The organism is Brevibacillus parabrevis (assembly GCF_022701015.1).
In the GTDB taxonomy this organism is placed as follows: Bacteria; Bacillota; Bacilli; order Brevibacillales; family Brevibacillaceae; genus Brevibacillus; species Brevibacillus parabrevis.
This window is the reverse complement of sequence record NZ_CP064090.1, coordinates 4855001-4912334: the sequence shown is the minus strand read 5'-3', so window position 1 is coordinate 4912334 and position 57334 is coordinate 4855001. Positions and strand designations below refer to the sequence as shown.

The 57334-nt window shown below is 52.9% G+C and carries 57 protein-coding genes and 1 riboswitch (1 of these 58 only partly in view); of the genes, 52 read left to right on the top strand and 5 right to left on the bottom strand.

Annotated features, from left to right (window positions below; all coding sequences use genetic code 11):
* The 9 genes from IRJ17_RS22575 to IRJ17_RS22535 all read left to right on the top strand — a co-directional run.
* Positions 1 to 506, top strand: partial view of an ABC transporter permease gene (locus IRJ17_RS22575; protein ID WP_122964117.1) — the 3' portion only. Its footprint begins 505 nt before the window's first position; the window shows 506 of its 1011 coding nt (coding positions 506-1011); the start codon falls outside the window, past its left edge; its stop codon occupies positions 504 to 506.
* An 18-nt stretch (positions 507 to 524) separates the two neighbouring features.
* Positions 525 to 1418, top strand: a complete 894-nt coding sequence (locus IRJ17_RS22570) for an ABC transporter permease (RefSeq protein ID WP_122964116.1) — start codon at positions 525 to 527, stop codon at positions 1416 to 1418.
* A gap of 185 nt (positions 1419 to 1603) precedes the next feature.
* Positions 1604 to 2695 (top strand): M24 family metallopeptidase, encoded by a 1092-nt coding sequence (locus IRJ17_RS22565; protein WP_341276030.1) that lies wholly within the window; start codon positions 1604 to 1606, stop codon positions 2693 to 2695.
* Positions 2696 to 2712: 17 nt separating this feature from the next.
* A riboswitch (cobalamin riboswitch) is annotated at positions 2713 to 2922 on the top strand.
* Positions 2923 to 3221: 299 nt separating this feature from the next.
* Positions 3222 to 4259, top strand: coding sequence for an ABC transporter substrate-binding protein (locus tag IRJ17_RS22560; RefSeq protein WP_173598589.1), 1038 nt, complete (start codon positions 3222 to 3224; stop codon positions 4257 to 4259).
* Between the two features lie 47 nt (positions 4260 to 4306).
* On the top strand, positions 4307 to 5344 hold the full coding sequence (locus IRJ17_RS22555; protein WP_063231372.1) for a FecCD family ABC transporter permease: 1038 nt from the start codon (positions 4307 to 4309) through the stop codon (positions 5342 to 5344).
* Positions 5341 to 6147 carry a heme ABC transporter ATP-binding protein gene (locus tag IRJ17_RS22550; protein WP_122964113.1) on the top strand — a complete coding sequence of 269 codons (807 nt, stop codon included), beginning with the start codon at positions 5341 to 5343 and terminating at the stop codon, positions 6145 to 6147. The genes IRJ17_RS22555 and IRJ17_RS22550 overlap by 4 nt, the downstream gene beginning before the upstream one ends.
* A complete protein-coding gene (locus tag IRJ17_RS22545) occupies positions 6144 to 7154 on the top strand; it encodes a methyltransferase domain-containing protein (RefSeq protein WP_122964112.1) in 1011 nt (336 codons plus the stop codon). Before IRJ17_RS22550 ends, IRJ17_RS22545 begins: the two co-directional genes overlap by 4 nt.
* 58 nt (positions 7155 to 7212) lie before the next feature.
* Positions 7213 to 7761, top strand: a complete 549-nt coding sequence (locus IRJ17_RS22540) for a sigma-70 family RNA polymerase sigma factor (protein ID WP_242771961.1) — start codon at positions 7213 to 7215, stop codon at positions 7759 to 7761.
* Complete coding sequence (locus IRJ17_RS22535) at positions 7731 to 8717, top strand: hypothetical protein (RefSeq protein WP_122964110.1); 987 nt, start codon at positions 7731 to 7733, stop codon at positions 8715 to 8717. Before IRJ17_RS22540 ends, IRJ17_RS22535 begins: the two co-directional genes overlap by 31 nt.
* 80 nt (positions 8718 to 8797) lie before the next feature.
* Here the strand turns inward: IRJ17_RS22535 and IRJ17_RS22530 are convergent, their stop codons facing one another.
* Together IRJ17_RS22530 and IRJ17_RS22525 are read right to left on the bottom strand one after the other, a co-directional pair.
* A complete protein-coding gene (locus IRJ17_RS22530) occupies positions 8798 to 9664 on the bottom strand; it encodes a GNAT family N-acetyltransferase (protein WP_242771959.1) in 867 nt (288 codons plus the stop codon).
* Between the two features lie 6 nt (positions 9665 to 9670).
* A complete protein-coding gene (locus tag IRJ17_RS22525; protein WP_242771957.1) occupies positions 9671 to 10147 on the bottom strand; it encodes an HIT family protein in 477 nt (158 codons plus the stop codon).
* Between the two features lie 189 nt (positions 10148 to 10336).
* On the opposite strand from IRJ17_RS22525, the gene lepA reads away from it, so the two are divergent.
* The 13 genes from lepA to IRJ17_RS22460 all read left to right on the top strand — a co-directional run bounded on the left by lepA (position 10337) and on the right by IRJ17_RS22460 (position 24557).
* The gene (gene lepA, locus IRJ17_RS22520; RefSeq protein WP_063231378.1) at positions 10337 to 12154 is read left to right on the top strand and encodes a translation elongation factor 4; all 1818 of its coding nucleotides are present in this window, start codon (positions 10337 to 10339) and stop codon (positions 12152 to 12154) included.
* 833 nt (positions 12155 to 12987) lie between these two features.
* Positions 12988 to 14130 (top strand): radical SAM family heme chaperone HemW, encoded by a 1143-nt coding sequence (gene hemW, locus IRJ17_RS22515; RefSeq protein WP_173597413.1) that lies wholly within the window; start codon positions 12988 to 12990, stop codon positions 14128 to 14130.
* Between the two features lie 197 nt (positions 14131 to 14327).
* Positions 14328 to 15353, top strand: coding sequence for a heat-inducible transcriptional repressor HrcA (hrcA, locus tag IRJ17_RS22510; RefSeq protein ID WP_063231382.1), 1026 nt, complete (start codon positions 14328 to 14330; stop codon positions 15351 to 15353).
* A gap of 76 nt (positions 15354 to 15429) precedes the next feature.
* Complete coding sequence (gene grpE, locus IRJ17_RS22505) at positions 15430 to 15957, top strand: nucleotide exchange factor GrpE (protein ID WP_229049944.1); 528 nt, start codon at positions 15430 to 15432, stop codon at positions 15955 to 15957.
* A 52-nt stretch (positions 15958 to 16009) separates the two neighbouring features.
* Positions 16010 to 17839, top strand: a complete 1830-nt coding sequence (gene dnaK, locus IRJ17_RS22500; RefSeq protein ID WP_122964105.1) for a molecular chaperone DnaK — start codon at positions 16010 to 16012, stop codon at positions 17837 to 17839.
* A 155-nt stretch (positions 17840 to 17994) separates the two neighbouring features.
* Positions 17995 to 19122, top strand: a complete 1128-nt coding sequence (dnaJ, locus tag IRJ17_RS22495) for a molecular chaperone DnaJ (RefSeq protein ID WP_122964104.1) — start codon at positions 17995 to 17997, stop codon at positions 19120 to 19122.
* A 71-nt stretch (positions 19123 to 19193) separates the two neighbouring features.
* On the top strand, positions 19194 to 20135 hold the full coding sequence (prmA, locus tag IRJ17_RS22490; RefSeq protein WP_122964103.1) for a 50S ribosomal protein L11 methyltransferase: 942 nt from the start codon (positions 19194 to 19196) through the stop codon (positions 20133 to 20135).
* An 18-nt stretch (positions 20136 to 20153) separates the two neighbouring features.
* Entirely contained in the window at positions 20154 to 20912 is a 759-nt protein-coding gene (locus tag IRJ17_RS22485) for a 16S rRNA (uracil(1498)-N(3))-methyltransferase (RefSeq protein WP_063231386.1), read from the top strand.
* 24 nt (positions 20913 to 20936) lie between these two features.
* Complete coding sequence (gene mtaB, locus IRJ17_RS22480; protein ID WP_122964102.1) at positions 20937 to 22295, top strand: tRNA (N(6)-L-threonylcarbamoyladenosine(37)-C(2))-methylthiotransferase MtaB; 1359 nt, start codon at positions 20937 to 20939, stop codon at positions 22293 to 22295.
* Positions 22292 to 22720, top strand: coding sequence for an NUDIX hydrolase (locus IRJ17_RS22475; RefSeq protein ID WP_122964101.1), 429 nt, complete (start codon positions 22292 to 22294; stop codon positions 22718 to 22720). Before mtaB ends, IRJ17_RS22475 begins: the two co-directional genes overlap by 4 nt.
* 3 nt (positions 22721 to 22723) lie before the next feature.
* Entirely contained in the window at positions 22724 to 23389 is a 666-nt protein-coding gene (deoC, locus tag IRJ17_RS22470) for a deoxyribose-phosphate aldolase (RefSeq protein WP_063231389.1), read from the top strand.
* A gap of 117 nt (positions 23390 to 23506) precedes the next feature.
* The gene (locus tag IRJ17_RS22465; protein WP_217365650.1) at positions 23507 to 23899 is read left to right on the top strand and encodes a CidA/LrgA family protein; all 393 of its coding nucleotides are present in this window, start codon (positions 23507 to 23509) and stop codon (positions 23897 to 23899) included.
* Complete coding sequence (locus IRJ17_RS22460; protein WP_122964099.1) at positions 23892 to 24557, top strand: LrgB family protein; 666 nt, start codon at positions 23892 to 23894, stop codon at positions 24555 to 24557. The genes IRJ17_RS22465 and IRJ17_RS22460 overlap by 8 nt, the downstream gene beginning before the upstream one ends.
* Here the strand turns inward: IRJ17_RS22460 and IRJ17_RS22455 are convergent.
* Positions 24538 to 25515: a Na/Pi cotransporter family protein gene (locus IRJ17_RS22455; protein WP_122964098.1), complete on the bottom strand. Its 978-nt coding sequence runs from the start codon at positions 25513 to 25515 to the stop codon at positions 24538 to 24540. The genes IRJ17_RS22460 and IRJ17_RS22455 overlap by 20 nt on opposite strands.
* A gap of 131 nt (positions 25516 to 25646) precedes the next feature.
* Here IRJ17_RS22455 and IRJ17_RS22450 point away from each other — a divergent pair, with 131 nt between their 5' ends.
* The gene (locus tag IRJ17_RS22450) at positions 25647 to 26942 is read left to right on the top strand and encodes a class I SAM-dependent rRNA methyltransferase (protein WP_122964097.1); all 1296 of its coding nucleotides are present in this window, start codon (positions 25647 to 25649) and stop codon (positions 26940 to 26942) included.
* Between the two features lie 176 nt (positions 26943 to 27118).
* Here the strand turns inward: IRJ17_RS22450 and IRJ17_RS22445 are convergent, their stop codons facing one another.
* The gene (locus IRJ17_RS22445; protein ID WP_122964096.1) at positions 27119 to 27613 is read right to left on the bottom strand and encodes a hypothetical protein; all 495 of its coding nucleotides are present in this window, start codon (positions 27611 to 27613) and stop codon (positions 27119 to 27121) included.
* A 235-nt stretch (positions 27614 to 27848) separates the two neighbouring features.
* On the opposite strand from IRJ17_RS22445, the gene IRJ17_RS22440 reads away from it, so the two are divergent.
* Complete coding sequence (locus IRJ17_RS22440) at positions 27849 to 28934, top strand: D-alanine--D-alanine ligase (protein ID WP_122964095.1); 1086 nt, start codon at positions 27849 to 27851, stop codon at positions 28932 to 28934.
* Between the two features lie 78 nt (positions 28935 to 29012).
* On the opposite strand, the gene IRJ17_RS22435 is transcribed toward IRJ17_RS22440, so the two are convergent.
* Positions 29013 to 30395 carry a UDP-N-acetylmuramoyl-tripeptide--D-alanyl-D-alanine ligase gene (locus IRJ17_RS22435; protein WP_122964094.1) on the bottom strand — a complete coding sequence of 461 codons (1383 nt, stop codon included), beginning with the start codon at positions 30393 to 30395 and terminating at the stop codon, positions 29013 to 29015.
* A 250-nt stretch (positions 30396 to 30645) separates the two neighbouring features.
* On the opposite strand from IRJ17_RS22435, the gene IRJ17_RS22430 reads away from it, so the two are divergent.
* From IRJ17_RS22430 to IRJ17_RS22295, 28 genes are all read left to right on the top strand, one after another.
* Positions 30646 to 30969 (top strand): histidine triad nucleotide-binding protein, encoded by a 324-nt coding sequence (locus tag IRJ17_RS22430; RefSeq protein WP_242771955.1) that lies wholly within the window; start codon positions 30646 to 30648, stop codon positions 30967 to 30969.
* 112 nt (positions 30970 to 31081) lie between these two features.
* Positions 31082 to 31255, top strand: coding sequence for a 30S ribosomal protein S21 (gene rpsU, locus IRJ17_RS22425; RefSeq protein WP_007727630.1), 174 nt, complete (start codon positions 31082 to 31084; stop codon positions 31253 to 31255).
* A 17-nt stretch (positions 31256 to 31272) separates the two neighbouring features.
* Positions 31273 to 31719, top strand: coding sequence for a GatB/YqeY domain-containing protein (locus IRJ17_RS22420; protein ID WP_063231398.1), 447 nt, complete (start codon positions 31273 to 31275; stop codon positions 31717 to 31719).
* A 167-nt stretch (positions 31720 to 31886) separates the two neighbouring features.
* On the top strand, positions 31887 to 33221 hold the full coding sequence (locus tag IRJ17_RS22415) for an NfeD family protein (RefSeq protein WP_122964092.1): 1335 nt from the start codon (positions 31887 to 31889) through the stop codon (positions 33219 to 33221).
* A 15-nt stretch (positions 33222 to 33236) separates the two neighbouring features.
* Positions 33237 to 34241 (top strand): flotillin-like protein FloA, encoded by a 1005-nt coding sequence (gene floA, locus IRJ17_RS22410; protein WP_122964091.1) that lies wholly within the window; start codon positions 33237 to 33239, stop codon positions 34239 to 34241.
* Positions 34242 to 34252: 11 nt separating this feature from the next.
* Positions 34253 to 34762 carry a hypothetical protein gene (locus IRJ17_RS22405; RefSeq protein ID WP_173598582.1) on the top strand — a complete coding sequence of 170 codons (510 nt, stop codon included), beginning with the start codon at positions 34253 to 34255 and terminating at the stop codon, positions 34760 to 34762.
* A gap of 303 nt (positions 34763 to 35065) precedes the next feature.
* Positions 35066 to 35362: a sporulation protein YqfC gene (gene yqfC, locus IRJ17_RS22400; protein WP_007777585.1), complete on the top strand. Its 297-nt coding sequence runs from the start codon at positions 35066 to 35068 to the stop codon at positions 35360 to 35362.
* Between the two features lie 24 nt (positions 35363 to 35386).
* Positions 35387 to 36595, top strand: coding sequence for a sporulation protein YqfD (yqfD, locus tag IRJ17_RS22395; RefSeq protein WP_122964089.1), 1209 nt, complete (start codon positions 35387 to 35389; stop codon positions 36593 to 36595).
* Between the two features lie 40 nt (positions 36596 to 36635).
* Positions 36636 to 37607 (top strand): PhoH family protein, encoded by a 972-nt coding sequence (locus IRJ17_RS22390; RefSeq protein ID WP_122964088.1) that lies wholly within the window; start codon positions 36636 to 36638, stop codon positions 37605 to 37607.
* Positions 37608 to 37639: 32 nt separating this feature from the next.
* Positions 37640 to 38119, top strand: a complete 480-nt coding sequence (ybeY, locus tag IRJ17_RS22385) for an rRNA maturation RNase YbeY (RefSeq protein ID WP_122964087.1) — start codon at positions 37640 to 37642, stop codon at positions 38117 to 38119.
* A 9-nt stretch (positions 38120 to 38128) separates the two neighbouring features.
* The gene (locus IRJ17_RS22380; protein WP_122964086.1) at positions 38129 to 38500 is read left to right on the top strand and encodes a diacylglycerol kinase family protein; all 372 of its coding nucleotides are present in this window, start codon (positions 38129 to 38131) and stop codon (positions 38498 to 38500) included.
* A 173-nt stretch (positions 38501 to 38673) separates the two neighbouring features.
* On the top strand, positions 38674 to 39072 hold the full coding sequence (gene cdd, locus IRJ17_RS22375) for a cytidine deaminase (protein ID WP_063231406.1): 399 nt from the start codon (positions 38674 to 38676) through the stop codon (positions 39070 to 39072).
* Positions 39065 to 39982: a GTPase Era gene (gene era / locus IRJ17_RS22370; RefSeq protein WP_122964085.1), complete on the top strand. Its 918-nt coding sequence runs from the start codon at positions 39065 to 39067 to the stop codon at positions 39980 to 39982. The genes cdd and era overlap by 8 nt, the downstream gene beginning before the upstream one ends.
* A 116-nt stretch (positions 39983 to 40098) precedes the next feature.
* A complete protein-coding gene (locus IRJ17_RS22365; protein WP_083955823.1) occupies positions 40099 to 40254 on the top strand; it encodes a YqzL family protein in 156 nt (51 codons plus the stop codon).
* A complete protein-coding gene (recO, locus tag IRJ17_RS22360; protein WP_242771953.1) occupies positions 40245 to 41018 on the top strand; it encodes a DNA repair protein RecO in 774 nt (257 codons plus the stop codon). Before IRJ17_RS22365 ends, recO begins: the two co-directional genes overlap by 10 nt.
* Positions 41019 to 41313: 295 nt before the next feature.
* Entirely contained in the window at positions 41314 to 42237 is a 924-nt protein-coding gene (gene glyQ / locus IRJ17_RS22355) for a glycine--tRNA ligase subunit alpha (protein WP_063231428.1), read from the top strand.
* The gene (gene glyS, locus IRJ17_RS22350) at positions 42230 to 44299 is read left to right on the top strand and encodes a glycine--tRNA ligase subunit beta (RefSeq protein WP_217022447.1); all 2070 of its coding nucleotides are present in this window, start codon (positions 42230 to 42232) and stop codon (positions 44297 to 44299) included. The genes glyQ and glyS overlap by 8 nt, the downstream gene beginning before the upstream one ends.
* A gap of 122 nt (positions 44300 to 44421) precedes the next feature.
* On the top strand, positions 44422 to 45066 hold the full coding sequence (ccpN, locus tag IRJ17_RS22345) for a transcriptional regulator CcpN (protein WP_063231410.1): 645 nt from the start codon (positions 44422 to 44424) through the stop codon (positions 45064 to 45066).
* A gap of 11 nt (positions 45067 to 45077) precedes the next feature.
* Positions 45078 to 45914, top strand: coding sequence for a pyruvate, water dikinase regulatory protein (locus IRJ17_RS22340; protein WP_063231411.1), 837 nt, complete (start codon positions 45078 to 45080; stop codon positions 45912 to 45914).
* A 202-nt stretch (positions 45915 to 46116) separates the two neighbouring features.
* Complete coding sequence (dnaG, locus tag IRJ17_RS22335) at positions 46117 to 47979, top strand: DNA primase (protein ID WP_122964082.1); 1863 nt, start codon at positions 46117 to 46119, stop codon at positions 47977 to 47979.
* 34 nt (positions 47980 to 48013) lie between these two features.
* On the top strand, positions 48014 to 49141 hold the full coding sequence (rpoD, locus tag IRJ17_RS22330; RefSeq protein WP_063231413.1) for an RNA polymerase sigma factor RpoD: 1128 nt from the start codon (positions 48014 to 48016) through the stop codon (positions 49139 to 49141).
* 90 nt (positions 49142 to 49231) lie between these two features.
* On the top strand, positions 49232 to 50155 hold the full coding sequence (locus IRJ17_RS22325; protein WP_242771952.1) for a hypothetical protein: 924 nt from the start codon (positions 49232 to 49234) through the stop codon (positions 50153 to 50155).
* Between the two features lie 70 nt (positions 50156 to 50225).
* Positions 50226 to 50390 carry a hypothetical protein gene (locus tag IRJ17_RS22320; RefSeq protein ID WP_167470280.1) on the top strand — a complete coding sequence of 55 codons (165 nt, stop codon included), beginning with the start codon at positions 50226 to 50228 and terminating at the stop codon, positions 50388 to 50390.
* A 139-nt stretch (positions 50391 to 50529) separates the two neighbouring features.
* The gene (locus IRJ17_RS22315) at positions 50530 to 51669 is read left to right on the top strand and encodes an acyl-CoA dehydrogenase (RefSeq protein WP_063231415.1); all 1140 of its coding nucleotides are present in this window, start codon (positions 50530 to 50532) and stop codon (positions 51667 to 51669) included.
* A gap of 141 nt (positions 51670 to 51810) precedes the next feature.
* Complete coding sequence (locus IRJ17_RS22310) at positions 51811 to 52545, top strand: tRNA (adenine(22)-N(1))-methyltransferase (protein WP_242771951.1); 735 nt, start codon at positions 51811 to 51813, stop codon at positions 52543 to 52545.
* Positions 52521 to 53636 (top strand): Nif3-like dinuclear metal center hexameric protein, encoded by a 1116-nt coding sequence (locus IRJ17_RS22305; protein ID WP_173598580.1) that lies wholly within the window; start codon positions 52521 to 52523, stop codon positions 53634 to 53636. The genes IRJ17_RS22310 and IRJ17_RS22305 overlap by 25 nt, the downstream gene beginning before the upstream one ends.
* Positions 53637 to 53694: 58 nt before the next feature.
* On the top strand, positions 53695 to 55695 hold the full coding sequence (locus tag IRJ17_RS22300) for an S-layer homology domain-containing protein (RefSeq protein WP_242771950.1): 2001 nt from the start codon (positions 53695 to 53697) through the stop codon (positions 55693 to 55695).
* Positions 55692 to 57194 (top strand): S41 family peptidase, encoded by a 1503-nt coding sequence (locus IRJ17_RS22295; RefSeq protein ID WP_173598579.1) that lies wholly within the window; start codon positions 55692 to 55694, stop codon positions 57192 to 57194. The genes IRJ17_RS22300 and IRJ17_RS22295 overlap by 4 nt, the downstream gene beginning before the upstream one ends.
* The last annotated feature ends 140 nt before the right edge of the window (positions 57195 to 57334 follow it).

Sequence of the window (57334 nt, the reverse complement as noted above, 5' to 3'; positions counted from 1 at the left end):
GCGACAATTCGCGTAATCCTGTAGAGGCCATTACGCAGTTCTATATACTGGACACGATTATGGCTGGACAGTGGGATCAGCTGTGGGAAGTGGTCAAGCATTTGATCCTGCCCGGAGTGGCTCTCGGAACGATTCCGATGGCGATTATCGCCCGGATTACCCGATCGAGCATGCTGGAAGTGATGCGTGCGGATTACGTCAGAACAGCCCGGGCAAAAGGCTTGGCGCAGTTCTGGGTCGTGTACAAGCATGCATTGAAAAATGCAATGATTCCCGTGTTGACGGTGATTGGTCTGCAAACAGGCTTGCTCCTGGGGGGAGCGGTGCTGACCGAAACGATTTTTGGCTGGCCCGGCGTCGGCCGCTACATTTTCACAGCCATCGGAAACCGGGATTATCCGGTGATCCAGTCCGGCATCTTGGTGATCGCTACGATTTTCGTACTGATCAATCTCTTGGTCGACCTTCTGTATGCTTACATTGACCCGCGCATTAAATACCGCTAGAGGAGGGACAAAGGAGATATGGCAGAAACTCACGTACAGACTGTGACCTGGAAAGTAAAAGATGAAGAAGTAGTCTCTCCTTGGCGGGAAGCGTGGAGGGCGTTGCGCAAGAACAAGCTGGCGATGGTCGGATTGGCGATTATCCTGTTTTTCGTGGCGGTCGCTGTGTTTGCTCCGATGATCGCGCCGTATCCTTACGATGAAGGCGAGCTGGTCATGAAAAACAAGCCGCCATCGGGGGAGCACTGGTTTGGAACGGATTACAACGGGCGGGACGTGTTCAGCCGCGTCGTGTACGGGGCGCGCATTTCCTTGTGGGTAGGCACCTTTTCCGTCATCGGCTCGGTCGTCGCCGGAACGATTCTCGGCTTGCTCGCCGGATTTTACGGCAAATGGATTGACACGCTGATCTCCCGCATTTTTGATATTATGCTGGCGTTCCCAAGCATCCTGTTGGCGATTGCGATTGTCGCGATTTTGGGGCCGTCTTTGCAAAACGCGCTGTTGGCGATTGCCATTATCAACATTCCGACTTTTGGACGTCTGGTTCGCTCGCGGGTTCTCAGCTTGAAGGAAGAAGAGTTCGTCATGGCGGCGCGCGCGATCGGGATGAAAGATTCCCGGATCATTATGCAGCACATTTTGCCGAACAGCCTGGCTCCGATCATCGTGACAGGGACGATGGGGATTGCTACTGCGATCATTGAAGCGGCGGCACTCGGCTTCCTTGGACTCGGTGCGCAGCCACCGGAGCCTGAGTGGGGGAAAATGCTTTCCGATTCCCGTCAATACATTCAAAAAGCGCCGTGGACGGTTATTTTTCCCGGACTGTCGATCATGTTGACCGTACTTGGCTTCAACCTGATTGGCGACGGCTTGCGGGATGCGCTTGATCCACGGATGAAAAATTAGTTGTAGTGCGAAGGGCAGTAGGGACACAAGCGTCCAGGCTGCCCCTTTTTTCGCGTCTGCTGGCTTATTTTCTTTGGGCATATGCTGGAGGATTCATGAGAGAATTTTCCGCTTCTCTCTTCTTTTTTAGGCAGGAAAATGGTATTCTCAGGGGTAGAATATTGTCGAAAGAGAAGGTGACGCAGTTGTTCCAGGAGCGTATTTCGAAGCTGCACGATTTTTTGGCAAACCATGAGTTAGACGCGGTATTGATCACTTCTCCCAAGCATGTTTACTATTTGACCGGGTTTTTTACTGATCCGCACGAGCGTTTTATGGGGCTGATCATTCCGGCCCAAGGCGAGCCTTCGCTGATTGTGCCTGCCCTTGATCGGGAAGCGGCGGTGGCAGCATCGTTTGTTCAGACGATTCTTACACATACGGATACGGACAATCCGTACGAGATTCTCAAGCAGGCGTTGCCAGCGGGCTTGTCCAAGCTGGGCATCGAGAAAAGCCACATGACGGTAGAACGCTTCGAAGCCATGGGACAAGCCGTCGGTGCGCAGAGCTACACCGATGTGGAAGAACCGCTTCGTGAAATGCGCCTGATCAAATCGGCAGATGAAGTTGCCCGTTTGAAAAATGCGGTTCAACTGATCGAAGATACGCTTGGCGAGACGTTGAAAAAATTCAAAGTCGGTCAGACCGAAATGGAGATTGTCGCGGAACTGGAATTTCAGATGAAGCGTCTGGGAGCAGATGGCCCATCCTTTTCCACGATGGTACTGGCAGGCGAAAAATCGGCATTGCCGCATGGAACGCCAGGTTCGCGCCAGGTGCAGGAAGGCGATTTGCTGCTGTTTGACATTGGCGTAGCAGCTGATGGTTACGTTTCGGATATTACCCGCACGTTTGCCGTCGGGGAAGTCAGCGAACAACTGCGCGAAATTTACGAGACAGTGCTTGCGGCGAATGAGGCGGCGATTGCAGAGGTTCGTCCAGGCGTGACTTTTGCCCATCTCGACAAGACCGCTCGCGACTTGATTGCCGCGCGAGGCTATGGCGAATACTTCATGCACCGACTGGGACACGGTTTGGGCATGGATGTGCACGAATATCCGTCCGTACATGGTCAAAATCAGGAAACGCTTCGCCCGGGCATGGTGTTCACCATCGAGCCAGGCGTTTACGTACCGGGAGTAGGCGGCGTGCGCATTGAAGACGATGTGCTCGTAACCGAATCAGGCGTGGAAGTATTGAGCAAGTTCCCGAAACAACTGACTGTGATTGGCTAACGATCACGAAACACACAATTTCATATGAATCTGATGGTGCTGGCTGGAATTGTTTGGTTCCGCCAGCTTAATAGGGAAGTCCGGTGAAAATCCGGCGCGGTCCCGCCACTGTAAACGAGGAGTGCCTAGTACGCAGCAACCACTGTTTTTCGCGAGACGAAAAATGGGAAGGGAACTAGGCATGTTGATTCGTGAGCCAGGAGACCTGCCATGAGATCATTTGCAATCGACCCACGAGGATGGGACAGATGTAGAAGCAATCTTTAGAAAAGGCGCTCCACAAACGCTGGCTCTATAGATATGTCTGCGTATGTCGAGCACCTCCCGATTGGAAAACTGGGAGGTGCTTTTTTCTATGGGTATCATCGTGGCAGCAACACGTGGAGAGGGGGAGATGCCATTTCCTGTATTGCCAAACGGAGCGGCTTTCCGTATAGTGTAGATGTAATTCGTAACAATTACGATTTGCATAGCAATTGTTTTCATCGTACAGAGAACATGAAAAGAAGAGAGGGTAACAAAACAAATGAATAAAACACCTAAGAAAAAGAAGGCCTTGCAAGGATTTTGGTTCGCGTCTGTGACTGCAATCATGCTGCTCATGTCTGCGTGTGGTTCCGCAACACCGGCAGCTCCTGAACAAGCTGCTACCAAGCCAGGCTCGGAGCAAGCTGCCCAGCCTGCCGCTGGCGAAAACAAGCCAGTGACAATCGTCAACAACGGCATCGAAATGACTTATCCGGAAGCACCAAAACGCGCTGTCACCATGAACCAGCACGTGACGGAAATTATGCTCGCTCTCGGTCTGGCTGACAAAATGGCCGGGACTGCGTATTTGGACGATCAAATTTTGCCTGAGTTGAAAGCTGACTACGACAGAGTGCCTGTGCTGTCCGACAAGTACCCGACGAAAGAAGTGCTGATGGCTGCCAACCCTGACTTTGTGTATGCAGGCTGGAAAAGCGCCTTTGGCGATAAAGGTGTAGGCTCGATGGAGGAGTTGGAGAAAGCAGGGGTCAAATCGTACCTGCAAGAGTCTTCCAACAAGCCGGGCCCGACTATTGACGACGTATTCGCTGACATTGCAAACATCGGCCGCATTTTCCGCGTGGAAGACAAGGCGAACGAACTGATTGGCAAAATGAAAGCGGAAATGGAACAAACGACAAGCAAAATCGGTACCGTGGACAAGCCGCTCAGCGTGTTTGTGTACGATAGCGGAGAAGATCAGCCGTTCACAGCTGCAAACAACTACATGACTGCCCTGATCAAGGCGGCGGGCGGCAAAAACGTGTTTGACGACATTCAAAAAGGCTGGGCAACCGTGAGCTGGGAAGAAGTCGTGAACCGCAAGCCTGACGTTATCGTTGTCGTGGATTACGGCGACAAAACGATTGATCAGAAGAAAGAGTTTTTGCTCGCCAAAAAGGAACTGGCTGACTTGCCAGCGATTCAAAACAAACGTTTGATTGTATTGCCACTGTCCGCAGCCTCCGAAGGGGTACGCGCACCGATCGCGCTGAAAATCCTCGGCGAAGGACTGTACCCGGATAAATTCAAATAAAGAACGGCTGCTTAATTAAGGAGGGAACGGCCCTGCATAAGATCAAGATGCCCTTCATCATCGTTGCCCTGCTGATCGGGTTGCTCGTCTCGATTACGTTTGCGGTAACACTCGGCTCGGTGGAAATCAAACCAGCGACAGTGTGGAAAATTGCCTTATCGAATCTTCCGCTGACCAACCAGTGGATCGAAGTGGATTGGTCAAAAGGAGAGCAGACAATTATCTGGGATATTCGGTTTCCCCGTGTCCTGTTGGGGGCAGTTGTCGGGGCTGGTCTATCTGTTGTGGGGGTTGCGATTCAGTCTCTCGTTCGCAACTCCCTGGCAGATCCGTACATATTAGGCGTTTCCTCGGGAGCATCGGCTGGAGCGACTTTGGTGATTTTGTTCGGAGCATTCAGCATGTACGGACAATTCGCCCTGTCGTTTGGCGCTTTCACAGGGGCGCTTGTCTCGATCCTGCTTATTTTTACTTTGTCGCGAATCGGCGGGCAAAACTCGACCGTGCGCTTGCTCATGGCGGGGATTGCCATTTCTGCGATTTTGTCGGCGATTACGAGTCTGATCATTTTCTCTGCGCCAAACGAACACGGCATCCGCTCGGTGTTGTTCTGGATGAGCGGCAGTCTCGCGGGCGGCAAGTGGGAGTATTTGACCATCCCGACATTGATCGTGGTCATTTGTCTGATCGTGCTGCTGGCGCAGTATCGTTCGTTGAATGCGATGCTGATGGGCGAGGAGTCTGCCGGGACGCTTGGGGTCAACACGGTGCAATTTCGCAAGCTGCTGTTGGTCATTACGGCCCTGCTCACGGGAGTGATCGTCTCGATCAGCGGAGCGATCGGATTTGTCGGTTTGATGATGCCGCATATCGTGCGGGTTATCGTCGGTTCCGATCACCGACGCGTCTTGCCCGTCAGCGCCTTGCTGGGAGCGATTTTTCTGATCTGGGCGGACGTGATTGCCCGGCTTGCTTTTGCCCCGGAGGAACTTCCCATCGGGATCATCACGGCGTTGTGCGGAGGCCCGTTCTTTATTTGGCTGATGCTGCGCAGTTCTTATTCTTTCGGAGGTAGCGGACGATGAATCTGAATGTGGAGAACATTACAGTCGGGCTGGAAAACAAAACGATTTTGCACAACGTCAGTCTGACGGTCCGCTCCGGTGAGTTCGTCGGGCTGATCGGGCCGAATGGCAGCGGGAAGTCGACTTTGCTCAAAAGCATTTATCGCGTGTTGAAGCCGTACAGCGGATTGATTTCGCTCGACGATGACAACGTGTACCAGCTGTCTGCCCGGCAAAATGCACAGCGCATGGCGGTGGTTCGTCAGGAAAGCTCGGTCGAATTTGACTTTACGGTCATGGAGATCGTCATGATGGGCCGCTCACCGCATAAGCGGCTGTTTCAAACGGATACGACAGCCGACAGCCGCATTTGCGAGGAGTCGCTGGAACGAGTGGGGATGCAGGCTTACGCCGAGCGCAGCTTTTTTTCCTTGTCCGGCGGGGAAAAGCAGCGCGTCTTGATTGCCAGGGCGCTGGTGCAGCAAGCGGAGTTTCTCGTTCTCGACGAGCCGACCAACCATCTGGATGTCCGGTATCAGCTGCAAGTCATGGATTTGGTCAAAACACTCGGAATTACCGTGTTTTCATCGCTGCACGATCTCAACATCGCCGCGATGTACTGTGATCGGCTGTACGTCATCCGCGACGGTGAGCTGGTCGCTTCCGGCACCCCTGATGAGGTTTTGGAACCCGGCTTGATTCGGGATGTGTTCGGGGTAGAAACGGAAGTAATCACTCATCCGCGCACAGGGAAAAAACACGTCTATTTCTTTTCCGAAGCATTGCGCAACGAGCAATCCCGACAGGAGGTCAAAGCGTTATGAGTGTTTACAGCTGCCAAGTATGCAAATTTCGATATGATGAATGGTTAGGCGATACGAAAAATGGCGTCCCACCGGGGGTGCCTTTTTCACATTTGGCAGGTTCCGTCTGTACGACGTGCGGCATGCAGGGAGAAGGGCGGCATCTGCCTCTGCCTGAAGCCAAATACATCGGGCTGGAAGCCACTTACTACGATCAGTTCGCGGGCAAGGCGGGGATCGCCTTTTATCGCAACTGGCTCATGCAGGAAGCGCAGCTCGCTCCCGTGTCTGTGCTGGAGCTTGGGGTAGGCACGGGGCGGATCGCGATTGAGCTGGCGCGGTGTGGGCTGTCCGTCTGCGGCGTGGACAACAGTCCGGACATGCTGGAGATGGCGACGAAAAAGAAACGGCGCATGCTGAAAGACCAGGAGGATTTGCTCGTGCTCGTGGAGCAAGATGTACGCGAATTGCAGCTCGATTCCACCTTCACGCACATACTGCTTCCGGAAGGCATCTTTCAGCAGGCGACCTGTAGAGCGGAGCAGCGACAGTTCCTCGCGGTGATCGGACAGCATTTGACCGCGAACGGGACGGTTGCGATTGACTTGCTGCTTCCGCCCGTCAACAGCAAGTGGTCCGTCATGCAGCGCAAATTCGTTTTCCCTGACCGGATGGTTTACCAAAAGGTGGAGGGAGAAACGCTTTTGGCCGAGCAAAAATTTCGTTACACGCTGACGTACGAGACGTTTTTGGAGCAGATGGAACAGCCGCGCTACAGAGTGGAGCGGGAGCTGGCGCTGTTGTTGCCGGGAGAGCTGCATCTGCTTTTGGAAGCGGCGGGATACGAGATCGTGCAAAGCATGGAAAATGTCGTCTGCCACCACAGCGAGCTGCCAGAACAAACCGAAGAATACGAGGCGGATCGCTGGCAGCACGGGGGCTATCCGTTTGCGGAGCCGCCGGGTGCACCGGGAGCCGCGACGCGCTGGACGATCATTGCCAAAAAAATTTCTGCCCTTTCGCTGTAACAAAATCCGGACGGTTGCATCTAACCAGTAAAGGATTTGCGGGAAGGAGGTCGCGCCCTTGGATAAATTGCAGCCGACTGTCGAAGCTGCCTTTGAACAAATCATGCAAGACTACGGGACGCGGATTCTTCGCCTTGTCACTTTTCTGGTCAAGGATCACAGTTTGGCAGAGGACATTACCCAAGACGTGTTTGTGAAGGCGTACCAGCATCTTCCGCGTTTTCGCGGGGAGAGCAGCGTTCATACATGGCTATACCGGATCGCCGTCAATGAATGCAAAGGCTATTTGCGGTCGTGGTCATTCCGCCATATCCTCCCTCGCTCCTGGATCAGAAAAGATGGCGAGCTGTCCACCGAAAGCCTCGTGCTGCATCAGGAGCAGCGGAATCAGCTCGTGGCTGAGGTGTTGCAGCTTGCGCCCTTGTATCGTCAGGTGATCGTCCTGCATTACTACGCAGATTTGTCGATCAAAGAGGTAGCTGACGTCCTTCGCATATCCGAAGGGACCGCGAGAACCCGTCTGCACAGGGCGAGGCAACACTTGAAGCAGAGTCTTGGGGAAGGGAGCGAGTGGGAATGGACGACAACCGATGGATCGCAAATTTGAAGGACAGGGCCGATCAAACCGTTTTGCGCGACGTCCACTTTACGGAAGCGATGAAAAACGGCGTGCGCGAGCGGATCAGGCAAAAAGACAGACTGCCGATTGTCTGGAAAAGGTTTGCGCTGCCCGTGGCGGGCTTGCTGCTGGTCGTTTGGCTATGGTCGTCCTTTTCGCTGAGTGGGCCGACTAGCCAAGGGGAGCGCGCAGGGAAGCCTGTGCCTGAACTATTGCCCGGCGGCCAATTGACCTCACCCGACTTGTGGAAGCCGATGCCGCAGCACTCAGCCACTTACCTGGAGCAAACTTTTTCGTACATTGGTGAAAAGCCTGTGCGGGCGATGACCGATCCCAATGAGCTGTACGAAGGGCAGACGCAACGCTTCATCTGGCTGTTGAACGGCAGCGGATTGTCACAGGTAGAGATCGTCGCCTACAGGACGGATGGGAAACGGGTAGAGCTTGGCAGCTACCAGGTGATGGGGCCGCTGCACGACGCGACCGGACATGTTCCAACCGGGATTGCCTTGCCCGATCCGGGCGTGTGGAAGCTGCAAGTTTTGGCTCAGGGAAAACACGTGGGGCAAGTTTTTGTCGAGGTGAAAAAGGGAATATCGCCAGCCAATCGCGATCTGGTGGAACCGATTATCCGCAACTATTTGGAGACAGAAGGCAAGCAGCTGGGCATAATGGCGGCGGACAGGCAAGTTACTCTGGAACTGCTCGGCGTGGATGCGCCGGATGCAGAGCGCCGGACAGTCTACGCCTGGGTGAACGTGTTGAGCAAAAATCCGCTGCACTCTTCTGGCGTCAGTGCCCCGATGGTTTTTCACATCGTTTACGACGGGCAAAAGTACCGTGTGCAAAATATGCAGATGCCTGAGGACGGTAACCGATACATGAGCAGCTTGCAAAAGCTTTTTCCGCCAAAAGTGCTGGAACAGCTTGAGAACAACCGGTAAGCCGATGTCTTTTCTTGCAAAGAAGCGGACCATGCCCGAACAGGAGCAGGTCCGCTTTTTGTTGGCACGCGCGAAGACGGTTAGCCGTAAATTTGCGCCCCGATGGCGAAGTAGCTGCCGTTGCGCTGGGGCAAGCTTTTGGCATTTGCGACCATGACAGGTGGCCGCGACGCCTTTTGAAAACCGTTTTGCTCCAAAAAGGCCAGGAATGCTTCCGGTCCATCCGGTACGTCGATTCGCACCTGTCCGTCGTGGTTTCGGATCAGTGCACAGAGCAGCTGGATTGCCATGTCCGCGTCCCGGGCGACAATCGGCCCGGCGATCAAGTTGATCGGGCCTTGGACAGCAAAGCCGTAGCCGACAACGGTGCCATTAGCATCTTTGGCAACCAGACAACGAGCCGCCTGGGCTTTGCGCATTTGCACAAAAAGCGAGCGGCGGCTGCCAAGCGCTCCCTGATCGAGTTCAACCACGCGTTCCAAATCCGTCTCTTCCATAGAAGCGATTTGATAAGGCACGGCTTTTGCGGCAGGGGGGACGACAGGTGTATCGCCACGGCGCAAAAACTTGTGGATGTGGGCAGCTGTCACAAAACCGAGTCGCTGGTAGAGCGGCTCTCCATCAGGCGTGGCGATCAGCATGATGGCCGTATCGCCGGAAACAGCCTTCATACAGGCTTCCATCAGGTCGCGCCCATACCCGAACCCGCGGCATGAGGAGTGGACGATAACCATGCCGATCGTAGCCAGCCCTTCTTCATATTCAATAATGGCCGCAGAAGAAACGATCCTGTCACTGTCATCTTTGTGTCCGAATACCGTACCAATAGACAGAATCGTGCGAATTTCCGCTTCATCATAGTCCCAGCCTACTGAGTCAGAGAGGGCGATCAGATCGGGAATGTCAGCGGCAGACAAAGTATGCAGGCGATGGGTCGTGCTTTTCACGTGGGATCAGTCTCCGTTTCGTTCAGGAAGCTCCGTCTGCTTCCCGTTTTTAACCGCTTCCGCTAACAGTGTACGTGTTTGGGCCAGACGCGTTCCGGCTCCATGCTCCTGCCGCGGCTCGCTCCAGGCGAAACCGTCGTCGGGAAAGCGCGGGATGACGTGCAGATGAAAGTGGATCAGATCGTTAAAAGCGCCGCCATTTTGACAGAGCGTAATTCCGGCAGGCTTGTACACACTTGTAAGAGTTTGAGACATGAGGGTCGCCGCTTCCGTCACTTTTTGCATGGTCACTGCATCCAAATCTGTCCATTCAACGAGATGCCGCTTGGGCAAAATCAGCATGTGGCCCTCGGAAAAAGGATCGATATCCAAGAGGCAGGTCACCCAATCGTTCTCATAGACGACATGGGCAGGCTCTGCGGATAAGGCCAGTCGGCAGCCGAGGCAATCGAAACGCTCCGCTTGTTGAAGCTCTGTTCGCATGCCAGTCTCCTTTTTTAAAGACCACTTTATCATAAAGAAAGTTTTGGCGGGAGCAAAAAACGTGGCAAGTGCCGTATTCTCTTTGGTTGCTCTTTGTATCAAGCGTTTGTTATAATTACCGTTAGTGTATTTTTGCGAGGCGCAATCTGTACGTTTGAATGGATTCGCGTGGGAGGGAACGAACAACACATGGATCGCCGTGAAAGACAAAAGAGGATTCGAAATTTTTCCATCATCGCCCACATTGACCATGGAAAGTCGACGCTGGCAGACCGGATTTTGGAGCTGACAGGAGCGCTTACCGCACGTGAGATGGAAGCCCAGTTTCTGGATACGATGGAGCTGGAAAAAGAGCGCGGGATTACAATCAAGCTGAATGCCGTGCGTTTGAACTATAAAGCAGATGACGGAGAGGACTACATTCTCCACCTGATCGACACACCTGGACACGTAGACTTTACGTACGAAGTATCCCGCAGTTTGGCGGCCTGTGAAGGAGCCATTCTCGTCGTGGACGCCGCCCAGGGGATCGAAGCCCAGACGCTTGCCAACGTCTATTTGGCGCTGGACAGCAATCTGGAGATCATTCCGGTTATCAACAAAATCGACTTGCCGAGCGCAGAGCCTGAGCGCGTGAAGCAAGAGGTGGAGGACGTGATCGGGCTGGATGCCAGCGAAGCGGTACTCACCTCTGCCAAAGCGGGAATCGGGATCAAGGAAGTGCTGGAAGCGGTCGTGCAAAAAGTTCCGGCTCCAGAAGGAGATCCGGATGCGCCGCTGCAAGCTTTGATTTTCGACTCGTACTTTGATGCGTACCGCGGCGTTATCGCTTCGATTCGCGTCATCAACGGTACGCTGAAAAAAGGCATGAAGATCAAAATGATGGCGACAGGCAAGTCCTTCGAGGTAACGGAAATCGGGACGTCCACGCCGCGCCAGACACAAGTGGAAGAATTGACAGTCGGAGACGTAGGATACGTAGCCGCTTCGATCAAAACAGTAGGCGACACAAGCGTCGGGGATACGATCACAGATGCTGCCCGTCCTGCTGCTGAACCGTTGCCGGGCTACCGCAAGATCAACCCGATGGTTTTCTGCGGTCTGTACCCGATCGAGACAAACGAGTACAACGATCTGCGCGAAGCACTCGAAAAGCTCCAGCTGAACGACGCATCGCTGCAATTCGAGCCGGAGACATCGCAAGCGCTCGGCTTCGGGTTCCGTTGCGGTTTCCTGGGCCTTCTGCACATGGAGATCATCCAGGAGCGCATCGAGCGCGAATTTAACATCAACCTGATCACGACTGCACCGAGCGTAATTTACCGCATCACGCGGACGAATGGCGAAGTGTTCGAGATCGACAACCCGTCCAAAATGCCGGAAGCGCAAAAGATCGAAATGATCGAGGAGCCTTACGTGCTGGCGACGATTATGGTGCCAAAAGAATACGTCGGGGACGTTATGCAGCTTTGCCAAGGCAAGCGCGGGGAGTTTCTCGACATGCAGTACATGGGCGAAAATCGCGTGCAACTGAAATACGACATGCCGCTCTCCGAGATCGTCTACGACTTCTTCGACATGTTGAAGTCGGGTACGCGCGGATATGCGTCCTTCGACTACGAGCTGGCAGGCTACAAGCCGTCCAAGCTCGTGAAGATGGACATTCTCCTGAACAGCGAGATGGTCGACGCCCTGTCGTTTATCGTGCACAAAGATACCGCTTATGCGCGCGGAAAAGTCATTTGCGAAAAGCTGAAGGAACTGATTCCGCGTCAGCAGTTCGAGGTGCCGATCCAGGCGACAATCGGGCACAAGGTCGTTGCCCGCGAGACGATCAGCGCGCTGCGCAAAAACGTTCTTGCCAAATGTTACGGCGGGGACATCTCGCGGAAACGCAAGCTGCTCGAAAAGCAAAAAGAAGGAAAGAAGCGCATGAAGTCCGTCGGTTCCGTAGAGGTTCCACAAGAAGCGTTTATGGCTGTATTGCGCATGGATGAGAAGAAGTAAGAGCTTGAGCGAATGAAGCAAAGATGTTCGCAGCATCTTTGGTCATGCTCTCGATAAAAGGTGGACATAGCGACCTTCTGTGATGGTTGCTATGTCCCTTTTTTTAGTAACCCGCTTGTGCCAGTTCACTTTACAGCAAACTTTTTCATGAAAACATACAAAAAAGCCGCCCGGGTGAGCGACTTGATCGTTTGCGCTTCGCTTGACTAGCGTGGATCATAGCAAAAGTGGGTAGGGCATCCGTAATTGCCTGCAAAAGCACTCGTAGACAGAGACAGAACGATAAACAGAGCAAAGCCAATCGCGATCACTTTTTTCATAGCATCCACCTCCTTGCTTGAGGTATTTATGTAAAAATTATAACTTATTTCTAATTTCTGTAAATATCAATCGGACTGTTTCTAGCATTCATCCGTGGAAAGAGGAAATCCAAGGGGAGAGCAGGCTGTGGAAAAGCCCCAGACAATCATCCGTGGCTTTTTACTATTGGATGGCTGCCTTCTTAATAAGAGAATAAGAGAATAAGAGATTCGTTACCCGCCGTGTACCTGCGCTCTTGAGGGACACACAACACGTTTGACTAGAGTCGAAAAAATACATTATGATAATTTAGCCCTTACAAATGCTTGCAAGACCAACAGTCCAAGGCGAAACATCGTTTCAAACAACAACTGGATACGTTAGGTCTGCAAGAAACGTTTATGTCTGCACCACGCATGGATGATAAAAAGTAGGCCTGACCTCGTGTCAGGTCTTTTCCATTCGCCCGCTGGAACGGAGCGTAACGAAGACAGGCATTCGCCTGTATTTTGAACAAAAGGAGGGGAAGAGATATGACGCCGCAATCGGTTTACATCCACATTCCCTTTTGTACGAATAAATGCTATTACTGCGATTTCAACTCGTTCGTGACAAACAACCCGCAATTGATCTGGGATTACCTGGACGCTTTGGATAAAGAAATGGAGCTGACGTTTCGCGAGCGACCTGTGCAGGAGGTCAAAACGATCTTTGTCGGCGGCGGCACCCCTACGTTCCTCGATCATGCCCAAATGCGAGCGTTTTTGCAGATGGTCCAAAATCACCTGGGCAAGCATTGGGCAGCGGATATCGAGTTTTCCATGGAAGCGAATCCCGGTACGACAGATAGCGAAAAGCTGCGCATCATGCATGAGCTTGGCGTCAACAGGCTGAGCTTCGGCGTGCAGTCGTTTGACAACGCGCTTTTGAAACGGCTGGGACGGATTCACGACCGCGACGATGTGTACCGCAGCATCGAGAATGCGAAAGCAGCAGGATTCGCTAACATCAGCATCGACTTGATGTTCGGCTTGCCGGATCAAACGATGGAGATTTTCCGCCAGACGCTGGAGAAAGCGTTCGAGCTGGGCACGAAGCACTTTTCCGCATACAGTCTCAAGGTCGAGGAAAATACGCTATTTCACACGCTCTATCAAAAGGATCAGCTTCCGCTCCCGTCCGAGGAGGCAGAGCTTGCGATGTACATGGTGCTGATTGAAGAGATGGAACGCCGCGGCTATCAGCAGTACGAGATCAGCAATTTCGCCAAGCCGGGCTTTGAGAGCAAACATAATAAAACGTATTGGCTCAATCGTGAATACTATGGTTTGGGTGCAGGCGCCCACGGCTACGTTTGCGGCGAGAGGCATGTCAACGCCGGACCGCTTGCGATCTATTTGCAAAAATGCAAAGAAGGTTTGCCGCGGGTGGAACAGTTTGCCGTTCCGCAGGAAGATGCGATGGAAGAACAGATGATTTTGGGGCTGCGCCTGCGGGAAGGAGTCGATCTCGCCCAGTTCGCATCGCGCTTTGGCGTATCTGCGCACGAAGTTTTTGGGACGATAATAAAAGAAGAGATTGCCAAAGGCATGCTGGAAGAGCAAAACGGCTGTCTCAAGCTGACCAAGCGGGGGCTTCCGCTCGGAAATGAGGTATTTGCCCGTTTTCTCCGCTAACAAGCGGGAGCAGTTGGCGAAATATGTGAGATTTTGACGGCGGATATCGTGGAAGTCCGTTGACAAATCCTTCTTCTATTGATACCTTAGTAAATAGATTTAGCACTCGTTAGGTATGAGTGCTAACAAAACCGCTCCGACATTGCGGGCGATACCTTTTTTCACTTTTATGCTCAACGGGGAGGCGAGCGACATCCATGTTATCTGACCGTCAACAACTGATTTTGAATGCGATTGTCGATAATTACATTCATTCTGCCGAACCGGTTGGTTCCCGAACCATTTCCAAACGCGAGGACATCGGATTTTCTTCGGCAACCATCCGTAACGAGATGTCCGATCTGGAAGAGTTGGGATACCTGGAGCAGCCTCATACGTCGGCCGGGCGAGTTCCTTCTACAAAAGGGTACCGTTTTTACGTCGACAACCTGATTCAGCCGCAGCTCTTGAACGAGGCCGAATTGGGCAAACTGAAGCAGTTGTTTGCCGAGCGTATTCTGCACTCCGAACAGGTCGTGGAATACACCGCTCAAATTCTTTCCCAGTTGACGAATTACACGGCAATTGTCCTGGGACCGGAAATTTTTGAGCATCGGTTAAAACATATTCAAATCGTTCCTCTGAACGAGACACAGGCGGTGGCGATTGTCGTCACCCATACCGGACGAGTAGAGAACAAGCTGATCGACCTTCCCGAAGGCATCGGCGCAAGCGAAATCGAGCGCCTAGTCAACTTGTTGAATGCCAAACTGACCGACGTGCCGCTGTGGCAACTGAGACAGCGGGTCTATCAGGAAATATCGGGCGAGATGCGCCGCTATGCGGAGCAGTACGAAGAGATGCTGAAAGTTCTCGACAAGTCGCTGACACAAGAAGAGGAACGTGTATACTTACGCGGTGCCACCAAAATCATGAATCAGCCGGAATTCCGCGACGTAGACAAGGTCAAGGATATTTTGGAACTGCTGGAGCAAAACGATCAACTGCTGCATTTGATCGGGATGCCGGGAGATGGACTGACGGTGCGCATCGGCCAGGAAAACCAGCTGGACGCGATCAAGCAATGCAGTATTATTACGACATCCTACTCGCTTGGAGGCAAGCCCGTGGGAATGGTGGGAATACTTGGCCCGACGCGAATGGAATACGGAAAAGTCATTACCGTACTCAATTATTTGGCAGAAGGCTTATCGCGGATGCTGACTTCGCAGTTTGAGAAATAAATGGAGGAAGGCTCCCTGACGAGAAGGCAAGTCAGGCAAGAGCCCCCAGGAGGTATCGACGTTGAGCGAGGAAAAAATGACCAAAGACCCGGCTGCTGAAGACGAGCAAGTAAATGAGGCAGTCGACGCGCAAGACGCGGGCGAAGTGAACTGGGAGCAGGAAGCGGCCCAGTGGAAGGCGCAGGCAGAGGAGCATCAAAACCGCATGCTGCGGGCCATGGCTGACATGGATAACCTCAGACGCCGTGTGCGCAAGGAGCAGGAAGACCTGGCGAAGTACGCTTCCCTGAAAATCGTGGAAGAGCTTTTGCCGGTACTCGACAATTTCGAGCGGGCATTGGCTGCTGACAAGGAATCGATGACGGTCGAGTCGCTTTTGACAGGCGTCAACATGGTGTACCGCCAGATGGTGCAAGTTTTCGAAAAAGAAGGCTTGACTCCGATCGAGGCAAAAGGCGCTCCGTTCGATCCGCATGTACACCAGGCTGTCATGCAGACGCAAGACCCTGAATTTGATTCGGGCGTCGTCGTAGCAGAATTGCAAAAAGGATATATGTTCAAAGACCGCGTCGTTCGTCCGGCGATGGTGCAAGTGAACGAATAAATCGAGATTCCATCATTCATTCAGATGAGAAAGTGTTAGGAGGACATATTGTATGAGTCGCGTAATCGGTATTGACCTTGGAACAACCAACTCTTGCGTAGCAGTAATGGAAGGCGGCGAGCCAGTCGTTATTGCCAACGCAGAAGGAAACCGCACCACTCCTTCCGTCGTCGCTTTCAAAAACGGCGAGCGCATCGTAGGGGAAGCGGCAAAACGTCAGGCGATCACCAACCCTGACAACACGGTTATCTCCATCAAGCGTCACATGGGTACTTCCCACAAGGAAACACTGGAAGGAAATCCATACACACCTGAGCAAATCTCTGCCATGATCCTGCAAAAGCTGAAAGCAGATGCAGAAGCTTACCTGGGCCAGCCAGTAACACAAGCTGTTATTACCGTTCCAGCTTACTTCAATGACTCCCAACGCCAAGCGACTAAAGACGCTGGTAAAATCGCGGGTCTGGAAGTTTTGCGTATCGTGAACGAACCAACCGCAGCAGCACTTGCATACGGTATGGAAAAGACAGAAGATCAAACCGTTCTCGTATTCGACCTCGGCGGCGGTACGTTTGACGTCTCCATCCTGGAGCTTTCCGACGGTTTCTTCGAAGTAAAAGCGACTTCCGGCGACAACAAGCTCGGTGGAGACGACTTCGACGATGTGATCATGAACTACCTCGTGAGCGAGTTCAAAAAAGAGCACGGCATTGACCTGTCCAAAGACCGCATGGCACAGCAACGTTTGAAAGACGCGGCTGAAAAAGCGAAAAAAGACCTCTCCGGCGTACTGACTACGACTATCTCGCTGCCGTTTATCACAGCAGATGCTTCCGGTCCAAAACACTTGGAGATGAACCTGACTCGCGCCAAATTCGAAGAGCTTTCCGCTGAACTGGTTGAGCGTACGATGGGCCCAACTCGCCAAGCGCTGAAAGACGCAGGCTTGACTCCTAGCGAAATCGACCGCGTAATCCTCGTGGGTGGTTCCACACGGATTCCGGCTGTACAAGAAGCGATCAAGAAATTTACTGGAAAAGAGCCGCACAAAGGCGTGAATCCAGACGAAGTAGTAGCACTGGGCGCTGCCGTGCAAGCAGGGGTACTGACTGGTGACGTGAAAGACGTCGTACTGCTCGACGTTACTCCGCTGTCGCTCGGTATCGAAACATTGGGCGGCGTGTTCACCAAGCTGATCGACCGCAACACGACAATCCCGACCAGCAAATCCCAAGTGTTCTCTACAGCTGCCGACAACCAGACTTCTGTAGAAATCCACGTTCTCCAGGGCGAACGCCAAATGGCGGGCGACAACAAAACATTGGGCCGCTTTACGCTGTCCGACATTCCGCCAGCGCCGCGCGGTATCCCGCAAATCGAAGTTTCCTTCGACATCGACGCCAACGGTATCGTGAACGTGCGTGCAAAAGACCTGGGTACAGGAAAAGAGCAACGCATCACCATCACGTCCAACTCCGGTTTGTCTGACGATGAAATCGACCGCATGGTAAAAGAAGCCGAGCTGAATGCGGAAGAAGACAAAAAGCGCAAAGAGCAAGTAGAAATCCGCAACGAAGCAGACCAACTCGTGTTCACTACCGAGAAAACACTGAAAGAAGTGGAAGGCAAGGTAGACCAAGCGGAAATCGATCGCGCCAACGCTGCGAAAGACAAAGTGAAAAAAGCGCTGGAAGGCGGCAACATCGAGGAAATCAAAGCGGCAAAAGACGAACTGTCCGAGATCATCCAACAAATTTCCGTGAAGCTCTATGAGCAAGCTGCACAAGCGCAGCAAAATGCTGGGGGCGCAGCAGAAGGCCAAGAACCGAAGAAGGACAATGTCGTTGATGCTGACTATGAAGTGGTAGACGATAAAAAGTAATCACGACGAAAGCGTCAGGGGAGAGCTTTTCTCCCCTCGCTCTTTCGCGATGTGACCCCATGAAAGTCAAAGTCACGCAAAAGCTGACTTTGACTTTTTTTCAGGTCTGTCACATGCTATGATAACAGTTGACTGTCATGGGAGTGATTTAGGAGATGAAACGCGATTACTACGAGGTTCTGGGAGTAGCCAAGGAAGCCGACGCGGACGAAATCAAGAAAGCGTACCGGAAGCTTGCTCGCCAGTACCATCCGGATGTAAATAAAGACGCTGATGCGGAAGAAAAGTTCAAGGAAGTCAAGGAAGCTTACGATGTCCTGTCTGAGCCGCAAAAGCGCGCGCAATACGACCGTTTCGGTCATCAGGACCCGAATCAGGGCTTTGGCGGCGGCGGTTTTGATACGTCGGGCATGGGCGGCTTCGGAGACATTTTTGACATGTTCTTCGGTGGTGGCGGCAGACGCGCGAATCCGAACGCGCCGCGCAAAGGGGCCGATCTGCAATTTGGCCTGAGCATCGATTTTATCGACGCGATTTTCGGAAAAGAAACCGACGTGGAAATCCCGAAAGAGGCAGAGTGCGATACGTGCCTCGGCTCTGGTGCCAAGCCGGGAACAGGCGTCGAAACGTGCAAAACTTGTAGCGGTACCGGTCAGCAGGAAGTGGCAGCCAACACGCCGTTCGGACGAATCGTCAACCGACGGGTCTGCTCCACTTGCGAAGGCAAAGGGAAAGTGTTCAAGGAAAAATGCTCCTCGTGCCGAGGCAGCGGACGTGTCAAGGTACGCCGCAAAATTCACCTCAACATCCCGGCTGGTGTGGATGACGGTGCGCAATTGCGCGTCTCCGGCGAAGGCGAGCCAGGTGCCAACGGCGGACCAGCAGGCGATCTGTACGTTGTGCTGCGCGTGAAAAGCCACGAGTTTTTCGAGCGCGAAGGCAACGACATTTACTGTGAAGTACCGCTTACGTATGCACAGGCGGCGCTCGGCGATGAAATCGAGGTTCCGACGGTCGATGGCCGCGTGAAGCTGAAGATTCCGGCAGGCACACAGACCGAGACGTTTTTCCGCTTGCGTGGAAAAGGCGTGCCGCACTTGCGCGGCAACGGTCGCGGCGATCAGCATGTAAAAGTGCGCGTCATTACGCCGACGAAGCTGAGCGACAAGCAAAAAGAGCTGCTGCGCGAGCTGGCAGAGCTGTCTGGCGAGAAGCCGGGCCAGCACGGAACGGAAGACGAAGGCTTTTTTGAAAAAATGAAACGGGCATTCCGCGGCGAGTAATCGGTCGCGGTTTTGTCCGCTTGCAGGTTGACAAGTCCATCAGGAAAGCAAAAGTGGGGAGTGGTAGATTCGTGAAATGGTCAGAAATCAGTATCCATACAACAGCGGAGGCTACGGAGGCGGTGTCCAGCCTTCTCTATGAAATGGGTGCCAACGGCGTCGTCATCGAAGACCCGGAGGTGCTCTATCGCGAGTGGGATACCCCCTTTGGCGAAATCTACCAGCTCTCTCCTGACGATTTTCCGGCCGAGGGCGTATTCGTCAAAGCGTACCTGCCTGTTGACAGCAGCGAGCTGATCGATGTCGTAGAAGAATTGAAAGAACAGCTGGCGCAGTTGACCGAGTACGGTCTGGACATCGGCAAGGCTGCGATTGCCGTAAACGATGTTCACGAAGACGAATGGGCCCACGCCTGGAAAAAGTATTACAAGCCGGTTCACGTCTCCGACAACATGACGATCAAGCCGGTTTGGGAAGAGTATGAGCCGCGTCATCCGGGAGAGATCATCATCGAGATGGACCCGGGAATGGCTTTTGGCACGGGAACGCATCCGACCACGATTCTCTGTCTGCGCGCGCTGGAGAAGCATTTGGCCAAAGGCGATCGCGTGTACGATGTGGGAACAGGCACGGCGATTTTGAGCATTGCCGCCATCAAGCTGGGCGCAAAAGAAGTGCTCGCGATGGATTTGGACGAGGTGGCAGTCCGCTCCGCACAGGCGAACACCGAGCTGAACGGCGTGCATGAGCATATCGTCGTCAGACAAAACAACTTGCTGGATGGCATCGAGGAGCAAGTCGAAGTGATCGTCGCCAATATTTTGGCGGAAGTCATTTTGCGCTTTACAGACGATGTGTTCCGCTTGCTTCTGCCAGGCGGCACCTTCATCGCATCCGGCATTATTGCGGCGCGGGAAGCGGATGTGAAAGCCGCTCTGGTCGCTTCCGGGCTTGAGATCGTGGAAACGATTTTCATCGATGACTGGGTAGCAATTACCGCAAAAAAACGATAGAATAGTGAGGTTGGCGAGATGCAACGATATTTTGTCGAGCCACATCTCTTTCATGAGCATGAGCTAACGATTATCGGAGACGATGTTCATCATATCGTAAACGTGATGCGAGCGCGGGCAGGCGATGAAATTCTCGTCTCGGACGGAGCAGGGAGATCGGCGCGAGCCAAGCTCGTCAGCCTTTCTGCCAAGGAAGTCCAGGCAGAGGTGATCGAGATGCTCCAGGAAGAGCGTGAGCTGCCGATCCGCGTGACCATTGGGCAAGGAATGCCAAAAGGCGAAAAGATGGAGTGGATCTTGCAAAAGGGGACGGAACTCGGAGCGTACTCCTTTTTTCCGTTTTCTTCCGAGAGAACCATCGTCAAACTGGACGCTAAGAAAGAGGCGAAAAAGCTGGAGCGCTGGCGCAAAATCGTCAAGGAGGCTGCCGAGCAGTCGCACCGGGCCGTTTTGCCTGAGCTGCTTGCCCCTGTCTCGTTTCGCGAGGCGCTTGCGGCAGGTCAAGCCTATACGCAGCTGGCTATTGCCTATGAAAAGGAAGGAAGCACGACTGTTCATGAAGTGCTGGAACAGATGGCAAGTGGAGACTCCCTGCTCGTTCTGATTGGGCCTGAAGGGGGCTTCACCCCGGAAGAAGTGGCGCAAGCAGAGAGCAAGGGATTTTTGCCTGTTTCGCTCGGGCCGCGTATTTTGCGCACCGAAACGGCCAGCCAGTATGTACTTGCCGCGGCTTCCTATCAGTTTGAACGAAAAGCTTCCATACATCGCAAAGGATAAGCGCAAGCGAAAGGAGGAATGGCAATGTCTACCGTTGCTTTTCATACATTAGGCTGCAAAGTGAACAGTTATGAGACTGAGGCGATTTGGCAATTGTTCAAGGCAGATGGCTACGAGCGAGTCGACTTTGAACAGGACGACGCCGATGTTTACGTGATCAATACTTGTACCGTTACGAATACAGGTGATAAAAAGAGCCGCCAGGTCATCCGCCGGGCGATTCGCCGCAACCCGGAAGCGATCGTCGCTGTGACAGGCTGCTATGCGCAAACTTCTCCAAGCGAGATTGCACAAATTCCTGGGGTGGATATCGTAGTGGGCACGCAAGGCCGCGAGAAGCTGACCGATTACGTCAAGCAAATCCGCGCTGAGCGCCAACCGATCAATGCGGTCGGAAACATCATGAAAGCCCGTGATTTCGAGGAGCTGGATGTTCCCAACTTTACAGACAGAACCCGCGCTTCCCTGAAAATTCAGGAAGGCTGCAACAACTTCTGCACGTTCTGCATCATTCCGTGGGCGCGTGGTCTCATGCGCTCGCGCAAGCCGGAAAGCGTCGTTGAACAGGCGAAAAAGCTGGTGGAAGCAGGCTATCTGGAAATCGTTCTGACGGGGATTCACACCGGAGGATACGGAGAAGACCTGGAAGACTACAACCTGGCGAAGCTGCTGCTTGATTTGCACGAAGTAGATGGACTGAAACGCATTCGCATCAGCTCCATCGAAGCGAGCCAGATCACGGATGAAGTCATCGAGGTCATCAACAACTCCGACCGTGTCGTACGCCACCTGCACGTACCGCTCCAGGCGGGCGATGATGAAGTGTTGAAGCGCATGCGCCGCAAATACACGACAGCCGAGTTTTATGAAAAAATGGTGAAAGTACGCAAAGCGCTGCCAGGCGCGGCGATCACGACGGACGTCATTGTCGGCTTCCCGGGTGAAACCGAGGAGCAATTCATGAACGGCTACAACTTCATCAAAGAAATCGGCTTCGCCGAGCTGCACGTTTTCCCGTACTCGATGCGCACAGGCACACCGGCTGCGCGGATGACCGACCAGATTCCCGAAGAGGAAAAACACGAGCGCGTGACGAAATTGTTGGAGCTGAATCGGGAGCTGACCATGGCTTACTCCAAGCAGTTTGTCGGCGACGTGCTGGAAGTCATTCCAGAGCGTCCGTTCAAGGATGCGCCGGAAAGCGGCCTGTTGATGGGATATTCCGATAACTACCTGAACGTTGTTTTCCCGGGAGACGAAAGCATGATCGGGAAAATTTGCAAGGTGAAGCTGGAACAACCAGGCTCCGAATATTGCCAGGGAACTTTTGTCCGCGTTGTGGAGACTGAGATGCTGCCTTATTTGAAGGAGCGAGCCATATGAAGGAGATTTCGGCAGGAGGCGTAGTCTATCAGCTGCAAGACGGAGAGTACATGCTTCTCTTGATCGAAGACCGTTATGGCAAAGTGACTTTGGCAAAAGGCAAGCAGGAGATCGGCGAGACTATCGAAGAAACCGCTTTGCGTGAAGTGCTTGAAGAGACGGGAGTGGCGGGGCGTCTCGGCGCCAAGCTTGACCGGATCACTTACGTCTACACGCATCCGGTGACGGGCGAGTCGGTCGACAAAGAAGTCCACTACTATCTGGTCGAGGCTTACAACACAGAAATAACGGTACAGCTGGAAGAAATCAATGACGTTCATTGGCATCCGGCAAAAGAGGCTTGGGAGCTGCAACTCCAGAGAGGCTACCGAAACAACGATGAGATTTTTCGTCTGGCCTTCCAAAAACTCGGGATTGAGGTGTAGTTTATGCAATTGAACAAATTTATCGACCATACCCTGTTGAAGCCAGAAGCGACGCAAGAGATGATCGACAAGCTCTGCGCGGAAGCGAAAGAACACGATTTTATGTCTGTGTGCGTCAACCCTTACTGGGTGAAGCGTTCTGCTGAGCTGTTGGCGGGTACAGATGTGAAAGTGTGCACCGTAATCGGCTTCCCTCTGGGAGCGAATACGACAGCGGCAAAAGTGGCAGAAACTCGCGATGCGATTGCAAACGGCGCAACAGAAGTCGACATGGTGCTGAACGTAGGTGCCCTGAAATCCGGCGATCTGGAAACCGTGAAGCAAGACGTGGCAGCTGTGAAGGATGCAGCTGGAGACATTCTTTTGAAAGTCATTCTTGAAACAGGTCTTTTGACTGATCAGGAAAAAGAAATCGCGTGCAAGCTCTGCGTGGAAGCAGGTGCCGATTACGTAAAAACGTCCACTGGCTTCGGCCCGGGCGGCGCGACGGTAGAAGATATCGCTTTGATGCGTAAAACAGTTGGTCCTGACATTGGAGTGAAGGCATCTGGCGGCGTGCGCGGCGGTGAAGCAGCACTCGCCATGATCGAGGCGGGAGCGAGCCGGATCGGTACAAGCTCTGGCATCTCGATTGTGACTGGAGCGAAAACGACAGGCAGCGGATACTAGAACGACTGGAACGAAAGAAAGCCTGGCCAAGGGAAGGCCGGGCTTTTCCTTCTTTTTCAAGCATTTTCGATAGAGATTAGGCAAAGAGAAAGCGGGAGAGGGGTGTGGCAGGTGAAAATGATCACGGGAGTGGCTATTCTTCTGGCTTTTTACGGAGTGGGAGTGCTTGCGAGCACATGGCTGCACATCCCTTTGCCCGGCAACCTGGTCGGGATGCTTTTGCTGACGCTGGGGCTTGTGACTGGCTGGATTCGGATGGAGTGGGTAGACCGGGCGAGTTCGTTTCTCATCCGGCACATGATGCTGTTTTTCGTGCCGATTATTGTGGGGGTCGTCTCCTACTTCAAATGGTTTGCCCAAGCGCCATGGCCGATCGCGCTGTCGATGATTGTGGCTCCGATGCTGGTCATGTTCGTGACAGGCCGCGTGGTACAAGCTTACTTGAACAGACAGAAGAAGCAAGAGACACCCGCTTCCGCCGTACCAGAGAGGAGGACGCTCGATGCTTAGTCAATGGCTGGCGATCCTCGTTACGCTTGTCGGCTACAAAGGAGCAACGACGGTCAACGCCCGCTTTCCCCGCGTGCAGCCGCTGCTTGTGGCGGTCGTGCTCGTCTGGGTGATCTGGTGGGCGGTGAGCGATGATTGGGAAGCTTTTTCTGCGGGAGGACAGTGGATTTCGTTCTGGCTCGGTCCGGCGACAGTGGCATTGGCTGTTCCTTTGGCCAAACAGATCAGGCAATTCGCCCACATCTGGCGCGGCGTTTTGCTCGGCGTCAGTGCAGGGTGCGCCGTGGCTATCGTGTCGGTGTACGCGATTCATTGGTGCTTCGGATCGGATGACATCTTGCTCAGAAGCATGCTGAGCAAATCGGTGACGACGCCAATCGCTTTGGAACTGACTGCCTCGATAGGCGGAGTGCCTGCTTTGGCAGCCTTTTTTACCGCCCTCACAGGAATGGTTGGGGTGCTGATCGCGCGCCCTGTGCTCAAATGGGGGCGAATTACGGACGACTGGGCGATCGGGATTGCCGTAGGGACGAGTGCGCATGCGATCGGGACAGCCAGTTTGAACCGCATCTCGCCCGTGCAGACGGCTGCATCGAGTGTGGCGATGATCGTGGCCGGGGTCGTCACCTCGCTGTACCTCATCCCGTTTTCTTTTTAATCCATACAGCAGTCGGTGTAGGCGGTTTGCGCTTGTCTGGAATGAGCCATTGGATAAACCGGGCGATCTGCGGAACGAATGGCAGGGCGACCATGGAGCAAATCAGATTGAAAATCGTTTGCGAATGGGCGATTTGCATGGAGGGGCTGCTCGTTAAAAAGGCGCTTACCAGGGCAAGCTGGGAAAGAAAAGGCAAAAACACGACAGCCCCTGCTACATTAAAGAGCGTATGGCACCAGGCGACCTGCTTGGAGGCCGTATTCGTGCCGATGGCGGCTATGACAGCGGTGAAGCATGTGCCGACATTGGCGCCGAGGACGATGGCAAGCGCCGTCTCCATGGACAGGATTTGATGGCTGAGCAACCCCATCGTGATGACGGTCGTTGCAGAGCCGCTATGGATGAGCGCAGTGAAAATGACGCCTGTGATCAGCCCGATCCAGATGGAATGACTGCTCTCCAGAAAAAGCGACCGAAACGTTTCGGATTGTTCCAGCGGCTTGGCCATCAGCTTGAGTGTATCAATCCCGAGGAAAATCAGCCCGAATCCGGCGATGACCAGTCCGGTGCAGCGAACAGTTGGCCGCGGCATCAGCCAGAGGGCGACGCCGACGAGCAACATCGGGATGGCGAACGACTCCAGTTTGAGTGCGACCAGCTCCGTCGTGACGGTCGTTCCCAGGTTGGTGCCGAGAATGATCCCGACGGTTTGCGCGAACTGGATAATCCCCGCATTGGTCAAGCCGATCGTCAAGACGGTGACGGCACTGGAGCTTTGCAGGACGAAAGTCGCAATCAACCCGATCCAGAAGCTGTGGTATGGCGTGCGTGTAAAGCGGGCCATCCATTGTTCCATTTTTTTGCCCGCCAAATTTTGAAATCCGGTCCGCATGGCGTACATACCGAACAGAAAAAAACAGAGCCCGATCGTAAACGGGGCGAGGATGGAGACAATCACAAGTTGGGTTCCTCCTTCTTGGTTACAATGGCAAGCGAGGCTGGCCGTAGAACGCCGGGCCAACCGTAAAGGAAGTTACTATAACGCTATGCCTGTACGAGGGCAAGCATGACAAGGAGAGAATCAACCGCATGGCAAAAGTCTTACTGAATCAGCATCGGAAAAAGCGACTGGAAGCGGGGCATCCGTGGATTTTCCAATCGGAAGTATTGGAAATCCAGGGCGAGGTTGTACCGGGTGAAATCGTTGAGGTGACGAATCACAAAGGACACTTTTTGGCAAAAGGCTACATCAATCCGGCATCGCAAATGATCGTGCGCATTTTGAGCTACGATCCAAAAGAAGACATCGACTATTCGTTCTTCCTGCGCAAAATCAGGCAGGCGGCGGAGTTTCGCACTCGGTTTGTGGACAATCCGCGCGCATGCCGCGTCATTTACGGCGAAGCAGACTTTTTGCCTGGCCTGATCGTGGATCGCTACGAGGACATCCTGGTCGTGCAGGTATTGTCTTTGGGCATGGAAAAGCGGATGGAGTGGATTCGCGATGCGCTTGTGGAAGTGTTTGCGCCTGCTGGCATCTACTTGCGCAACGACGTTCCCGTGCGCAAGCTGGAAGGCTTGGCGGAAGGTAAAGAAGTGCTGTACGGAGAGTGTCCGCGCGAGGTGTTGATTGAGGAAAACGGCTTGAAGTATTACGTGGATATCGTCGAAGGACAAAAGACAGGATTTTTCTACGACCAGCGTGAGAACCGCGCTTCGATTGCGCCATTGATGAAAGGCTGGGGCGAGAAGCACGGCATTACGCTGCAAACCATCGAGGTGGACGGCGAGCAAAAGCTCATGCCAGTCGACAAGCGGGGAAAAGCGATCAAAAATCCGTTCTGGGACGGAGCAGAAGTGCTGGAATGCTTCACCCATACCGGCTCCTTCACGCTGAACGCTTGCAAGCACGGCGCGAAAAAAGTAACCGCGCTCGACATTTCCGAGCATGCGATCGAAACCGCAAAGCGCAACATCACCTTGAACGGCTTTTTGCATCGCGTCGATTTTGTCGTGGCAAACGCGTTTGATTACTTGCGGGAAAATGTCGAGGCAGGAAAGAGCTGGGATGTCGTCATTCTCGATCCGCCCGCCTTCGCCAAATCGCGCGGCGCGGTCAAAGGCGCATGCCGCGGCTACAAAGATATCAACCTGAACGGGATGAAGCTCGTTCGTCCTGGCGGTTTTTTGGTCACCGCCTCATGCTCGTACCACATGTCTCCGGAACTGTTCCTGGAAACGATCCAGGAAGCGGCTGTGGACGCGAAAAAAATATTGCGCCTGATCGAGTGGCGCGGGGCAGGCAAAGACCACCCGCAAATCAGCGGCGCTGACGAAGCGCATTACCTGAAATTCGCGATCTTTGAAGTGCGCGATCGCAAGTAGAAAAAGAGAACAGCGCCGGAGCGTATCTGGCGCTGTTTTTGCGTTTTCGTGAAAAGGATGGGACGCACAGGGCTAAGCTGCTGCCCGGGCAAGCTGGCAGACATTCGAGCGACCAGTCCGCTGCCCAAACAAGCTGGCAGATATTCAAGCGTCCCGTCCGCTAGGCGAAGTCAGGCTTACTGCGCAAACTGCTTGTCGTTTTTCACCTGCCGGACGAGGTCGAGAGCCTTTTTGAAGCCAAGCTCTTTTCCCAGCAAGACTTGTCCTTCTGCGGGGGTAGCGGCGCGCGCCTGGCTGAGCGTATGCAACTCGTGAACAAGCAAATGCTCGATGAGATAGAGCTGGACCTGGCCGATTTCCCGCTCGCTTTTGCGATCCCGCTCCCGAAACTTCGCCCGTTGCTGGCTTTCCTCCACGTATTTATCGATGTCGTCTTCGAGAAAATGCGAGGCGTTGCCAATAATTTGGCGATAGTCATCCGTCTGGGAGGGAATAGGCCGGATGGTGTGGCCGAGGTGAGCGAGCAAAAATTTGTTCAAAACGATGTTGTCGCGCGTGTAATCATTGTGCAGGAGCGAGTATTCCCCCAAAAAAGTTCCGGCGTCTTTATCGAAGCTGTGCAACAACGTGTACGTGGAGCAATACGTACAATAAAGCAAGTAGTCTCTCATGGACATCCCTCCAGCAAAATAGCTCCATGACAGTGTTTTTACTACCCATGATATGACAAAGTTCATGCGTGGGTGATACTTGCTTCTCTTGTATTTGGCAGTCGGTTTGTGTATGCTAAATGACGGGCTTTGCCCGGTACAAAGAGCAGATGCTGGGCGCTTGCATAGCATAGGAGAGAGATGAAACTCAAGGGTAGACTCTTTGCCTGCCACAGAGGAAAGGAGCATGGCACGGATGGGAAACGATAAGATCCGTCTAGGAATTATTTATGGAGGAAAATCCTCGGAGCACGAGGTTTCATTGCGTACGGCCTTGTCGATCATGAAGGCTGTCGATGCAAATAAATACGAGGTAACGCCCATTTACGTTCAGTTGGACGGAACTTGGGTAAAAGGAGACGCTTTCGCTGAGCAGGTGCCGCAAAACATCGACACACTGCGCCTCGCTTCCGGCGATCCGGCAAAAAAATCTGACTCCTTGTTCGATATCGCGCAGCAAGTCGATGTGATTTTTCCTGTCGTGCATGGGCCGAACGGGGAAGATGGCACGATTCAAGGACTGCTGGAGCTGGTCAACCTGCCATATGTGGGAACAGGCGTGATGGCTTCCGCTGTCGGGATGGACAAGTGGATGATGAAGACGGTTTTTGCCCAAGCGGGCTTGCCGCAGGTTAAGTACGTAGGGTTTTTGCGCTCCCAGTGGGAAAAAGGTCCCGAGGAAGTGGCGGAAACAATCGAGCGTGAACTTGGCTACCCATGCTTTGTCAAGCCAGCGAACATGGGCTCCAGCGTCGGAATCAGCAAGGCGAAGAACCGCGCAGAACTGGTGACCGCGATCAATCTGGCTGCCCGTTTTGACCGCAGGCTGATCGTGGAGGAGTTTGTTTCGGTGCGCGAGCTGGAGATCGGCGTGCTTGGCAACGAGGAGCTGGTCACGTCTGTCGTCGGCGAAATTATCGCGGCCAAAGAATTTTATGACTACGAAGCCAAGTACAAGGGAGCGGGCACAGAGCTGTCCATTCCTGCGGTCGTTCCTGCGCATGTCGCAGAAGGCATCTCCGATATCGCGAAAAAGGCATTTCAGGCGCTGGACGGCTCAGGGCTTTCCCGCGTCGACTTTTTCTGGGATGAGAAAAACGACCAACTGTACATTAACGAAGTAAACACGATGCCAGGCTTTACCCCGTTCAGCATGTACCCGATGCTTTTCCAGGCAGCGGGTGTGGGCTACAGCGAACTGATCGACCGCCTGGTGCAGCTGGCGATAGAGCGCCATGCCGATAAGCAGCGCAACATCGTGGAAGCCGAAGGGCTGGAATAGCAATCTGAATTTTACGACCTACAAGCAAACGCAAAAAAGCCGTCTCTCAACTGATCCGAGAGGCGGCTTTCTTTTTTTCTATTCGTGCTGTTCCAGATCAGTCAAAAGCGTCCACAGCTCCATCCCGCGCGACGCTTTGAACAAAAAGGCATGGCTGGCATCGCGCAATGGCAGAAGGGCGGCGAGCGCCTCCGGTTTGCTTGCCACATGCAGCTTGTTGCCGTTATAGGCGCGATGAAGATGTTGCGTATCCTCGCCAACGGTGACGAGCAGCTCGATGTGCTCGACAATATCGTTGAGCGCTTCGCCGACTCCTGCGTGCATGTGAGCGCTTTGCTCGCCCATCTCGTACATGTCGCCCAAGACGAGCACTTTTTTGCGGCCAGGAAACAGCTCGGCGAACGTCCGGGCAGCAGCTTCCATGGAAGACGGACTGGCGTTGTATGCATCGCTGATATACAGGGAGCCGTGTCTGGAATGCACCTGTTCAAACCGCATGGCAGAGAGCTTGACCGTGGAGAGCGCTTGCACGATTTGTTCTGTGTCCATCCCCAGTCTTTTCGCAATCGCAATCGCAGGAAGCGCGTTCAGCACGCTATGCTTGCCGTGAAGCGGGAGAAAGGCGGAGAAGCGTTCGCCATTCGCGAAGCAGACGTCAAACTGTGTTCCATTATCATTCGGCTGAATATGTTCCGCCCAGATGTCACAAGGCTCCAGCACGGAATAGTACATGATCTCCCCGGCATACAGATGGGCCACTCGCGGCAAATACTCCGAGTCCTTGTTGAGAAGAACCAGGCCGTCAGGGGCGGTGTGGGGGAGCAGCTCGGCTTTGGCGAGCGCAAGCTTTTCCCGCGTGCCGAAAAACTCCAGATGCGACTCGCCGATATACGTAATGACGCTGATCTCCGGCTTGACGAGCGAAGCCAATAAGTCGATCTCTCCGGCGTGATTCATCCCCAGCTCCAGCACGGCAGCCTGGTGTTGCGGCTCCATTTGCAGCAAGGAAAGCGGCACGCCCAAATGATTGTTCAAGTTTTTATATGTCTTGTAGACAGGGGATCGCGCTTCCAATACGTGAGCTACGATGTCCTTCACCGTCGTTTTCCCGATGCTGCCCGTAATCGCGATATGCGGGATCGCAAAGTCTTTCCGATAGGCAGCTGCCAGCTTTTGAAAACCGCGCAGCGTGTCATTGACGAGAATCAGCCCGAACTCCTCGGGCAAGCCAGCGGGAATTTTTTCCTGATTGGATACGAGTGCGGCTACCGCTCCTTGTTCGGCTGCTTGCAGCAAAAAATCGTGCCCATCGCGAGCGCCGCCTGTCAGCGCCACGAATAAAGAACCCGCTTTCAGTTGGCGGGTATCAAAGTGAACCGATGACAAGACAAGGTGCGGGGAGCCTGCCAGCAAGAGTCCTTCTGCATTGATTGTCGCCTGTTCCAGTGCAAGTGGTTTCATGTGCACGAACTCCTTTTTTCTATATGATCCATCTCCAACCTCGAAGCTGACCACGCGCACGTGAAATCGCGAAGTCATCCGGTCACGAACTCGTGAATCCTCGAAGTCATGCTACCATGCGCCCGGGAAGGCCGCAAGACAAAAGTGCGGGACAAGCCATTGCATTTGCTTCGTGCTGTCCGCTATCATGAAACTATCTGTGTCTTGCAAAACATCGAAGCCATCTACATAGCTGAAAGGGGTTTCCCACATGGAGAAAAGCATTTTTACCCGGATTATGGAGGGCGAAATTCCAGCCCGCGTAGAATATGAAGACGAACACGTTATCGTGATTCACGACATCGCGCCAAAGGCACGCGTCCACCTGCTGATCATCCCGCGCAAGCCGATTGCGACATTAATGGATGTAACAGCGGAAGATTTGCCGCTGATCGGCCATATTCATCAAGTGGCGCAGACATTGGCGAAAAAGCTGGAGCTGTCAGGATTTCGCCTGATTAATAACTGCGGAAAAGAAGGCGGACAAGAAGTTTTCCATATTCATTACCACCTCTTGGCAGGATTTCACGAATAAAAATGAACTAAAGGTTGACCTTCATTAGTCATCTATCCTATAATGAAGTGTGACAGTCTGTTCGTACGACGATTCAGGCGTCCCACGGTTTTAGCGGAGGGAGGGAAGACAAATGGCAGAAATTCGAGTCAAGAAAAACGAGTCTTTGGATAGCGCACTTCGCCGCTTCAAGCGTGAGAGCGCCAAATCCGGGGTGATGGCGGAACTGCGTAAACGTCGCCACTTTGAGAAGCCTAGCATTAAGCGTAAAAAGAAATCCGAAGCAGCTCGTAAGCGTAAGTTTTAATGGACGGAGGGCCCATCATGAGTGTAATGGAGCGACTCGATCAAGATATGAAGCAAGCAATGAGAGACAAAGCTGCTCTAAAACTCTCTGTTATTCGCATGGTGAAAGCCGCTTTAAAGAATGAAGAGATTAACAAAGGCAGAACTTTGTCTGAAGACGAAGTGCTGACCATCTTGACTCGTGAGTTAAAACAACGCCGTGAATCCCTCCACGAATTTGAGAAGGCAGGCCGTGAAGAACTTGCCTTAAAATCGCGCGAAGAGATCGATGTGCTCTCCGCTTACTTACCCGCTCAGCTCAGCGAAGATGAGATTCGCGATATCGTTCGGGAAGCTATTGCTGCCACCAATGCCACCTCCAAGAAGGAGATGGGCAAAGTGATGGGAGCACTTATGCCGAAAGTGAAAGGCAGAGCAGACGGAAACCTCGTGCAAAAGATTGTATCTGAGGAACTACCATCGTAGATAAGCAACACCTCATATAGATACGAATGGAAAAGCCCAGCCGGATGACGGTTGGGTTTTTTCTTTGTTTCCCCAAAAGCTGACAAAAATCTGAAACAATCTCCTCCTTTGTTCGTATACCTTATTGGGCATAAGTTGAAGCTGATACGAGGAAGGAGGTAAATGTCATGACTGCAACGAGGTTAGCGTTGCGGCGGATGCGATTGCTACTGTCTCTTCTTTGCCTGATCACGGGCTTCTCGATGTTTTTGTTTACGCCAGGCATTCAGGCCCAGTCTTATCAGAAAGCGGTCTGGATTCCGGTAGACAACACAATCGAGCGTGGCTTGGAGAGTTTCCTTGCAAGGGCTTTCGCAGATGCACAGGAAGAAAAAGCAGACCTTGTCATTTTGCATATTAATACGCCGGGTGGCGAAGTGGACGCTGCTGATCAGATTGGCCAGTTGATTCGCCAATCACCCATGCATACCATCGCCTATATTGATAACCAGGCTTTCTCAGCGGGAACATACATCGCTTTGAACGCTAACGAAATCATTATGACGCCAGGAAGCAGCATGGGAGCGGCTACACCGATTGATCTGGCGGGCAATGCAGCAGACATCAAGTTCATCTCGGGATGGAGCAAAAAAATGACCGCTGCCGCCAGTCTGAACCAACGCAATCCGGACGTGGCGCGAGCAATGGTCGAAATCGATACGGAGTTTCCGGGACTGAAGCCAAAAGGAACCGTGCTTTCGCTCGATGCGCAGCAAGCGAAAACGCTCGGCTACGCAGATCACGTCGTTTCTGGAAAAGAGGAGCTGCTTGCCAGCCTGGGAATTTCCAGCGACTCTCTGCATGTGATCGAGCCGACTGGCGGGGAAAAGGTTGCGCGCTGGGTAACCAGCCCGTACGTCATGAGCTTGCTTTTAGTTATCGGTCTGGTCGGGATTGTCGTTGAACTGTTTGCACCAGGCTTTGGCGTCGCCGGAACGATTTCGCTAGTTTCGTTTGGCTTGTATTTCTTCGGGCATTATGTCGCAGGCTTTGCAAACTGGCTGCACATCGGTCTGTTTGTCATCGGAATTTTACTCATGATTCTAGAAATTTTCCTGCCAGGCGGCATCGTCGGAGCCATCGGCTTTATCAGTATCGTGACTGGCCTGGTGATGGCTGCCTACGATACGCAGCAAGGACTCGCCTCGCTGGGAATTGCGGCTGTAGTTACACTTGTTGTAACGTTTCTGCTCGTCAAGCGTTACGGCATCAAAGGACTTTTTGGCAAGTTCGTCCTCGGTGACGCACAGCACAACGAGGAAGGCTATGTGGCCCCGAAAGATCAGCGTGATCTCACGGGCAAGTCCGGCATTGCCCTGACGCCTTTGCGCCCTGCTGGTGTCGTAAAAGTGGAAGGCAAGCGTGTCGATGCGGTATCTGCCGGAGGCTTCATCGCAGCCGGAACGGCGATTGTCGTCGTGCAAGTAGAAGGGACGCGTGTCGTCGTGTCTGAACAAGAATAAAGGAGTGACAGCATTATGTTGGAAAGCGGATTGATTCCCCTAATTTTTATGGTGGCTGTAGCCATCGTGGCCCTTTCGATTTTCTTCTCGTTTGTACCAGTCATGCTCTGGATTTCCGCCCTCGCGTCGGGCGTGAACATCGGGATTATTACACTTGTGGCGATGCGTTTGCGCCGGGTCGTTCCATCCCGCATCGTGAACCCGTTGATTAAAGCTCGCAAAGCAGGCTTGCAGCTGGACACGAACCAACTGGAAAGCCACTATCTTGCAGGCGGTAACGTTGACCGCGTTGTCGACGCCCTCGTAGCAGCGCAACGTGCAGATATTCCGCTCGGCTTTGAACGCGCCGCAGCGATTGACTTGGCAGGGCGCGATGTATTGGAAGCCGTGCAAATGAGCGTTAACCCGAAAGTGATTGAAACTCCTGTCGTAGCAGCGATGGCAAAAGACGGTATCGAGCTGCGCACGAAAGCGAAAGTAACCGTTCGCGCCAATATTGACCGTCTGGTCGGTGGTGCTGGTGAAGAAACGATCATCGCCCGTGTCGGTGAAGGGATTGTCTCCACGATCGGTTCTTCCAACAGCCACAAAGACGTATTGGAAAACCCTGATCTCATCTCCAAAACCGTTTTGAACAAAGGTCTGGACGCTGGTACAGCGTTTGAAATTCTCTCCATTGATATCGCGGACGTAGATGTCGGCAAAAACATCGGGGCACAGCTGCAAACGGACCAAGCGGAAGCCGACAAGCGCATTGCGCAGGCAAAAGCCGAGGAGCGTCGTGCGATGGCGGTTGCCCAGGAACAAGAAATGATCGCCCGCGTACAAGAAATGAAAGCAAAAGTAGTCGAGGCGGAAGCACAAGTTCCACTTGCATTGGCAGAAGCGTTGACCAGCGGCAAAATGGGCGTCATGGATTACTACAACCTGCAGAACATCGCAGCCGATACACAAATGCGCGAATCGTTCGGGCACTCAGGTGACAAACAGGACCCTGCTTCGCCTGATCAGAAAGAATAAGGGCGATTGCCATGGAAGATCTCTTTGATCTTTTCCTTGACCTGATTGACTGGATTCTGCCTCTGCTAGGAAAGTTCTGGTTCGTTATTTTGGGTTACATCGGCTACAAGCTGCTGGGAAAAGAAAAAGCCAAAGGAAAGCGGATGTCGCAAGGAACGCCAAACAAGCCCCTGACACCTGTGGATACACCTTGGACAGCCGAGCCTGCGCCAGATGCGCAGCAAGAGCGAAAAACGGTACGGGCCACGGCCAAATACGAGCCGCTGGAATCGAGAGCGGAGTCGATGGAAGGCGTCGGAGTGGAGCAGGAGTGGGCATTTTCCGAGCCTGTACGCGCTTCGACAGGTTCTACGATCCGTACATCGAGCGCGACCAGACAAATGTCGGCGGCGCAGCGCGTCAAGCCGCAGTCTGCTGCTCCTCTCGATCCGCGGGAAGGGATGAAGTGGGCGCTCATCTTTGGCGAGCCGCGCTCAAAAGCTTCTTACTTTGCCCAGCGTTCACGAAAAATAAGCAAATAACGTACAGAAAAAACAGGTAAACAAATGTTTGCCTGTTTTTTTGTTGGATTGTAAAAAACGAGCAGCTTGCAGCCATAGTCGTAACCAACCCTTGTGCTGGGAAAAACCAGATGGAGGGTTTGCCTTATGCTAACCTCCCCGCAGATCAACTTGTCCATTTTGCAAAATGCCGTGCACTTGTTTTCGTATGAATGCCGCACCGTTCGCTCGCATACGCATAGGTAAGAATGATATTGCACCGAAAGTGGCACGACCCATTTTCAGAAAACGAGGCGCGTGCGCCTGTAGAAGGGGGGCTTATCCATGAAGCGTTGGAGCCGCCGTCTGCGCCAATTGGCCGGAGGTGTGTTGGATCTGCCGCAAGATGTGGTCCTGGAAGTCCCGCGCATTACGATGATCGGTCATTTGCAAATGTACATAGAGAATCATCGCGGTGTTCTGCATTTCAGCGAACACGAGCTGCGTCTGCTGCTTACAAACGGCCAGATGATTGTCTCAGGCGAACAGCTTGTCATCCGGGCGATTTTGCCGGAAGAGGTGCTTCTCGAAGGAAGGATTGGCGGAGTCAAATTTTTGGAGACAGGGCCACAAGGCTCCTAGCACAAGGAAAGGTGGACGGCACATATGCGTAACGGACTCAAGGAATGGGTAGATGGACACATCACCATCACCGTACGGGGTAAGCGGTTTGAGCGTTTGCTGAATATGGCCGTGCGGGATGGCATTCGAATCTGGAATATTCGCAGGGTCGGTGCGGAGGTGAGCCGCTGCGATATTCTGATTCGCGACTATTTTCGCCTCAGGCCGCTGTTGAAGGAGACAGGCTGTCGCAGCCACGTGGAAAACAGGGACGGATTGCCTTTCTGGCTGCTCCGCGTGCGCAGGCGCGCTGGACTGGCTATTGGCGCTGTTTTGTTTTTTATTGGATTGTACATGCTTTCCTCGTTTGTATGGAGCGTGGAAGTAACGGGAACGAAGCACATCGACCCTGCACGCGTCATTCGCGCTGCGGACGAGATCGGGATTAAACAAGGGGCATGGAAGGTCAAACTAAAGGAACCGCTGCTGCTGCAAAAAGAACTGTTGAGCTTGTTGCCGGAAGCCGCCTGGGTCGGAATCGACATCCAGGGAACGAAGGTCAGGCTGCAAGTGGTGGAAAAGGAAGCGCCCGTCAAGCCTTTGGCGACGGGGCCGCGCCATCTCGTCGCCAAAAAGCGTGCTGTCATCCATAAAATTCTCCCGGAAGTGGGCAAAAGCCAGGTGACGAACAATCAGCTTGTCGAAAAAGGCCAGGTGCTCATCTCCGGAATCATTGGCAATGACACGCGCCAGCAAGCCGTATCGGCGCGAGGCAAGGTGCAGGGAGAAGTCTGGTATGTAAGCAACACCTCTGTCCCTTTGAAGCAAACGATCTATCGGCTGACCGGAGAGAAGCAGGAGCAGCAGTATTTGCTGGTGGGATCGTATGCGATTCAAGTGTGGCCGTTTAACAAAGAGCTGTTTTCCGAAGCCCAGACGTCGGAAAAACGCTACGTTCCTTCCTATGCGGGATACACGTCGCCAGTAGGCTGGAAAACGGTCGAATATGCGCAAATCGAGCCGGTTACGAAGCAATTGAGCACAGAAGAGGCCACGGAAGTAGCGAAAAAATTCGCCAGAGCAGACATTTTGCAAAAAGCTGGTAAAGATGCGTTCATTCAGGACGAAAAAGTTTTGCACGTCACCGCAGAGAATGGTAAAGTTTACGTAAGCATTCATTTTTCCGTCATTGAAGAAATTGCCGTTGAACAGCCAATCGTACCCCAGTCACCCGTGAACAATGGCAATCCGTGACGTCAATTGCTGATAACCGTTGCAAGGAGATGGAAGCCTGTTGCACGTACAAGATGAGGTAAGAATCCCGTTTTCAGACGCATCTGAGGCTCTGCTTTTGTTTGGACCGCACGACGCGTACCTAAAGCTGATCGAGGAAAAAAGTCCTGCCCAAATCATGACCCGCGAAGGCGAACTGGTCATTAGCGGCGACAAGCCGGAAGTGGATAAGCTGACCGAGCTGATCGGCGTTTTGCTGCAGCTGATCCGCAGAGGAATCGCTTTGTCCGAACGAGACATCTCGTACGCGATGATGCTCGTAGGCCGGGGAGAAGCAGCCCAACTGCTGGATGTTTATGATGAGGAAGTGGCGCGCACCCAGCGCGGAAAAGTAATCAGGGCCAAAACTCTCGGACAGCGGCACTATTTGTCGGCGATCAAGAAGCGCGACATCGTCTTCGGAATAGGGCCTGCCGGAACGGGAAAAACGTATTTGGCAGTGGTCACAGCAGTAAACGCGTTGAAAAATGGACGTGTCAAACGGATCGTTCTTACCAGACCGGCTGTAGAGGCGGGAGAAAGCTTGGGCTTTTTGCCTGGCGATCTGCAAGAAAAAGTAGACCCGTATCTGCGTCCGCTTTACGATGCTTTGTATGACATGCTTGGAAACGAGCAGGTAGCCAAGATGATGGAGCGCGGACTGATTGAAGTGGCTCCTTTGGCATACATGCGTGGGCGTACATTGGAGGACTCGTTTGTCATTCTGGATGAGGCGCAAAACACCACTCCCGAGCAAATGAAAATGTTTTTGACCAGGCTTGGTTTCGGCTCCAAAATGGTGATTACCGGAGACGTAACACAGGTGGACTTGCCGAAAGGGAAAAAATCCGGCTTGCGTGAAGCGCAGCGCATTTTAGGCGCGATACCGGATGTAGCTTTCATCCATTTCCAGGAAGGCGATGTCGTACGCCACAGTCTGGTGCAAAAAATTATCGCTGCCTATGCAAAAGAAGAAGTCGACCACGGCTATTGATAAATGGTGTGTAAAAAGGAGATCGTTCATCTGTGCTATCTGTAGAAATCCTCCACGAAGAAATCGAACCGCTTGATGAAAGCTTGCAAAAACTGATGACCGAATGCCTCGAAGCTTGCGCAAAGCTGGAGGACGTACAGGGAGAAGTCGTAGTGACTCTGGTCACCAATGAGCGAATCCATGAGCTGAACCGCGATTACCGCGGCGTGGATCGCCCAACCGACGTGTTGTCCTTCGCCATGAACGAGCCGGGCGAAGGCGAGATGGAAATCTTTTTCGACGAGGGCGAAGCGGACGAAGTTCCGAACATGCTGGGGGATATCATTATCTCTGTGCAAAAAGTCAAGGAGCAGGCCGAAGACTACGGCCACTCTTTCGAAAGAGAGCTGGGCTTCCTCGCTGTGCATGGCTTTCTCCATCTGCTCGGCTACGATCATGGTACGCCGGAAGAGGAGAAAGAAATGTTCTCCCGTCAGGAACAGGTTTTGGAGCAGATCGGCTTGACGAGGTAGGAGATTACGTTGAAAGAACTCCGAAGAATGGCGAGCAGCTTTTCGTACGCCATGCAAGGAATTGGGCATACCGTAAAGACACAGCGAAACATGCAAATCCACGTAGCCGCTGCTGTAATCGTTTTGGCGGCGGCCTGGTGGCTGCAAATTCCCCGCAGCGATGTTTTGCTGGTCTTTTTTTCTATCGGCCTTGTTTTTTCGCTGGAGCTGGTGAATACGGCCGTAGAAGCGACCGTTGACCTCGCTTCTCCCGAGTGGCATGAAAAGGCGAAAATAGCCAAGGATGCTTGCGCCGGAGCAGTGCTCGTAGCGGCTATCCTGTCTGCCATCATCGGGTTTATCGTCTTCGGGCCGCCGCTGCTGCAAAAAATAGCGGGGTAGCCGGAAGCAGCGATTTGACTGGGGAAACGCAAAGTTTGTGCCATGAGAACGACCGGACGGGCCTTACTGGGAGGCCGTAAAGTCTGGTCTCTTGGCGTCCCGTCGTCAGGATGGACCATAATGCGCCCCTTCAGAAAAAATAGTAGAGACTACGCATAAGAGGAATGATGAGAATGGATAAACAAGCATTGCTTGCTGGTGCGATCCAAGCAAGAGAACTGGCGTATGTGCCTTACTCCAAGTTTCAGGTTGGCGCAGCGCTGTTGTGTGAGAGCGGCAAGGTTTATTTGGGCGGCAATATCGAAAACGCTGCATACTCGCTGTGCAACTGCGCAGAGCGTACGGCCCTGTTCAAAGCTTATTCGGAGGGGGACCGCACGTTCAAGGCGCTGGCAGTGGCGGCGGACACCCCTGGAGCGGTGTCTCCGTGCGGCGCGTGCCGTCAGGTGTTGGCTGAGCTTTGCCCGCCGGACATGCCTGTATACTTGACCAACCTGAAAGGCGACGTCGAGGAAACAACAGTATCTGCCCTTTTGCCGGGGGCATTTTCCAAGGAGGATTTACGTGGATAACCGCAAGACCAAACAATCATTCAAATCAGGATTCGTATCTATCGTGGGGCGCCCGAACGTAGGGAAATCGACGCTGCTGAACCACGTCGTCGGCCACAAGATCGCAATCATGTCCAATAAGCCGCAAACGACGCGCAACAAAATCACCGCTGTTCATACGACGGAAGCAGGGCAAATCATCTTCATCGATACGCCGGGGATTCACAAGCCGCAATCCAAGCTGGGCAACTACATGGTGTCGGTGGCTGAAAATACGCTCAATGAAGTCGACCTCGTGCTGTTTGTGGTAGACGCGACCGAAAAGCGCGGAGCGGGTGACGACTACATCATCGAGCGGCTGAAGCAAGTTAAGACTCCGGTATTTTTGGTGATCAACAAAATTGACAAGGTTCATCCGGAAGCGCTGTTGCCGATTATCGACGATTACCGCCAGTTGTACGATTTCAAGCAGATCGTTCCGATTTCCGCCTTGGAGGGCAACAACACTGCTTCCTTGACCGAAGCGATCATGGGGGAAATGGAAGAAGGGCCGATGTTCTACCCGGCCGACCAGGTGACCGATCATCCGGAGCGTTTTGTCGTGGCCGAGTTGATTCGCGAAAAAGTTCTGCATTTGACCCGCGAAGAAGTGCCCCATTCGATTGCTGTCGTCGTGGAGGAAATGAAGCGCGGCGAAAACGGGAAGACGCTGTACATTTACGCGGCGATTTACGTGGAACGCGATTCGCAGCGCGGCATTTTGATCGGACAAAAAGGCCAGATGCTGAAAGAAATCGGCAGACGGGCGAGAAAAGATATCGAGCGGCTGATGGGGGATCAAGTATTCCTGGAGCTGTGGATCAAGGTGAAAAAGGACTGGCGCAACCAGGAGCGGATGCTGCGCAACTTCGGCTTTTACAACGAAGAATAGGCAGATGGCTGTCCTTCGTTTTCATTCGTGTTAATTTTTCCAAGGCATATAATAACGGGCGCAGGTGATTCTAAGAAGGAAGTGGATAGACCCGATACAGGAAAGGATGATGCTCCATGCTTCGTGACTTTTCTTGGAGAGTTTTCGCTTCAACCGGTGACATCCATGCTTACCTTCTCTACCGCGATCACCATCAGGCGGAAGGCTCTTCAGAAGACGTTCTGCTTGATTTTGCCCAGGAAGAATTGGGTGACTCGCAGGCATGCTTGTAAAATGGGAAGGGATTGTCATTCGCAGCGTGGACTATGGCGAGTCCAGCAAAGTGGTGACGTTGTTTACCAGGGAGAACGGCAAGCTAGGCGTGATGGCGCGCGGTGCTAAAAAGACCAAGAGCCGTCTTGCCGCCGTCTCCCAGTTGTTTTCGCACGGTTATTTTCTGTGCAAGGCAGGGCCCGGAGCGGGAATGCCCGATCTGTCGCAGGGTGACATCGTGGATTCCTTCCGGGACATGCGGCAAGCCCTCACTGCGACGGCTTATGCCGCTTACATAGCAGAGCTTTTGGATCGATTGACACATGAACGGGAGCCGAATCCGTATTTGTTCCAGCTATTGCTGCAGACGTTTCGCTATCTGGACGAAGGGGTGGACCCGGAAATTTTGTGCCGGATTTTCGAGGTGAAGATGCTGATTGTAGCCGGGATTTCGCCGCAGCTGTCAGCTTGTGCGAACTGCGGACAACAGCGGGAGCCTTATGCGATCAGCGTATCGCAGGGCGGGTTGCTGTGCCCGTCTTGCCAGCCATCAGACCCGTATGCACTGGCGGTCACGCCTTCTACCTGGAAGCTGTTGCGGCTGTTCCAGGTATTTGATTTGGAACGTTTGGGCGACATCGAGGTGAAGCCGGCGACGCGCAGCCAGCTCAAGCGTGTGATTCGCAGCTTCATGGACGAGCATCTTGATCTGAGGCTGAAAAGTCGCGCATTTCTGGAACAACTGGAGCGAATGGAAAGGATGGCCCAGTCCGACAGTGACTGATTGACATTCGATTTTCTTTTCGTTATGATAAGGAACAAACTTACATACCGAACGTTGCCATGAAGGAAAAGAGTAGTCGGCCACTGTGTGCAAAAAGCGAACCGGGGAAGGTGAAAGCCCGGTCACCACGCTGATGAAGGGCATTCCGGAGCAATTTGGTCTTTAGAAGGTGGGCGAAGAACGTATTCGCCAAGTAGGGTGGAACCGCGAGAATCCTCTCGTCCCTACACTGTCGTTTTGCAGACAGTGTAGAGGCGGGAGGTTTTTATTTTTGGAGGAGGAAAAGAGCATGAAAATGACATTTCAAGACATCATTTTGACGCTGCAAAACTTTTGGGCCAAGCAAAATTGCCTGATCGTGCAGCCGTACGACGTGGAAAAAGGAGCGGGTACACTGAACCCGATGACATTTTTGCGCTCCATCGGACCTGAGCCGTGGAACGTGGCGTACGTGGAGCCGTCCCGTCGCCCGGCGGACGGCCGCTACGGGGAAAACCCGAACCGTCTGTACCAGCACCACCAGTTTCAGGTGATCATGAAGCCGTCGCCGGACAACATCCAGGAGCTGTATTTGGAGAGTCTGCGCCAACTGGGGATTGAACCGCTGGAGCACGACATCCGCTTCGTGGAAGACAACTGGGAGCATCCGGGTCTGGGCGCATGGGGGCTTGGCTGGGAAGTGTGGCTCGACGGTATGGAAATCACCCAGTTCACCTACTTCCAGCAAGTCGGCGGTCTGGAGTGCAAACCGGTTGCCGTTGAGCTGACGTACGGTCTGGAACGCCTGGCTTCTTACATTCAGGAAAAGGAAAATGTGTTCGATCTGGAATGGTGCAACGGCTACACGTACGGAGACGTGTTCTTGCAGCCTGAATACGAGCACTCCAAATACACGTTTGAGCTGTCTGACGTAGACATGCTGTTCACGCTTTACAACACATACGAAGCAGAAGCAAAACGGCTGATGAAAGAGCGCCTGGTCTATCCGGCGTACGATTACGTGCTGAAATGTTCGCATACGTTCAACCTGCTGGACGCCAGAGGGGCGATCAGCGTGACAGAGCGCACCGGCTACATCGCACGTGTCCGCAATTTGTCCCGCGAAGTGGCACAAACGTACTACGCAGAGCGCGAGCGTCTCGGCTTCCCGCTTTTGAAAAAAGACGGCACACACGAGGAAGAAACGGCACAGGTGAAGGGAGAGGATACAAATGAGTAAACGCGATTTGCTCGTAGAAGTAGGTCTGGAAGAAATGCCAGCGCGGTTTGTGGCCCTGGCAGCATCGCAATTCAAGGAAAAAGTGGAGAAGTGGCTGACGGCAGAGCGCGTTCCCTTCGACCAGATTACTGCGCTGGAGACGCCACGCCGATTCGCTTTGCTGATTACCGGACTCGCTGAGAAGCAGCCGGATCGCAACGACGAAGCAAAAGGTCCGGCAAAGAAAATCGCACAGGACGAAGCGGGCAACTGGTCCAAGGCAGCGCTTGGCTTCGCACGCAGCAACAACGTCGACCCGAACGACTTGTACTTTAAAGAAGTGAACGGCGTGGAATACGTGCACGCGAGAAAAGCGGAAGCGGGCAAGGCGACGACAGAAATTTTGCCGCACCTCTCCGAAGTGATTGCAGGCATGAGCTTCCCGAAAAATATGCGCTGGGGCGCGAGAGACTTGAAATACGTTCGCCCGATTCGCTGGCTGGTAGCCCTGTTCGGCGATGAATTGATTGACCTGGAGATCGCCGGAGTAAAAAGCGGACGCATCTCCCGCGGCCATCGCTTCCTCGGGACGGAAGTGACGCTCGCTCACCCGAGTGAGTACGTAAGCAAGCTGGCGGAACAGCACGTCATGGTCGACCCGCAAGAGCGCAGGGCGACGATCGTGGAGCAAATCCGCCGTTTGGAGCAGGAACACGGCTGGACGATCCCGATGGATGAGGGGCTTCTGGATGAAGTCGTCCATCTGGTCGAGTATCCGACAGCGCTGTACGGCACGTTTGAAGCAGAGTTTTTGACGATCCCGCGCGAAGTACTGGTCACTTCCATGCGCGAGCATCAGCGTTACTTCCCGGTGGAAAATGCGCAGGGACAATTGCTCAATCATTTCGTTACCGTGCGCAACGGCGACAGCCGCGCTCTGGAAAATGTAGCAAAAGGAAACGAAAAAGTGCTGCGCGCCCGTCTGTCTGACGCCCGTTTCTTCTATGTAGAGGACCAGAAGCTGTCCATCGACAGCTGCCTGAAGCGGCTGGAGACAATCGTTTTCCACGAGGAGCTGGGAACGATTGGAGACAAGGTTCGCCGCGTGCGCAAAACAGCGGGTCTGATTGCAAGCAAGCTCGGAGTAAGTGCAGAAGAAGCCAAACAAGTAGACCGAATCGCAGAAATCGCCAAGTTCGACCTCGTGACCAACATGGTCGGCGAGTTCCCTGAACTGCAAGGCATCATGGGTGAGGATTACGCCCGCAAGGCAGGGGAGTCCGAACTCGTGGCGCGCGGTGTGTTCGAGCACTATTTGCCACGTTTCGCTGGCGACCTGATGCCTGCTTCCGCACAGGGAGCAATCGCGAGCATGGCTGACAAGCTGGATACGATCGTCGGCTGCTTTGCCATCGGGATCGTGCCGACAGGTTCCCAGGACCCATACGGTCTGCGCCGGATGGCAGCGGGGATTGTCAGCATCTTGCTGGAACGCAACTGGCAGCTGTCCCTCGACGAACTGTGGGATGCAGCGCTCGAAGGCTACAGTGCACAAGGCGTAAGCAAACGGACGGCAGAAGAAGTGAAAAAGGATCTGGTCGATTTCTTTGCCCTTCGTCTGAAAAACGTTCTGCAAGAAAACAACGTGCGCTACGATGTGATCGACGCCGTGTTGAGCGCAGATTTGACCAAAGTTCCCGATGTGCTGGCAAAAGCGAAGGCGCTGATGGCGACTGTTGCAGCTGAGGACTTCAAGCTGATCGTCGAGCAGTTTACGCGGGTGAACAACCTCGCGCAAAAAGCGGAATCCGACAGCGTGAACGAAGCGCTGTTCGCCGAAGAAGCCGAGCGCAATCTGTACCAGTCTTACCAGTCTGTCGCCAAAGAAGTGCAAGGACTGGATGACCAAGCGAAAATTTTGGCGACGCTCTCGACGCTGCGCGAGCCGATTCAGGCGTTTTTCGATAAAGTCATGGTTATGGCGGAAGATCAGGCTGTTCGCGCGAACCGACTGGGCATGCTTCTTTGCATCTCCCGTCTTTTGAACGCCTATGCCGATTTCGCGAAAATTGTATTTGCCTAACAACGAATAGGCTGGTGCCTCCGTCCTATAATGAGACGGGGGCACCTTTTTTCCGCGCGAAAGAAGGAATATCCGGTCGAATAGAGTAATACTAGGAAGAGGTAAAGACAGAACCGGGGTGATTGGTCATCGAGCTTACCAAGCGTCAAGAGCAGATCTTACAGATAGTGAAGGATGACGGGCCGATTACGGGCGAGCATATCGCGGAGCGCCTCAATCTGACTCGCGCTACTTTGCGCCCTGATCTCTCCATCCTCACGATGTCAGGATATTTAGAAGCCAGACCTCGGGTCGGGTATTTTTATGCCGGCAGACCAGCAAGCTCCGTCATTAGTGAACGGCTTCACAAACTGATCGTCAATGATTACAAGGCGGTGCCGATCGTAGTTTCCGAGTCCGCCTCCGCTTACGATGCAATCGTTACCCTCTTTCTGGAGGATGTCGGAACGTTGTTCGTCGTCAATCAAAAAGGATATTTGGCTGGCGTCATCTCCCGCAAGGACCTTTTGCGCGCTTCGCTCGGCAACAAGACGCTGGAAGATGTGCCGGTCAGCATCATCATGTCCAGGATGCCGAATATCATCACTTGTGGCCCGGAGGAAACCTTGTACGCAGCGGCGAAGAAGCTGATCGATTTTCAGATCGACTCCTTGCCTGTCGTACGACCCAGCGATGAGGACCCGAGACAGATGGAATTGATGGGACGGGTTACGAAGACGACGATCGCCAAAGCATTTGTTGAATTGGGCAGCGAACCGAAAGTGTAGGAGGAGAATGGATGCAAGGTAACCAACAAGGACAGCTCATCTACGTGGTCTCGGACTCCATTGGCGAAACGGCTGAGCTTGTCGTTCGCGCAGGAGCCAGTCAATTTGACCGTTTTTTGTTCGATGTGCAAAAGTATCCCTACATAGAAGACAAGGAATCCATCGACGAAATCATTGCCTCTGCAAAAGAATCGAAGGCGATGATCGTCTTTACGCTGGTCATCCCGGAATTGAACGCCTATATCACCCAGCAGGCGGCGATCCACAGCATTCCGGCCATTGACGTCATGGGTCCGCTCATGAACACGCTGCAAGGCATGCTGAAGGAGCCGCCGACTGGCAAGCCGGGGCTTGTGCGCAGACTGGACGAGGAGTATTTCCGCAAGGTGGACGCCATCGAGTTCGCCGTTAAGTACGATGACGGACGCGATCCACGCGGACTTTTGCGGGCGGACGTTGTGCTGATCGGCGTATCGCGCACCTCCAAGACGCCGCTCTCCATGTACTTGGCAAACAAGCGCCTGAAAGTGGCGAACGTTCCGCTTGTCCCGGAAGTGGAGCCGCCAGAAGAGCTGTTCCAGCTTCCGCAGGAGCGGTGTATCGGGTTGACCATCAATCCGGAGCAGTTGAACGGCATTCGTACCGAACGACTCAAAGCGCTCGGATTGACGGCGCAAGCCAATTACGCGAACCTGGACCGGATTACAGAGGAGCTTGCTTACTCCAAGCGGATTATTGACCGATTGGGCTGCAAGGTCATTGACGTTTCCAACAAGGCAGTAGAGGAAACAGCCAACATCATTTTGGAGATCATTCGCAAAAACAATCTCCGAAGTGAAAGGAAATAGGTCAAAAGAAGGAATTTGACGACTTTTGTAGAAAATCAGTTAGGAAAGGTTTGTTCCCCAGGAGCCGCAAGAGCGTTTATTGCTCGCGGAAATGTGGAAAAGTAGAAAAGAAGAAAAGAAGTTTAAGACAAAGAAGGAATTTGACGAATTTTGACGAACTAAATAATCTCATCGTGCGATTCTCCTAAAAAGGTGGAAAGACATGACAGGTCCCACTTCAGATGAATTTGTGAACCAAGTGCGTGCCGCTGTCGACATCGTAGACGTTGTAGGAGAGTACGTTCAACTGAGAAAAAGCGGTCGTGCCTTTCTCGGTCTATGTCCGTTTCACTCTGAAAAGAGCCCTTCCTTCAATGTGAATGCAGAGCGACAGTTTTTTCATTGCTTTGGCTGCGGGGCAGGTGGGGATGTCTTTTCCTTTTTAATGAAACTGGAGCAGCTGACGTTCCCAGAGGCATTGCACAAATTGGCGGAGCGTGCCGGGATCGCCGTGCCCCAGACACAGCAAGTAGAGGAATCTCCAGAAAAGCGCTCGAAGCAAGCCATGCAGGAAGCGCATCAGCTTGTCGCGAAGCTGTACCACTACGTGCTGACGGAGACGCCATATGGCGTGGAGGCGATGAAGTATTTAGCCAAGCGCGGAATGTCTCCTCAGACGATTGCCGAGTTTCAGATCGGCTTTGCCCCGGATTCCTGGGATTTCGTGACGCAGTTTTTGAAAAAACGGCGTTTTTCACAGGAGTTGATGGTGGACGCTGGTCTCTTGGCAAAAAGCGATGGAGGAAAAGTATTTGATCGCTTCCGGGGACGAATTATGTTCCCGATCCAGGACACTCAGGGAAATGTCATCGGATTCGGCGGCCGCCTCTTGGCCGGCTCTCAGCCAAAATCTCAACCGAAGTATTTAAACAGCCCGGAAAGCCTTTTGTTTAACAAAAGCGCTACCCTGTTCAACCTTCACCGTGCCCGTCCGTATATTAGAAAGAGGAAGCAGGCACTACTGTTTGAAGGGTATGTCGATGTCATTTCGGCATGGCAGGCGGGTTTTCCCCAAGGAGTTGCTACGCTGGGGACCGCTTTGACCGAGCAGCAGGCAAGGATGATTCGCCGCAATGTCGATTCGGTCGTGCTGTGTTACGACGGAGATGCTGCTGGTCAGGAAGCGACAAGCAAGGCAATCCACATACTGCAGCAGGCGGGTCTCATCGTTCGGGTAGCTCCTTTGCCGCAAGGTGTCGATCCAGATGATTACATACGCCAGCACGGTGCTGAAGCCTTTTCTCAGCAAGTGCTGCTGCAGGCGATGCCGGTTACGGCTTTTCGCTTGAAACATTTACGAAGCCAGATCGTAATACATGATGAGACGGACAAGGCCCGCTTGATCGCCAAAGCCGTGGAAATCATCAACGAGCTGGAAAGCCCGGTGGAGCGGGATATGTATTTGCGGCAATTGGCGGATGAATATTCCCTTACTCTCGGTGATTTGAAATGGGAGTCCAAACGCGTTTATAAACAGCAAAAAAGTGAACGCCAAAGGGATAAAGTGCCGTCAGCATGGAATAATAGTATAAATAATGGCAAAGTTACGCTCGCGAAAACACTGCCACCCGCTTACCACACGGCTGAGCGCATGCTGCTGTACTACATGATGCGGAATGAAGAAATCGCCGCCCGCGTCCAGGAGGAATGCAGCGCCCACTTTCAAGTGGACGAACACGATGCGCTGGCTGCCTACCTGTACGCCTACTACGCAGAGGGAAACCCGGAAGACCCTGGAGGGTTCATACATTACGTGCAAGACGATTTGTTAAAGCAATTAGCCTCGGGATTGGCCATGATGGAGTGCAAGGAAGACGTATCCGATTTAGAGATCGGTGACTACATCAAACAAGTGAATAACTACCCGAAGCGTGCCGAGTTGGAACGATTGCGCGATGAGCAGCGGAGCTTACACCTCCAAGCGGCCGCAGCGGACAGCGAGGATGCGCGCAAACAACTGGAAATTCAAGCTGCCTTAACAGGGATGAAGATTCTTGAATTGGAAAATGCTTTAAAAGAAGGGTAGCTTCAGATCATTCCCGGGGAAGGAGGGAAAGTAGATGAACAAGCAAAATATCACTTCTGACATGGAAGCAATGTCCATCGAACAAGTGAAGGAGCAGTTGGTCGAATTAGGCAAGAAACGCGGCGTTTTGTCGTACAAGGAAATTACAGATCGCCTCGCAGCATTTGAACAGGATTCCGATCAGATGGATGAGTTTTTCGAATACCTGGGTGATCAAGGTATCGAGATTAACAACAATGAGAATGACGACGACGATGAAGTCGACGAAATGATCATGAAGGATGAGGACAACGAAGAATTCGACTTTGACGATCTCTCCGTTCCACCTGGAATTAAGATCAATGACCCTGTACGGATGTACCTGAAAGAAATCGGTCGTGTTCCTCTGCTCTCCGCAGAAGAGGAGATCAAACTGGCCCAGCGGATTGAGCAAGGGGATGAGGAAGCGAAGAGACGACTGGCCGAAGCAAACTTGCGGTTGGTTGTATCGATTGCCAAGCGTTATGTAGGACGCGGCATGTTGTTCCTTGACCTGATTCAGGAAGGAAACATGGGACTGATTAAAGCGGTAGAAAAATTTGATTACCGCAAAGGCTACAAGTTCAGTACGTACGCGACTTGGTGGATTCGTCAGGCGATTACGCGCGCGATTGCAGACCAGGCACGTACGATCCGGATTCCGGTGCATATGGTGGAAACCATCAACAAGCTGATTCGTGTTTCCCGTCAGCTTCTTCAGGAGCTTGGACGCGAGCCGATGCCGGAAGAAATCGCGGAAAAAATGGATCTGACCCCGGAAAAGGTTCGGGAAATCATGAAGATTGCTCAAGAGCCTGTTTCGCTGGAAACGCCGATCGGGGAAGAAGACGATTCTCACCTGGGCGACTTCATCGAAGATCAGGACGCGCTGGAGCCATCTGATGCTGCTGCGTATGAACTGTTGAAAGAGCAGCTCGAAGACGTGCTGGACACGTTGACTGATCGTGAAGAAAACGTTCTTCGCTTGCGCTTCGGTCTGGATGACGGACGTACCCGCACACTGGAAGAAGTGGGCAAAGTATTCGGCGTCACTCGTGAGCGCATCCGTCAAATTGAGGCGAAAGCACTACGCAAACTTCGTCATCCGAGTAGAAGCAAACGCTTAAAAGATTTCTTGGAATAGCCGATATAAGAAGTATGTGGCCTACGTTTTAGCCGACGTAGGCTTTTCTTTTTCTACATCATTTTCTGTCACGAGTAAGGAGGGGCCGCGTTGGACGACCAGCGCAAGCGAACCATCATAGCTGAGATTGAAAACTGGCGGCGCAATCATCTGCTGCCTGAACATTACTGCATTTTCCTGTTAAACCTGTATACAGAAGGGGATCGACCGAGCACTCCCGCATCCGCGGGCAGGGGAGAAGGGAAGAGAGCGGATGCGCTGGCATCTGGAGCAGGGATTGCGACAGGCAACTCATCGCCATCTGCATCGTATGCCTACGCAACCAGAACGGTTGCTCCGGTTACGGGAAAAATGGTGATGGCCTGGCTCCTTGGCGCCTTTGTTATTGCTGGTTTGATCTTGCTTGCTTTTCATTTTAACCGTTTTACGACACCAATGCAAATTACCATCTTTGCCTGTTTCGCTCTCGTTTTCTATATTCTGGGATACGCATTTCGCCGCCAGGCACCCCCGCTGACCCATTTGTTTCTAACGTTTTGCTTCGTCTTGCTCATCGCGGGAGGAATTTATTGCATTCAGCAACTGAACGGCTCCATGGCACTGACTCTTTTGTATTTAGGCGTGATTTGCGTGCTTTTGTGCCTGAGTGCCTTCATTTTTGGCTACGCCTATTTGCTTTACTGCGGCATGCTCGGCTTGGCGCTTATTTACGGCTTTGCTACCGTGCAGCGCATCGGGGAAGGCTACACGTGGTGGAAATCGGAGCTTTACTGGGTTCCGCTTGCTTGCCTGCTGACAGGGCTTGGCTTTTTAATGAACAGCGGAAATCCGAAGTGGGCGGGAGTTTTTGCTGTGTGCGGACTGATTTCGTTCTTTGGCGCAGAGATTCAGGCGCTGTACATTTCGGAAGCGAAGCGTGATGTGATCCAGCTTTTGTTGTTCATCAAAGTCTTTTTGGCTTCCGCACTCTTTTTCTTCACGCGCGGCTATTGGTACACCTGGCTCCGCTTATGATGATCCTCCCGTTTTTTTCGGCTGACCGATTTGTTACAATTGGGTTAGAGAGAAAATGAGGTGAGGGTAATTGGAGAGCAAAACGAAGGTGTTGATCGGCATATTGCTGGCTGTCGTCTTTCTCGCGGGGGAAACGGCTGCACAGTTGATGGGTGCAAAAACATACAGCATCGGATACATATTGGGCGCTCTTGCTTTTGTCGGAGCGATCTTCATAGGAGCACGCCAGCGATAGGCGTGTTTTTTTTGTGGAAATCACACATACAAGCCAATCGTGGTGTATAATGGAAAGAGTATTCTGAACAAACGCTCAGTCATAATAGTGCTTGTCTTGGTATTTCTTAACTAAAGCGTTTTCAAGGGGGCAGCGAAACATGAATTTCGATTTGACTGTCGAGCAGCAAATGCTCAAAAAAATGATGCGGGAGTTTGCCGATGAAGTCGTAGCGCCTGGCGCAGATGAGCGGGACCGCACCAAGCAATTTCCTGTCGAAATATTCAAGCAGATGAGCGAGTTGAACTTGATGGGTCTGCCGTTTCCGGAAGAGTACGGCGGAGGAGGGGGCGACTCTACGAGCTTTGCGATTGTGGTCGAAGAGTTGAGTCGGGCTTGCGGCTCCACAGGGATTACGTATTCGGCGCACATCTCGCTTGGCGGCGCTCCGCTGTATCTGTTTGGAACTGAGGAGCAGAAGCAGAAGTATTTGAGCAAAGTCTGTTCCGGTGAGAGCTTCGGGGCATTTGGCCTCACAGAACCAAACGCAGGCTCGGATGCAGGCGGCACGAAGACGACGGCCGTTTTGTCTGACCGGGAATGGGTGATCAACGGTTCCAAATGTTTTATTACGAACGCTTCCTACGCATCGTTTCTGGCGTTGACAGCCGTGACGGACAAGGATAAAGGCTCACGGGGCATTTCTGCCTTTATCGTCCCGACAGACGCTCCTGGCTTCAGTGTTTTGGCGAACTACGAGAAGCTTGGCCTGCACAGCTCCAATACGACAGAGCTGGTGCTGGAAAATGTCCGTGTGCCCGAAGAAAACATACTCGGCAAACGCGGAGAGGGCTTCAAGCAATTTTTGATTACGCTCGATGGCGGACGTATCGGGATCGGTGCGATGGCGGTAGGAATCGCGCAGGCAGCCTACGACAAAGCCCTGCAATACGCGAAGCAGCGCACCGCTTTTGGCAATTCGTTGAGCCAGTTCCAGGCAATTCAGCACAAGCTGGCTGATATGGCCATGCAAATCGACCTGGCGAGAACGATGGTCTACAAAGCAGCGTGGCTCAAGGACCACGGGCGCAAGTTTACAAAAGAAGCGGCTATGGCGAAGCTTTACGCGTCGGAAGTAGCGATGTCCGCTACCCATCAGGCGATTCAGATTCACGGCGGCTACGGTTATATGCGCGAGTATCAGGTGGAGCGTTTCTTCCGCGATGCCCGCTTGCTGGAAATCGGAGAAGGTACGTCAGAAATTTTGCGCAACGTCATCGCAAGAGAAATCGGCTGCTAACATTATTTGGACAATCTGGAATCCTCGCTGCTCGTCCGGCGAGGATTTTGTCGTTCTTTGCGCGACGGCTGTCAGCGATTTTGCATTTCGCAATTGCTGCCAAATAGGGTAGAATAGAGGCAACGGAAGGTGAAGACATAAATGACATCATTAACAATTTCCAAGCGGCTGCAAACGATTGCCCGCTACTGTCCAGAAGGAGCCCGCGTCGCCGACATCGGGTCGGATCATGCGTTGTTGGCTTCTTATTTGCTTGTAAAAGGAATTGCCTCGTTCGTAATTGCCGGAGAGTTGAACGAAGGTCCTTTTCAGGCAGCCAAAAAGCAAATACATACGCTGCAACTCAAAGATCGTGCCGCAGTCAGAAAAGGAAACGGCCTTGCCGTGCTCGAACCGGGCGAAGTTGACGTCGTCTGCATTGCCGGAATGGGCGGACAACTGATCGTTTCCATTTTGGAGGACGGACTTCTTAAGCTGGAAGGGGTCCAGCGCCTGATTCTGCAGCCGAATGTAGGGGAAGAGATCGTGCGTCGCTGGATGCTGAAACAAGGCTGGCAATTGGTTGCCGAGACGATTTTGCAAGAAGACGGCATCATTTACGAGATATTGGTGGCAGAACGGGGAGCGCCCCTTTTTCCTTACGAAAACAAAGATCGTCCGCAAGAAGACCTCATCCGCATCGGTCCGTTCCTCTGGGAAGAAAAGTCGCCCATTCTCGCGGAAAAATGGCAGCATGAAAGAGAAAAGTGGCAAAAGGTCCTGGGCCAGCTGAAGCGGTCGGACAAGCCGGAAGCCGCCCAGAGAATTGCGGAAATCGAACAAGAAGTCAAATGGATAGATGAGGTGATCGCATGCTTGCACACGGACAAACCGTAATTCAGTACGTAGAGCGTTTGGCGCCAAAATCGTTGGCGATGGAAGGGGATAAAATCGGTCTCCACGTAGGCACGCTGCAAAAGAAAGTGCAAAAAGTCATGGTCGCGCTTGACGTGCTCGAATCCGTGGTGGATGAAGCTATTGCCGAAGGGGTAGACTTGATCGTCGCTCACCACGCCGTCATTTACCGTCCGCTCAAGCATTTGCGGACAGACCTGGCGGCAGGGCGCGTTTTTGAAAAGTTGATCAAACATGACATCGCGGTTTATACCGCTCATACGAATCTGGATGTGGCAGTAGGAGGCATGAACGATTGGCTGGCTGAAGCCATCGGACTGGTCGACCTGGACGTTTTGGATGTGCTGCAAAAAGAAGCGTGGAAAAAGCTCGTCGTCTTCGTTCCGGCGACACACAAAGAGGCTGTGTTTACCGCTATGTCCGAGGCGGGTGCAGGACACGTCGGCAACTACAGCCATTGCTCCTTCCAGGTGGAAGGGACAGGAACCTTTTTGCCAGGAGACGAAACCAATCCGCATATCGGCTCGCAAGGCAAGCTGGAGCATGTCGAGGAAGTGCGGATCGAGATGGTAGTGCCTGCTTCCCGACAAGCGGCTGTCATCAAAGCGATGCAAGCCGCTCATCCTTACGAGGAAGTGGCTTATGATGTGATTCCGCTGGACCAATCCGGCCAGGCGTACGGCATTGGCCGAATCGGCTACTTGCCGACTCCGCTGACCTTGCGTGATTTGGCCCAACTGGTGAAAGAACGCTTTTCGCTGCAAGGGCTTCGCGTCGTTGGAAATCTCGATGAAACGGTCAAAAAGGTGGCTGTTGTAGGCGGGGATGGCAGTTCTTTTGCTTCCAAGGCGATTTTCAAAGGCGCAGATGTGCTCCTGACGGGAGATATCGGCTACCATATCGCCCACGATGCGCAGGCGGACGGGCTTTCCATCATTGATGCCGGCCACAATATTGAGAAAATCATGAAACAAAAACTGGCGGATTACTTGCTGGAACAGTTGAAAGCAAATGGCTACGAAACAAAAGTGGTTGCTTCCTCTGTGCACACGGACCCGTTTCAATTTGTATAGTGCAAACGTCGGCACAAACGTTTTGTTGCCGTCTAGCTGAAGTGTAGGAGGATTTCGTGTGCAAAAACTAATTCGAGCGCTCTCAAGCGGGTTGCTTGTCGCTGCCTTGCTCACCCCCGGCGTCGCTTCTGCGGCTGGGGGCTTTCTGCCCTATTCGGACATTAGCAACCATTGGGCCAAAGCGTCTATTATTCGAGGTGTACAGGCTGGACTTTTTGCAGCTGGTACTGACGCTCCGCACTTTTACCCGAATCGCGATATGTCGCGCGCTGAATTTTTGGCGTTGATGGATCGGTTGTACAACGGGGGGCAGTATCAGCTCTACCCGTTGACGTTTTTGTCTGAACATGCGGAATGGTCAAAAGGGGAAGGCTTTGACCAACCGTATCTTCCTTATAAAGACGTCGATCGTCTGACGTGGGTGTACAATCCGACTTTGCGTGTAGCGATTGTACTGGACAGGCTGTATGGCCCGAATGCGATCCAGCAAGTTTTTCCGGGGGAAGAAATGAAGCCGGACCAGCCGATTACGCAAGAAGAAGCGGCAAAGCTCATGCAAATGTTCACGATGTCGCCCGACAGCAGCAAAGCGTGGGAAGAAGTCAAGGCTTGGAAGTGGCTTGAAGGAGACAGAACGGACAAATTGAAGCGGGGAGAGGCAGCAGCGGCTGCCGACCGCATGATTACTTACTTGGTGCAGGATACGATTTTGCCGCTGTTGGATTATGATGGTACGAAGTTTCCGATGGTTCCGGAGATTGAGGAACTTTTCCCTTATTTCGAAACGTACACCGCTCCAAAGTCAAAGCAGGAAGCAGCATATGTCAGCGCTGTTGACGCGATTCGCAACCATGAAGACTCCGAAGCGACTTTTGAATTGCTGCGAGCGCTTGCGGACACGACATTTGCGAACCGGATCGGGCTTCATTTTTATTTGAGCTGGGACCCGGGCACAGAGATTTCCACCAATCTGGATGAAGCGATGAGTGCCATTGACGCGTATTTCGCCAACAAAATCATTTTGCCGGACACGCTCAGACTGTTGAGTGCCAATGTGTATGATTTGGCTTTGCAGCAAGCCGGGAAAGACCAGAAGCAATTCGCGAAGGTGCTGGAGCGGTTAAGCACCTATGAACAAAAAGTGAAGCCAAATTCAAAAGAGTGGGAAGCGTTGGCCATCTACCTCGGTGCGTTGGAGATCAAGAGCGGGCAAACGGAAAAAGCGTTGGAGCGCTACAAGCAATTTTCCGCCAACAATCCGGAAGCGCTGCTCAACGCTTGCTATTACTTGTACCAGGAAGGCAGGTTGGAAGAGGCGAGTGCCCTGCTTGCGACCGTAAAGCCGAATGCTTCCGACAGTCGAATGGTTCAGTTGGGCAAGCTGTTGCGCCAGGAATTGACTTCTTTGCAGGAGCAGTCTGCGATTGTAAGCGACCTTGGTTACTCGCTGCGCCGTCTCGACAACGCCGATTCGTATCAGGTTCAAGGAGAGGCTGTGCTTAGCGGTTTCAGCTTTAAGTATACGCAGGAGATTGACCAGCGCAGCCAGGTAAGCAGGCTCAACGGATTTTATCAATCGCCGCAAAAGTTGGTATCGGACAAGCTTGCTACCTATACAGACGGCAGCAAACATATCCAATACTCGTACGACTCCGAAAAGCAGAGATGGGATCGGCATAGCACGAACAATCTCGACTTTTTGCATGAGTGGGTCGGTGCCTTGCCGGTTGCAGAGCGGGCGAACAAGCTGCACGCGCGCTACTTCAAGCAGACTTTCGGCGAGATGGAAGTGATTACGGAATGGATTCCGGGAAGTGTGCTTGCAGAACAATCGGCCTCTTTGCTGCTGGAGCGTGGCAAAGTCAAAGATGTGCCACTGTTCATGAACAAATACTACATCGACAAATCTACTGATCGCGTTGTCAAGCATACGTGGCGATACGAGGAGATTTATTCGAGCGATGAGTACGTGGCCTATTCGGGCACAGATCAATACGATTACGCAAAAAGCATCAAGCTGTCGATTCCAGAGGAAGTACGAAAAGGGGTGACTCCATGAAGCGGTTTAGTCGATGGATACTGACTGCCCTGCTTGCTGTATCGGTATGGCAACAGGTGCCAGCCCAGGCAGCAGAAAATCCTTATGTGGAAACAGAAGAAGTATTCCGATACGTCATGGAGAGCCATTTAAGCAAGCCGCAAGCGGCAAAGCTGGTCAAAGGTGCGCTCGAATCCGTCAGTGAACAGGCGAAGGAGCGCAAGGATTTGCCGCTTGTCGTATCCGCCGAGGATGATACATTTGGAGAACTCGTCCAACGATTGGCTGAGTGGCAGAAAAAAGGTGGATTTGATGCCGCTTCGATGAACACATGGGCAATCGACGGGATGCTCTCCACGCTCGACGATCCGCACACCGTCTTTTTTACAGCAGATGAACTGCGGCTATTCCAGTCCGATGTGGAAAATCAGTTTGTCGGATTCGGCTTCCGTCTGCGGATGCAAAACGACCATATCATCATTCGCGAAATCGTCTCCGGTTCTCCGGCCGCAGCATCTGTCCTCAAGCGTGGCGACCAGTTGCTGAAGGTGGGAGACGTCTCCCTGGTGGGGAAAAGCTTTGAGGAATCGTATGCTTACTTGAAAGGTGCAGAAGGAACCGAAGCCGTATTGGTCGTATATCGCCCTTCCGAAAAGCGTGAGCTTCAGGTCAAGCTGAAAAGAGCGCTGATGACACTTCCGGAAGCGGAAGGTCAGTTGTTTGACAAAGGGTCGGTCGGCTACATCAGTCTGGAAACGTTCGGGTCTGATGGCGCTGTGCAAATGCGCGACAAACTGCTTGAATTTGCACGCTCCCAAAAGCAGCTGACCGGGCTTGTCCTGGACTTGCGTGACAATGGCGGCGGCTATTTGAGTACGGCGCGAGACATCGCAAGCCTGTTCATGGAAGACGGACTGCTCATGTATACGACAAACCGCAACGGTGTGGAAGTGGAGACATGGGTACGCAACGGCCGGGACATCGGCATTCCTGTACGCATTTTGGTGAATGGCGGAACCGCTTCTGCTTCCGAGCTTCTGTCCGGCGCTTTGCGCGATCACGGCATTGCCAAGCTGGTCGGAACGAAGACGTATGGCAAAGGCAGCGCACAGCAAGTGATTCCGTTGTCAGAAGGGGATGCGCTCAAGCTGACACTGAACGAATATTTCACCCCCAAGCATACGGTCGTCAACCATATCGGTCTTACGCCAGACTTGGTCGTGGAAGATTACGGCGCACAAGTGGTCGAAGCTCTGCAATCCTTGAATGTACGCGCTTGGGAACTGAGCGATGAGGATGGGGATACTGTAATCAACGGCATCCCGTTCCCGACAGTCGAACCGCTTTTCAAACAAGGAACAGGAGGGCTGCAAGTCCGGGCAGCTATTTTGTCGCACTTATTGAAAGATCCGGCCATCGGCGAGAATGAATACGTGGAGCTTGCTCCTTATTTGAAAAAGCACCCTGCCCTGAAAGTGCAAAGCAAGGGTGGATTCCACTTCTTGACCTATACTTCCTAGTAAAAAGACAAGCCGTTGCTGTTGATTGCAGCAAAGGCTTGTTTTTTTCTGTGAAAAACGTCTCACCGTTTTGTTGCGGGTATAGTCGGAAGCAGGAAGCAGAACACTATCAGGTGCGACACTAATGACGAACGAAGGAT

What these genes read in the sequence shown, in the direction of transcription:
- IRJ17_RS22570 (WP_122964116.1), top strand. Translation starts at nt 525, where the DNA reads ATGGCAGAAACTCACGTACAGACTGTGACCTGGAAAGTAAAAGATGAA.
- IRJ17_RS22560 (WP_173598589.1), top strand. Translation starts at nt 3,222, where the DNA reads ATGAATAAAACACCTAAGAAAAAGAAGGCCTTGCAAGGATTTTGGTTC.
- IRJ17_RS22555 (WP_063231372.1), top strand. Translation starts at nt 4,307, where the DNA reads ATGCCCTTCATCATCGTTGCCCTGCTGATCGGGTTGCTCGTCTCGATT.
- IRJ17_RS22550 (WP_122964113.1), top strand. Translation starts at nt 5,341, where the DNA reads ATGAATCTGAATGTGGAGAACATTACAGTCGGGCTGGAAAACAAAACG.
- IRJ17_RS22545 (WP_122964112.1), top strand. Translation starts at nt 6,144, where the DNA reads ATGAGTGTTTACAGCTGCCAAGTATGCAAATTTCGATATGATGAATGG.
- IRJ17_RS22535 (WP_122964110.1), top strand. Translation starts at nt 7,731, where the DNA reads ATGGACGACAACCGATGGATCGCAAATTTGAAGGACAGGGCCGATCAA.
- IRJ17_RS22525 (WP_242771957.1), bottom strand. Translation starts at nt 10,147, where the DNA reads ATGCGAACAGAGCTTCAACAAGCGGAGCGTTTCGATTGCCTCGGCTGC.
- lepA (WP_063231378.1), top strand. Translation starts at nt 10,337, where the DNA reads ATGGATCGCCGTGAAAGACAAAAGAGGATTCGAAATTTTTCCATCATC.
- hemW (WP_173597413.1), top strand. Translation starts at nt 12,988, where the DNA reads ATGACGCCGCAATCGGTTTACATCCACATTCCCTTTTGTACGAATAAA.
- hrcA (WP_063231382.1), top strand. Translation starts at nt 14,328, where the DNA reads ATGTTATCTGACCGTCAACAACTGATTTTGAATGCGATTGTCGATAAT.
- grpE (WP_229049944.1), top strand. Translation starts at nt 15,430, where the DNA reads ATGACCAAAGACCCGGCTGCTGAAGACGAGCAAGTAAATGAGGCAGTC.
- dnaK (WP_122964105.1), top strand. Translation starts at nt 16,010, where the DNA reads ATGAGTCGCGTAATCGGTATTGACCTTGGAACAACCAACTCTTGCGTA.
- dnaJ (WP_122964104.1), top strand. Translation starts at nt 17,995, where the DNA reads ATGAAACGCGATTACTACGAGGTTCTGGGAGTAGCCAAGGAAGCCGAC.
- IRJ17_RS22485 (WP_063231386.1), top strand. Translation starts at nt 20,154, where the DNA reads ATGCAACGATATTTTGTCGAGCCACATCTCTTTCATGAGCATGAGCTA.
- mtaB (WP_122964102.1), top strand. Translation starts at nt 20,937, where the DNA reads ATGTCTACCGTTGCTTTTCATACATTAGGCTGCAAAGTGAACAGTTAT.
- IRJ17_RS22475 (WP_122964101.1), top strand. Translation starts at nt 22,292, where the DNA reads ATGAAGGAGATTTCGGCAGGAGGCGTAGTCTATCAGCTGCAAGACGGA.
- deoC (WP_063231389.1), top strand. Translation starts at nt 22,724, where the DNA reads ATGCAATTGAACAAATTTATCGACCATACCCTGTTGAAGCCAGAAGCG.
- IRJ17_RS22465 (WP_217365650.1), top strand. Translation starts at nt 23,507, where the DNA reads ATGATCACGGGAGTGGCTATTCTTCTGGCTTTTTACGGAGTGGGAGTG.
- IRJ17_RS22460 (WP_122964099.1), top strand. Translation starts at nt 23,892, where the DNA reads ATGCTTAGTCAATGGCTGGCGATCCTCGTTACGCTTGTCGGCTACAAA.
- IRJ17_RS22450 (WP_122964097.1), top strand. Translation starts at nt 25,647, where the DNA reads ATGGCAAAAGTCTTACTGAATCAGCATCGGAAAAAGCGACTGGAAGCG.
- IRJ17_RS22445 (WP_122964096.1), bottom strand. Translation starts at nt 27,613, where the DNA reads ATGAGAGACTACTTGCTTTATTGTACGTATTGCTCCACGTACACGTTG.
- IRJ17_RS22440 (WP_122964095.1), top strand. Translation starts at nt 27,849, where the DNA reads ATGGGAAACGATAAGATCCGTCTAGGAATTATTTATGGAGGAAAATCC.
- IRJ17_RS22435 (WP_122964094.1), bottom strand. Translation starts at nt 30,395, where the DNA reads ATGAAACCACTTGCACTGGAACAGGCGACAATCAATGCAGAAGGACTC.
- IRJ17_RS22430 (WP_242771955.1), top strand. Translation starts at nt 30,646, where the DNA reads ATGGAGAAAAGCATTTTTACCCGGATTATGGAGGGCGAAATTCCAGCC.
- rpsU (WP_007727630.1), top strand. Translation starts at nt 31,082, where the DNA reads ATGGCAGAAATTCGAGTCAAGAAAAACGAGTCTTTGGATAGCGCACTT.
- IRJ17_RS22420 (WP_063231398.1), top strand. Translation starts at nt 31,273, where the DNA reads ATGAGTGTAATGGAGCGACTCGATCAAGATATGAAGCAAGCAATGAGA.
- IRJ17_RS22415 (WP_122964092.1), top strand. Translation starts at nt 31,887, where the DNA reads ATGACTGCAACGAGGTTAGCGTTGCGGCGGATGCGATTGCTACTGTCT.
- floA (WP_122964091.1), top strand. Translation starts at nt 33,237, where the DNA reads ATGTTGGAAAGCGGATTGATTCCCCTAATTTTTATGGTGGCTGTAGCC.
- IRJ17_RS22405 (WP_173598582.1), top strand. Translation starts at nt 34,253, where the DNA reads ATGGAAGATCTCTTTGATCTTTTCCTTGACCTGATTGACTGGATTCTG.
- yqfC (WP_007777585.1), top strand. Translation starts at nt 35,066, where the DNA reads ATGAAGCGTTGGAGCCGCCGTCTGCGCCAATTGGCCGGAGGTGTGTTG.
- yqfD (WP_122964089.1), top strand. Translation starts at nt 35,387, where the DNA reads ATGCGTAACGGACTCAAGGAATGGGTAGATGGACACATCACCATCACC.
- cdd (WP_063231406.1), top strand. Translation starts at nt 38,674, where the DNA reads ATGGATAAACAAGCATTGCTTGCTGGTGCGATCCAAGCAAGAGAACTG.
- IRJ17_RS22365 (WP_083955823.1), top strand. Translation starts at nt 40,099, where the DNA reads ATGCTTCGTGACTTTTCTTGGAGAGTTTTCGCTTCAACCGGTGACATC.
- recO (WP_242771953.1), top strand. Translation starts at nt 40,245, where the DNA reads ATGCTTGTAAAATGGGAAGGGATTGTCATTCGCAGCGTGGACTATGGC.
- glyQ (WP_063231428.1), top strand. Translation starts at nt 41,314, where the DNA reads ATGACATTTCAAGACATCATTTTGACGCTGCAAAACTTTTGGGCCAAG.
- glyS (WP_217022447.1), top strand. Translation starts at nt 42,230, where the DNA reads ATGAGTAAACGCGATTTGCTCGTAGAAGTAGGTCTGGAAGAAATGCCA.
- IRJ17_RS22340 (WP_063231411.1), top strand. Translation starts at nt 45,078, where the DNA reads ATGCAAGGTAACCAACAAGGACAGCTCATCTACGTGGTCTCGGACTCC.
- dnaG (WP_122964082.1), top strand. Translation starts at nt 46,117, where the DNA reads ATGACAGGTCCCACTTCAGATGAATTTGTGAACCAAGTGCGTGCCGCT.
- rpoD (WP_063231413.1), top strand. Translation starts at nt 48,014, where the DNA reads ATGAACAAGCAAAATATCACTTCTGACATGGAAGCAATGTCCATCGAA.
- IRJ17_RS22315 (WP_063231415.1), top strand. Translation starts at nt 50,530, where the DNA reads ATGAATTTCGATTTGACTGTCGAGCAGCAAATGCTCAAAAAAATGATG.
- IRJ17_RS22310 (WP_242771951.1), top strand. Translation starts at nt 51,811, where the DNA reads ATGACATCATTAACAATTTCCAAGCGGCTGCAAACGATTGCCCGCTAC.
- IRJ17_RS22305 (WP_173598580.1), top strand. Translation starts at nt 52,521, where the DNA reads ATGCTTGCACACGGACAAACCGTAATTCAGTACGTAGAGCGTTTGGCG.
- IRJ17_RS22295 (WP_173598579.1), top strand. Translation starts at nt 55,692, where the DNA reads ATGAAGCGGTTTAGTCGATGGATACTGACTGCCCTGCTTGCTGTATCG.